The 57,671-nt window shown below is 71.1% G+C and carries 46 protein-coding genes (2 of these 46 cut by a window edge); 32 read left to right on the top strand and 14 right to left on the bottom strand.

Annotated elements, in window-relative coordinates; translation table 11 throughout:
• Positions 1-708, bottom strand: the 5' portion of a protein-coding gene (locus ACFY1U_RS35565; protein WP_390698156.1) for an IclR family transcriptional regulator. The gene continues 117 nt to the left of window position 1, outside the view; the window shows 708 of its 825 coding nt (coding positions 1-708); its start codon is at positions 706-708; its stop codon lies off the left edge, out of view.
• Between the two features lie 46 nt (positions 709-754).
• Between ACFY1U_RS35565 and ACFY1U_RS35560 the strand changes: the two genes are divergently transcribed.
• Positions 755-2,470 (top strand): IlvD/Edd family dehydratase, encoded by a 1,716-nt coding sequence (locus tag ACFY1U_RS35560; protein WP_390698155.1) that lies wholly within the window; start codon positions 755-757, stop codon positions 2,468-2,470.
• A gap of 124 nt (positions 2,471-2,594) precedes the next feature.
• On the opposite strand, the gene ACFY1U_RS35555 is transcribed toward ACFY1U_RS35560, so the two are convergent.
• Complete coding sequence (locus ACFY1U_RS35555; protein ID WP_390698154.1) at positions 2,595-3,806, bottom strand: trans-sulfuration enzyme family protein; 1,212 nt, start codon at positions 3,804-3,806, stop codon at positions 2,595-2,597.
• Positions 3,807-3,904: 98 nt separating this feature from the next.
• Between ACFY1U_RS35555 and ACFY1U_RS35550 the strand changes: the two genes are divergently transcribed.
• The 6 genes from ACFY1U_RS35550 (at position 3,905) to ACFY1U_RS35525 (ending at position 9,093) form a co-directional block, all read left to right on the top strand.
• Positions 3,905-4,402 (top strand): Lrp/AsnC family transcriptional regulator, encoded by a 498-nt coding sequence (locus ACFY1U_RS35550; RefSeq protein WP_390698153.1) that lies wholly within the window; start codon positions 3,905-3,907, stop codon positions 4,400-4,402.
• 108 nt (positions 4,403-4,510) lie between these two features.
• A complete protein-coding gene (locus ACFY1U_RS35545; RefSeq protein WP_390698152.1) occupies positions 4,511-5,488 on the top strand; it encodes an NADPH:quinone oxidoreductase family protein in 978 nt (325 codons plus the stop codon).
• Positions 5,485-6,666 (top strand): acyl-CoA dehydrogenase family protein, encoded by a 1,182-nt coding sequence (locus tag ACFY1U_RS35540; protein ID WP_390698151.1) that lies wholly within the window; start codon positions 5,485-5,487, stop codon positions 6,664-6,666. The genes ACFY1U_RS35545 and ACFY1U_RS35540 overlap by 4 nt, the downstream gene beginning before the upstream one ends.
• Entirely contained in the window at positions 6,663-7,745 is a 1,083-nt protein-coding gene (locus tag ACFY1U_RS35535; RefSeq protein ID WP_390698150.1) for an acyl-CoA dehydrogenase family protein, read from the top strand. Before ACFY1U_RS35540 ends, ACFY1U_RS35535 begins: the two co-directional genes overlap by 4 nt.
• 181 nt (positions 7,746-7,926) lie before the next feature.
• Positions 7,927-8,787: a phosphatidylinositol-specific phospholipase C/glycerophosphodiester phosphodiesterase family protein gene (locus ACFY1U_RS35530; RefSeq protein ID WP_390698149.1), complete on the top strand. Its 861-nt coding sequence runs from the start codon at positions 7,927-7,929 to the stop codon at positions 8,785-8,787.
• Positions 8,788-8,898: 111 nt separating this feature from the next.
• Complete coding sequence (locus ACFY1U_RS35525; RefSeq protein WP_115914139.1) at positions 8,899-9,093, top strand: hypothetical protein; 195 nt, start codon at positions 8,899-8,901, stop codon at positions 9,091-9,093.
• 15 nt (positions 9,094-9,108) lie between these two features.
• Here the strand turns inward: ACFY1U_RS35525 and ACFY1U_RS35520 are convergent, their stop codons facing one another.
• The 5 genes from ACFY1U_RS35520 to ACFY1U_RS35500 form a co-directional block, all read right to left on the bottom strand.
• Complete coding sequence (locus ACFY1U_RS35520) at positions 9,109-10,260, bottom strand: phosphodiester glycosidase family protein (RefSeq protein WP_390698148.1); 1,152 nt, start codon at positions 10,258-10,260, stop codon at positions 9,109-9,111.
• Between the two features lie 192 nt (positions 10,261-10,452).
• Positions 10,453-10,812: a DUF779 domain-containing protein gene (locus ACFY1U_RS35515; RefSeq protein WP_115914141.1), complete on the bottom strand. Its 360-nt coding sequence runs from the start codon at positions 10,810-10,812 to the stop codon at positions 10,453-10,455.
• A 54-nt stretch (positions 10,813-10,866) separates the two neighbouring features.
• Positions 10,867-11,130, bottom strand: coding sequence for a hypothetical protein (locus ACFY1U_RS35510; protein ID WP_390698147.1), 264 nt, complete (start codon positions 11,128-11,130; stop codon positions 10,867-10,869).
• 40 nt (positions 11,131-11,170) lie between these two features.
• Positions 11,171-11,701, bottom strand: a complete 531-nt coding sequence (locus ACFY1U_RS35505) for a GNAT family N-acetyltransferase (RefSeq protein WP_390698146.1) — start codon at positions 11,699-11,701, stop codon at positions 11,171-11,173.
• A gap of 12 nt (positions 11,702-11,713) precedes the next feature.
• Positions 11,714-12,991 (bottom strand): YhgE/Pip domain-containing protein, encoded by a 1,278-nt coding sequence (locus tag ACFY1U_RS35500; RefSeq protein WP_390698145.1) that lies wholly within the window; start codon positions 12,989-12,991, stop codon positions 11,714-11,716.
• Positions 12,992-13,287: 296 nt separating this feature from the next.
• Here ACFY1U_RS35500 and ACFY1U_RS35495 point away from each other — a divergent pair, with 296 nt between their 5' ends.
• The 9 genes from ACFY1U_RS35495 to ACFY1U_RS35455 all read left to right on the top strand — a co-directional run bounded on the left by ACFY1U_RS35495 (position 13,288) and on the right by ACFY1U_RS35455 (position 26,670).
• A complete protein-coding gene (locus ACFY1U_RS35495) occupies positions 13,288-15,375 on the top strand; it encodes a molybdopterin cofactor-binding domain-containing protein (protein ID WP_390698237.1) in 2,088 nt (695 codons plus the stop codon).
• 38 nt (positions 15,376-15,413) lie between these two features.
• The gene (locus tag ACFY1U_RS35490; RefSeq protein WP_390698144.1) at positions 15,414-15,875 is read left to right on the top strand and encodes a (2Fe-2S)-binding protein; all 462 of its coding nucleotides are present in this window, start codon (positions 15,414-15,416) and stop codon (positions 15,873-15,875) included.
• A 113-nt stretch (positions 15,876-15,988) separates the two neighbouring features.
• On the top strand, positions 15,989-19,363 hold the full coding sequence (locus ACFY1U_RS35485) for a pyruvate carboxylase (protein WP_390698143.1): 3,375 nt from the start codon (positions 15,989-15,991) through the stop codon (positions 19,361-19,363).
• Between the two features lie 169 nt (positions 19,364-19,532).
• On the top strand, positions 19,533-21,464 hold the full coding sequence (locus ACFY1U_RS35480; RefSeq protein WP_390698142.1) for a glycosyltransferase family 2 protein: 1,932 nt from the start codon (positions 19,533-19,535) through the stop codon (positions 21,462-21,464).
• Between the two features lie 501 nt (positions 21,465-21,965).
• On the top strand, positions 21,966-23,051 hold the full coding sequence (locus ACFY1U_RS35475) for an S-(hydroxymethyl)mycothiol dehydrogenase (protein ID WP_390698141.1): 1,086 nt from the start codon (positions 21,966-21,968) through the stop codon (positions 23,049-23,051).
• Positions 23,051-23,680 carry an MBL fold metallo-hydrolase gene (locus ACFY1U_RS35470; RefSeq protein ID WP_390698140.1) on the top strand — a complete coding sequence of 210 codons (630 nt, stop codon included), beginning with the start codon at positions 23,051-23,053 and terminating at the stop codon, positions 23,678-23,680. Before ACFY1U_RS35475 ends, ACFY1U_RS35470 begins: the two co-directional genes overlap by 1 nt.
• Positions 23,681-23,880: 200 nt before the next feature.
• Positions 23,881-24,243: a bifunctional 3-phenylpropionate/cinnamic acid dioxygenase ferredoxin subunit gene (locus ACFY1U_RS35465; RefSeq protein ID WP_030928447.1), complete on the top strand. Its 363-nt coding sequence runs from the start codon at positions 23,881-23,883 to the stop codon at positions 24,241-24,243.
• Positions 24,240-25,400 (top strand): NAD(P)/FAD-dependent oxidoreductase, encoded by a 1,161-nt coding sequence (locus ACFY1U_RS35460; RefSeq protein WP_390698139.1) that lies wholly within the window; start codon positions 24,240-24,242, stop codon positions 25,398-25,400. The genes ACFY1U_RS35465 and ACFY1U_RS35460 overlap by 4 nt, the downstream gene beginning before the upstream one ends.
• Before the next feature lie 139 nt (positions 25,401-25,539).
• Entirely contained in the window at positions 25,540-26,670 is a 1,131-nt protein-coding gene (locus ACFY1U_RS35455; protein ID WP_390698138.1) for an aromatic ring-hydroxylating dioxygenase subunit alpha, read from the top strand.
• A gap of 1 nt (position 26,671) precedes the next feature.
• Here the strand turns inward: ACFY1U_RS35455 and ACFY1U_RS35450 are convergent, their stop codons facing one another.
• Positions 26,672-27,418, bottom strand: a complete 747-nt coding sequence (locus tag ACFY1U_RS35450) for an IclR family transcriptional regulator (protein WP_344399343.1) — start codon at positions 27,416-27,418, stop codon at positions 26,672-26,674.
• Positions 27,419-27,620: 202 nt separating this feature from the next.
• Between ACFY1U_RS35450 and betA the strand changes: the two genes are divergently transcribed.
• The gene (gene betA, locus ACFY1U_RS35445; RefSeq protein ID WP_390698137.1) at positions 27,621-29,294 is read left to right on the top strand and encodes a choline dehydrogenase; all 1,674 of its coding nucleotides are present in this window, start codon (positions 27,621-27,623) and stop codon (positions 29,292-29,294) included.
• A gap of 3 nt (positions 29,295-29,297) precedes the next feature.
• The gene (locus tag ACFY1U_RS35440) at positions 29,298-30,134 is read left to right on the top strand and encodes a 5,10-methylenetetrahydrofolate reductase (RefSeq protein ID WP_390698136.1); all 837 of its coding nucleotides are present in this window, start codon (positions 29,298-29,300) and stop codon (positions 30,132-30,134) included.
• A gap of 164 nt (positions 30,135-30,298) precedes the next feature.
• Here the strand turns inward: ACFY1U_RS35440 and purU are convergent, their stop codons facing one another.
• Positions 30,299-31,171, bottom strand: coding sequence for a formyltetrahydrofolate deformylase (gene purU / locus ACFY1U_RS35435; protein WP_390698135.1), 873 nt, complete (start codon positions 31,169-31,171; stop codon positions 30,299-30,301).
• 218 nt (positions 31,172-31,389) lie between these two features.
• Here purU and ACFY1U_RS35430 point away from each other — a divergent pair, with 218 nt between their 5' ends.
• From ACFY1U_RS35430 to ACFY1U_RS35385, 10 genes are all read left to right on the top strand, one after another.
• A complete protein-coding gene (locus ACFY1U_RS35430; RefSeq protein WP_390698134.1) occupies positions 31,390-32,859 on the top strand; it encodes an aldehyde dehydrogenase family protein in 1,470 nt (489 codons plus the stop codon).
• Between the two features lie 20 nt (positions 32,860-32,879).
• Positions 32,880-33,968, top strand: coding sequence for a glycine betaine/L-proline ABC transporter ATP-binding protein (locus tag ACFY1U_RS35425; RefSeq protein WP_390698133.1), 1,089 nt, complete (start codon positions 32,880-32,882; stop codon positions 33,966-33,968).
• The gene (locus ACFY1U_RS35420) at positions 33,968-35,968 is read left to right on the top strand and encodes an ABC transporter permease (protein WP_390698132.1); all 2,001 of its coding nucleotides are present in this window, start codon (positions 33,968-33,970) and stop codon (positions 35,966-35,968) included. Before ACFY1U_RS35425 ends, ACFY1U_RS35420 begins: the two co-directional genes overlap by 1 nt.
• A 13-nt stretch (positions 35,969-35,981) precedes the next feature.
• On the top strand, positions 35,982-36,944 hold the full coding sequence (locus ACFY1U_RS35415; protein WP_390698131.1) for an ABC transporter substrate-binding protein: 963 nt from the start codon (positions 35,982-35,984) through the stop codon (positions 36,942-36,944).
• Positions 36,945-37,160: 216 nt separating this feature from the next.
• Complete coding sequence (locus ACFY1U_RS35410; protein WP_390698130.1) at positions 37,161-39,599, top strand: FAD-dependent oxidoreductase; 2,439 nt, start codon at positions 37,161-37,163, stop codon at positions 39,597-39,599.
• Between the two features lie 144 nt (positions 39,600-39,743).
• Positions 39,744-40,604, top strand: coding sequence for a bifunctional methylenetetrahydrofolate dehydrogenase/methenyltetrahydrofolate cyclohydrolase (locus ACFY1U_RS35405; protein WP_390698129.1), 861 nt, complete (start codon positions 39,744-39,746; stop codon positions 40,602-40,604).
• On the top strand, positions 40,601-41,887 hold the full coding sequence (glyA, locus tag ACFY1U_RS35400; protein WP_390698128.1) for a serine hydroxymethyltransferase: 1,287 nt from the start codon (positions 40,601-40,603) through the stop codon (positions 41,885-41,887). The genes ACFY1U_RS35405 and glyA overlap by 4 nt, the downstream gene beginning before the upstream one ends.
• Positions 41,884-43,116 (top strand): sarcosine oxidase subunit beta family protein, encoded by a 1,233-nt coding sequence (locus ACFY1U_RS35395; protein WP_390698127.1) that lies wholly within the window; start codon positions 41,884-41,886, stop codon positions 43,114-43,116. The genes glyA and ACFY1U_RS35395 overlap by 4 nt, the downstream gene beginning before the upstream one ends.
• A gap of 12 nt (positions 43,117-43,128) precedes the next feature.
• Positions 43,129-46,365, top strand: a complete 3,237-nt coding sequence (locus tag ACFY1U_RS35390; RefSeq protein WP_390698126.1) for a sarcosine oxidase subunit alpha family protein — start codon at positions 43,129-43,131, stop codon at positions 46,363-46,365.
• Positions 46,358-46,960, top strand: coding sequence for a sarcosine oxidase subunit gamma (locus ACFY1U_RS35385; RefSeq protein WP_390698125.1), 603 nt, complete (start codon positions 46,358-46,360; stop codon positions 46,958-46,960). The genes ACFY1U_RS35390 and ACFY1U_RS35385 overlap by 8 nt, the downstream gene beginning before the upstream one ends.
• Before the next feature lie 99 nt (positions 46,961-47,059).
• Here the strand turns inward: ACFY1U_RS35385 and ACFY1U_RS35380 are convergent, their stop codons facing one another.
• From ACFY1U_RS35380 to ACFY1U_RS35370, 3 genes are all read right to left on the bottom strand, one after another.
• Positions 47,060-48,436, bottom strand: a complete 1,377-nt coding sequence (locus tag ACFY1U_RS35380) for an alpha-lytic protease prodomain-containing protein (protein WP_390698124.1) — start codon at positions 48,434-48,436, stop codon at positions 47,060-47,062.
• 218 nt (positions 48,437-48,654) lie between these two features.
• A complete protein-coding gene (locus ACFY1U_RS35375; protein WP_390698123.1) occupies positions 48,655-49,887 on the bottom strand; it encodes a PP2C family protein-serine/threonine phosphatase in 1,233 nt (410 codons plus the stop codon).
• Between the two features lie 219 nt (positions 49,888-50,106).
• Positions 50,107-51,312 carry an erythromycin esterase family protein gene (locus ACFY1U_RS35370; RefSeq protein WP_390698122.1) on the bottom strand — a complete coding sequence of 402 codons (1,206 nt, stop codon included), beginning with the start codon at positions 51,310-51,312 and terminating at the stop codon, positions 50,107-50,109.
• Between the two features lie 58 nt (positions 51,313-51,370).
• Between ACFY1U_RS35370 and ACFY1U_RS35365 the strand changes: the two genes are divergently transcribed.
• From ACFY1U_RS35365 to ACFY1U_RS35355, 3 genes are all read left to right on the top strand, one after another.
• Positions 51,371-52,102: a TioE family transcriptional regulator gene (locus ACFY1U_RS35365; protein ID WP_390698121.1), complete on the top strand. Its 732-nt coding sequence runs from the start codon at positions 51,371-51,373 to the stop codon at positions 52,100-52,102.
• Positions 52,103-52,163: 61 nt separating this feature from the next.
• Positions 52,164-52,814, top strand: a complete 651-nt coding sequence (locus tag ACFY1U_RS35360; protein ID WP_390698120.1) for a DUF6629 family protein — start codon at positions 52,164-52,166, stop codon at positions 52,812-52,814.
• Between the two features lie 166 nt (positions 52,815-52,980).
• Positions 52,981-53,904 carry an RNA polymerase sigma-70 factor gene (locus ACFY1U_RS35355; protein WP_390698119.1) on the top strand — a complete coding sequence of 308 codons (924 nt, stop codon included), beginning with the start codon at positions 52,981-52,983 and terminating at the stop codon, positions 53,902-53,904.
• A 74-nt stretch (positions 53,905-53,978) separates the two neighbouring features.
• Here the strand turns inward: ACFY1U_RS35355 and ACFY1U_RS35350 are convergent, their stop codons facing one another.
• Positions 53,979-54,233 carry an EF-hand domain-containing protein gene (locus ACFY1U_RS35350; RefSeq protein WP_390698118.1) on the bottom strand — a complete coding sequence of 85 codons (255 nt, stop codon included), beginning with the start codon at positions 54,231-54,233 and terminating at the stop codon, positions 53,979-53,981.
• A gap of 69 nt (positions 54,234-54,302) precedes the next feature.
• A complete protein-coding gene (locus ACFY1U_RS35345) occupies positions 54,303-56,369 on the bottom strand; it encodes a SpoIIE family protein phosphatase (RefSeq protein WP_390698117.1) in 2,067 nt (688 codons plus the stop codon).
• A gap of 201 nt (positions 56,370-56,570) precedes the next feature.
• Between ACFY1U_RS35345 and ACFY1U_RS35340 the strand changes: the two genes are divergently transcribed.
• Positions 56,571-57,671, top strand: partial view of a SpoIIE family protein phosphatase gene (locus ACFY1U_RS35340; protein WP_390698116.1) — the 5' portion only. 1,371 nt of this gene lie beyond the right edge of the window; only the first 1,101 of its 2,472 coding nucleotides appear in the window; its start codon is at positions 56,571-56,573; its stop codon lies beyond the right edge, outside the window.

Genomic DNA, 57,671 nt, shown 5'->3' with positions numbered 1-57,671 from the left:
CGTCTTCGGCGAGGTCGCGTACACGGGCAGGGCGAGGCAGTTGACGCCCGGCTCGTTCTCCTGGTCGTCGAGGGAGTAGCCCCGCTCACGTATGGACCGCAGCTCGCGGTGAAGGGCGTCGGCGGTGCACAACGTCCGCGGGGTGCGGCGCACCAGGGCAGAGCCGCCGATCCATGCCTCGACCTCCGCCAAGGTCTCCAAGCGGCGGGCCAGCAGCAGCTTTCCGACTCCGGTGGCGTGCGCGGGGTTGCGGCCGCCCACCATCGAGGTGAGCCGGACGGCTCCGCTGGGCGGATCGACCTTGGCGCGGTAGACGACCTCACGGCCGTCGAGGACCGCGTAGTGAGCGGTCTCGCCGAACCGCTGCGCCAGCGCCTCCAGGACCGGGCGGACGCGGACATGGTCGGGCCGGGCCTCGTGGTGGGCGAAGGCCATACGCAGGAACTCGTCCCCGAGCGCGTAGTGGCCGCGGGCGTCCTGCCCGGCGAGACCCGCCCGGCGCAGGGCCGCAAGCGCCCGGTGCACGGTCGGCTTGGGACTGCCGATCACCCGGGTCAACTCCTCCAGGCCCACGCCCTCGGGATACCGGGCAAGCTCCTTGAGGACGGCGAGCACCCGGTCCGACCCCACAAGCCGGCTGCCGTCGGCCCCGGTCGAGCCGTCCGTGCCGGGGTCTGTCGGACCCTCGTACGTCTGCGTACGCTTCATGATGTTCCGGACCTAGAGCGCCGTACCGACTATTGGAAGAGGCTCCATGGTGACGCTCCGCAGCGCGCAGTGGTACGAGGGCCAGGGCCGCAACGCCTACATCCACCGGGCCTGGATGCGGCGGGGCGCTCCGGACGACGCCTTCACGGGCCGCCCGCAGATCGCCATCGCCAACACCGCCTCGGACCTGACCCCCTGCAATGCCCATCTGAACGAGGTCGCGGCGTCCGTGCGCAACGGCGTGTACGAGGCCGGCGGGATCCCCCTGGACCTGCCCGTGGTGTCGCTGGGCGAGACCAACGTCCGTCCCACGGCCATGCTGTGGCGCAACATGGCGGCGATGGCCACCGAGGAGATGCTCCGGGCCAACCCCGTCGACGGCGTCGTCCTGCTCGGCGGCTGCGACAAGACGATCCCGTCACTGCTGATGGCCGCCGCCTCCGTCGACCTGCCCGCCGTCGTCGTACCCGGCGGTCCGATGCTCACCGGAACCTTCCGCGGCACGCCCCTGGGCTGCGGCACCGATGTGTGGCGGCTGTCCGAGGAGGTCCGCGGGGGCACCCTCTCCCAGGAGGACTTCACCCGCTCAGAGTCGTCGATGATCCGCAGCCGAGGCCACTGCAACACCATGGGCACCGCCTCGACGATGGCGCTGGTGGCCGAGGCCCTGGGCACGGTCGTGCCGGGTACGGCCGGAACCCCCGCCCCCGACAGCCGGCTTCTGAAGGCCGCGCACCGCACCGGCCGGCTGGCGGTGGAGATGGTGGGCGCCGACCGGCGGCCGGGTTCCTTCCTCACCAAGGCCTCCTTCCACAACGCGATCGTCGCGCTCGCCGCCGTCGGAGGCTCCACCAACGCGGTCGTCCACCTCCTCGCCATCGCGGGCCGCCTCGGCATCGACCTGTCCCTCGACGACTTCGACCGCATCGGCTCCCGGGTACCGGTCCTCGTCGACCTCCAGCCGGCCGGCCGCTTCCTCATGGAGGACTTCCACCGTGCCGGCGGCCTCCTTGCCGTCCTGCGCGAAGTACGCGACCTGCTGGACCCAGGCGCCCTGACCGTCACCGGCAGCCCCCTGGACGACTACCTCGACGACGCCCCGATCTGGGACGAGGACGTCATCCGCCCCCGCGCCGAGCCGCTCGTCGCCGAGGGCGGAATCGCCGTGCTGCGCGGCAACCTCGCCCCCGACGGCGCCCTCGTCAAACCGGCGGCCGCCTCCCCGCACCTGCTGCGCCACCGCGGCCGGGCGGTCGTCTTCGACTCGATCGAGGACTTCCACGCCCGTATCGACGACCCGGACCTCGACGTCGACGCCGACAGCGTGCTGGTCCTGCGCGGCTGCGGCCCCAAGGGCTACCCCGGCATGCCCGAGGTCTCGAACATGCCGCTCCCGAAGAAGCTCCTCGAACAGGGCGTCCGCGACATGGTCCGCGTCTGCGACGGCCGGATGAGCGGCACCGCGTACGGCACCGTCGTCCTGCACGTGGCCCCGGAGGCCGCGGCCGGCGGCCCCCTCGCGCTGGTGCGCACCGGGGACGTCATCTCCCTCGACGTCGAAGCCCGTCGTATCGATGTGGACGTACCGGCGGACGAACTGGCCCGCCGCACCCCCGACAAGGCCACCGTCACCGGTTTCGCCAACCCCCGCCGCGGCTGGGAACGCCTCTACGTCGACCACGTCCTGCAAGCCGACACGGGCGCCGACCTGGACTTCCTCGTCGGCTCCAGCGGCTCGGAGGTGAGCCGCGAGTCGCACTGAAGTCCCGGCTCCAGGGGAGGAGTTCGCCTCCAGGCCGGGTCGGGGCGGGGCCTGCCGGGCGGCGTACCCGCGGATCTGGGGTGCCAGCCGTCGGACAGGGGTGTTGCACTGCCGGACCTGGCGGTCACGCGTGGGACACGCCCGCCGCCACGGGGACCGGCCGGTGCGTGGCGAGTGCCCGGTCGAGGTCGGCCATCAGGTCCTCCGGGTCCTCCAGTCCGATGGAGAGCCTGACCAGGCCGGCGGCCGGTCGGGCCTCCGGGGCGACGGGCCGGTGCGTCAGTGAGGCCGGGTGCTGGATCAGTGAGTCGACGCCGCCCAGGGACACGGCGTGGGTGAAGAGGCTGACCGCGGAGGTGGCGTGCGCTGCCTGGTCGTAGCCGCCGCGGAGGTCGACGGAGATCATCGCGCCCGTGCCCTTCAGCTGTCGGCCGAGCAGCCCCTGCGGGTCCCCGTCGAGCCCGGGGTAGTGGACGCGGGCGACGCTCGGGTGGGTCCTCAGCCATGCGGCGATGCGCTGGGCGTTCGCCTGCTGGGCCCGTACCCGAACCGGAAGCGTGGCGAGTCCCCGGTGCAGGAGATAGGCGCCCAGGGGGTGCAGCAGACCGCCGGTGACGGCGCGGACCCGGCGCAGCGTGGCTGCCTGCTCCTCGCCGCAGGCGATGACACCGGCGATCACGTCGCCGTGCCCGCCCAGGTACTTGGTCGCGCTGTGCAGGACCATCGCGGCACCCAGGTCGACGGGGTTCTGCAGGACGGGCGTCGCGAAGGTGTTGTCGACGAGGACCGGAACGCCCTGGGCGGCCTCGACGACGGCACGGATGTCGACCAGTTCGAGGGTCGGATTGGCGGGCGTCTCCAGCACGATCATCGCCGTGTCCGGGCGGATGGCGGCGGCGACGTCAGGCGCCGAGCAGTAACTCACCTGCGTACCGAGGAGACCCGAGGCCAGCAGATGGTCCGTGCCGCCGTAGAGCGGGCGGACGGCCAGCACATGGCGGCGCCCGGTCTCCTTCACGGTCGCCAGGACCGCCGCGGTCATCGCCGCCATGCCCGAGGAGAACGCCACGGCGGCCCGGGCGTGTTCCATCTGGGCCAGCGCCGACTCGAACCGCGCCACGGTCGGGTTCCAGAGCCGCGCGTAGACGGCTCCGCCGTCCGCGTTCGGCGTCCCTCCGCCCGCCATGGCCTCGTAGGACAGCCCGCCGGCCTCGATGCCAGGCAGCGGGTTGGTCGACGACAGGTCGATGGGAAGCGCGTGGACGCCGAGCTCTGTCAGGTCCTCACGGCCGGCGTGGACAGCCAGGGAGTCGAATTGCAGATACGACGAGGTCATGCCCAGAGGGTGAGGCGATCCACAATCCCATGCAAGAGTCATTGTGGAAGCCGTGCTCGATCACCGATATTGATGCGGATTGACCAAGAGGAGGGCTCATGGCAGGCCGGCAGCTGAAGAAAACACAACCCGCCGCCGAGGGGCTCGACGGCACCGATCTGGCCATCCTGGTCGCGCTCGTGGAGGACGGCCGGATGACCAACGCGGCGCTCGCGGCCCGGGTGGGCGTCGCCGAGTCGACCTGCGCCTACCGGGTCCGCGCGCTGCGGGAGTCCGGTGTCATCACGAGCATCAACGCCCGGCTCGACCTCGGCGCACTCGGCCACCCGATCCACGCCATCATCAAGGTCCGCCTCGGCAGCCACAGCCGCGAACATGTCCGCACCCTCTACGACCGGCTGGTCAAGGTGCCCGGAGCCCTGACCGTGTGGCATGTCGGCGGCGACGACGACTTTCTCCTGCATGTGGCCGTGGCGAGCCCGGAAGAGCTGCGCGACCTCATCCTGGAGCACGTGACCGTCCACCCGATGGTGCGGCAGACCGAGACCCAGCTGGTCTTCGAGGTCCGCGACGGCCGCGGAGTGCTGCCCGAGTGAACCCGGGGCCCGGGAGTCTTGTCCGTGTGAAGTGTTTCCTCATGGGCAAGCGACCGCTTAGTATGCGATGGACCCCGGTCAGACAGAGCAGTCCCCTGGAGGCACCGCATGCAGGCATGGCAAGTGCACGAGAACGGCGAGCCGAGCGAGGTGATGCGGCTCGAGGAGGTGGAGCGGCCCACGCCCGGCGACGGCCAGGTGCTGCTGAAGGTGCGTGCCGCGAACATCAACTTCCCGGACGTACTGATGTGCCGGGGCCACTACCAGGTCCGCCCGCCGCTGCCGTTCACGCCGGGCGTGGAGATCTGCGGTGAGACCGAGGACGGGCGGCGGGTCATCGCCAACCCCGCCCTGCCCCACGGCGGATTCGCGGAGTACGCCCTCGCGGACGCCGCCACCCTGCTGCCCGCCCCCGACTCGCTGGACGACGCCGAGACCGCCGCCCTGCACATCGGCTACCAGACCGGCTGGTTCGGTCTGCACCGTCGTGCTCACCTGGAAGCAGGCGAGACGCTGCTCGTCCACGCTGCCGCAGGAGGGGTCGGCAGCGCGGCCGTGCAGCTCGGCAAGGCGGCCGGGGCCACCGTGATCGGGGTCGTCGGCGGGGCCGACAAGGTGGCCGCGGCCAGGGAGTCGGGCTGCGACGTCGTCATCGACCGCAAGAGCGAGGACGTCATCGCCGCCGTCAAGGAGGCCACGGGCGGCCGCGGCGCCGACGTCGTCTACGACCCGGTCGGCGGCGAGGCCTACGCCCAGTCGACCAAGGTCGTCGCCTTCGAGGGCCGGATCGTGGTCGTCGGCTTCGCCAGCGGGGTCATCCCCAGCCCTGGGCTCAACCACGCCCTGGTGAAGAACTACTCGATCCTCGGCCTGCACTGGGGCCTGTACGGCACCAAGAACCCGAAGCTGATCGCGCACTGCCACGAACAGCTCACCGAGCTGGCCGCCCGGGGCGCCATCAAGCCGCTGGTCAGCGAGCGTGTGCCGCTGGCCGGGGCCGCGGCCGCCGTGCAGCGCGTCGCCGACGGCGTGACCACCGGCCGGGTGGCCGTCCTGCCGTCCCTGGAGAACGGAGCCTCCGCATGACCGACGCAGCCGAACTGCGCAGCCGCACCAAGGAGTTGCTGGCCGCCCACCCGCCCGCGACCACCGACCGTCTGGACTTCCTCAAGGCCCGCTTCGATGCCGGTCTGGCCTGGGTGCACTACCCGGAGGGCCTCGGCGGCCTCGGCGTCCCCCGCTCCCTCCAGGCCGTCGTGGACGCCGAGCTGGAGGCCGCCGGCGCCCCCGACAACGACGCGCGCCGCAACGGCATCGGGCTCGGCATGGCCGCCCCGACGATCCTCAAGTACGGCACCGAGGAGCAGAAGCAGCGCTATCTGCGGCCGCTGTGGATCGGCGAGGAGGTGTGGTGCCAGCTGTTCAGCGAGCCCGGCGCCGGCTCCGACCTCGCCGCGCTCGGCACCCGGGCCGTCCGGGAAGGCGACGAGTGGGTGGTCAACGGGCAGAAGGTGTGGACGTCTGGCGCGCACAACGCCCGCTGGGCCATCCTCATCGCCCGCACCGACCCGGACGTGCCCAAGCACGCCGGCATCACGTACTTCATCTGCGACATGACCGACCCGGGTGTCGATGTGCGCCCGCTGCGGCAGATCACCGGTGAGGCCGAGTTCAACGAGGTCTTCCTCACCGACGTCCGCATCCCCGACTCCCGCCGCCTCGGCGAGATCGGCGACGGCTGGCGGGTCGCGCAGACGACCCTGAACAACGAGCGCGTCGCCATCGGCGGCATGCGGCTGCCCCGCGAAGGCGGCATGATCGCCCCGGTCGCCAAGACCTGGCGCGAGCGCCCCGAGCTGCGCACCCACGACCTGCACCAGCGGCTGCTGAAGCTGTGGGTGGAGTCCGAGGTCGCCCGGCTCACCGCCGAACGCCTGCGCCAGCAGCTCGTCGCCGGGCAGCCCGGCCCCGAGGGCGCCGGCATGAAGCTCGCGTTCGCCCGCCTCAACCAGGAGATCAGCGGCCTGGAGGTCGAACTCCTCGGTGAGGAAGGGCTGTTGTACGACGACTGGACCATGCGCCGCCCCGAACTGGTGGACTTCACCGGCCGTGAGGCCGGCTACCGCTACCTCCGTGCCAAGGGCAACAGCATCGAGGGCGGGACCAGCGAGGTCCTGCTGAACATCGTCGCCGAACGCGTCCTGGGCCTCCCGTCCGAGCCGCGCACCGACAAGGACGTCGCATGGAAGGACCTGTCCCGATGAGCGCACAGCCCGATCTTCTCTACTCGGAGGAGGAAGAGGCCCTCCGGTCCGCCGTACGGGACCTCCTCGCCGACCACTGCGACGCCCCCGGCGTCATCGCGCGCACCGAGTCCGACGCCCCGCACGACCTCGCGGCCTGGAAGGCCCTCGCCGACGGCATGGGCCTGGCCGGCCTGCTGGTGCCCGAGGCGCAGGGCGGCCAGGGCGCCACGCACCGCGAAGTCGCCGTCGTACTGGAGGAGCTGGGGCGCGCGGTCGCCCCCGTGCCCTACCTCTCCAGCGCCGTCGTCGCCACCGAGGCCCTGCTGGAGTGCGGCGACGAGGAGCTGCTCGGGCAGCTGGCCGCCGGGCGGGCCATCGGCGCGCTCGCGGTGGCGCTGCACCGCGCCCCCGGGACCGCCTTTCCCGCCGTACGACTGGAGAACGGCACCCTGCACGGGGAGCTGACCGGCATCGCGGACGCGGCTGCCGCGGACGTGCTGCTCGTACCGGCGGAGGACGGCGGGCTGTACGCGGTGGACGCCTCCGAGGCCACCGTCACTCCTCAGATCTCCCTCGACCTCACCCGGCCGCTCGCGACCGTCACCCTGGACGGGGCGCGGGCGCGCAGGCTCGGTGAGGCCGAACCCGCCGTACGACGTGCCCTGCGGTCCGCGGCCGGGCTGCTCGCCTCCGAGCAGTTCGGGCTCGCCGACTGGGCGTTGACGGAGACGGTGCGCTATCTGAAGGAGCGCAAGCAGTTCAACCGGCCCGTCGGCGGCTTCCAGGCGCTCAAGCACCGCCTCGCCCAGCTGTGGCTGGAGGTCGTGAACCTCCGCGCCGCCGCCCGCAATGCCGCAGACGCCCTCGCCACGGGAGAGGACGTCGAAGTGGCGGTCGCGGTCGCGCAGTCCTACGCGGCGCCGGTCGCGGTGCACGCCGCCGAGGAGGCGCTCCAGCTGCACGCGGGCATCGGCATGACGTGGGAGCACCCGATCCACCTCAACCTCAAGCGGGCCAAGGCCGACTCGATCGCCTACGGCACGGCCGGCGCCCACCGCTCCGCCGTGGCCGAACTCGTCGACCTCCAGGCACCCTGACACAGCCTGACCGTCACCTTGTGAAGCCCGCCCCACCTGGGGCGGGCTTTTCCGTGCCGTCGTACGGCAGGAATGAACGGACAACGGCAGTCCGGCCAACTCCTGGCACGTGCAGGTCCATTGGGGCCTTTCGCGCTCGATACTCCCTGTGGTTCCGACCCGCCCCACAGGGAGGCAGAACATGGCCCTCGTCACCCGCCGTAGAGCCCTCACCGCGTTCGGCGCCACACTCGCGGCAGTGCTCGCCCCGCCCGCCGGAAGCGCGTTCGCCGGTGAACGCCGGCACCGTGCCCCGTTGTGGCGCGCCCACGCCCACAACGACTACGAGCATCCGCGCCCCCTCTTCGATGCCCTCGACCACCGCTTCGGCAGCGTCGAGGCCGACATCTTCCTCGTCGGCGACCAGCTCCTCGTCGGCCACACCGCGGACGAGCTCGACCCGAAGCGGACCCTGGAGTCCCTCTACCTCGACCCGCTGGCCGCCCTGGTCAAGGCCAACGACGGTTCCGTGTACCGGGGTTACCGCAGGCCGCTCCAGCTGCTCATCGACATCAAGACCGAGGGCTCGTCGACCTACCTCGAACTCGACCGCCATCTCCTTCGCTACAAGCACCTGTTCACGACCTACGCCCACGGCCGCGTGCGCCCAGGGGCGGTCACCAACGTGATCTCCGGCGACCGTGCCGCCCGTGTCCCCATGGAGGCCCAGACCGTACGGCGGGCCTTCTACGACGGCCGGCTCACCGACCTCGGCACCTCGGCGCCCGCCTCCTTCATCCCGCTGATCAGCGACAACTGGCAGCTCAACTTCACCTGGCTCGGCGAGGGCACGTTCCCCGAGGCCGAGCGGCAGAAGCTGCGCGGCATCATCGGGCAGGCGCACGCGCGCGGGCAGAAGGTGCGCTTCTGGAACACCCCCGACCTGGCCGGTCCCGCCCGGGACGCCCTGTGGGCCGAGCTGCTCACCGCCGGCGTCGACTACTTCAACACCGACGACCTCGCCGGCCTCGAGGCGTTCCTGGACGCCCACCGGGTGGCGTAGACACCACACGTTCGGCGGACAGGTCAGCCGCACGGACGAACCCTCCGCTACGCCACACTTGCGGCCGAACGCCGCGAACCGGAAGTTGCGGCGCAGCGGAGGAGGTTGACAATGGCGATTTCCATCTCGGTGGTGGTGCTGCTGCTGGTCCTGGCGGTGATCTTCACCCGCAACGGCGGACTGAAGATCTCCCACGCCCTGGTGTGCACACTGCTCGGCTTCTACCTGGCCGGCACGAACATCGCGCCCACCATTCACAGCGGCGTGACGGCGACGGCAGGAATCGTCAGCAGCCTCAGGCCCTGAGGTCCACGAGCCGTTTCATGACGTCGAGAACACCCCGATGCCGTTCGGGACCGGTCGTTCCGCGTCGCCGGACGGATGATTGCGTACGGAGACGGTGGCCGCCCCGGGCGCGCGGGCGACCAGGGTCGTCGATCCGCCGCCGTCCAGACTGAAGGCATCGGTCGAGCCCAACGCCCGCATGGTGTCGGCCACTTCGGCGATGGTCAGCCCCTTGCGGTAGGCGGGCGCACCGTCCAGGGCGAACAGCAGCAGCCGCTTCCCGCCGTTCGCGATGCCGACGGCCGTGCGCACGGCCCCGGTCGCGTCGTCCAGGCCGGCGAGTGGCTGGCCGCCCCGCAGGACGGGGTAGCCGCCGAGCGCGAAGCTGTACGCCTTCCGGGAGGTGGCGGAGACCAGCCGGTGCGTCACCGTCACCGGCTCGCCCTTGAAGAACTTCCGCAGCCGCTGCGCGCCCGCCTCCCGGCCGACGAGCACCGTGGTCCCCGAGGCGATGGCGCCCTTGCCGGGGGTGCCGGACATGGCGACGACCCGTCCTCTGCGGACCGTCACCTCGTAGGTGTCCGTGCTGCAGGCGGCCGCCCGGTCGGTGTCCGTGCCGCAGGTGGCGCGGACCCGGGAGACGCTGCCCCAGTCGGAGGTGAAGGCGCCGACCGAATTCTCCGGCAGCGCGTACTGGTTCAGCCCGCCGAGCGGCAGCCGCCCCGCCGGAGTGCGGACCGACCCGGCGAGGGTCAGACGGTCCAGCCGGGCCCTGCGGTCCACGCCCACGCCGAGTACGTCCCGGGTGGTGGTCCCGGGTGGCAGGGCCGGCCCGAAGCGCTGCCCGTCCGGCACCGACGCCTTGAGCACATGCCCGTTCGCGATCGCCGGCCCGTCGGTCGAGCCCGTCACCTCGACGCCCGGGTGCTGGGATTCGGAGATGTTGAAGAAGTCGCCGTTGATGCCCGCGACGGCTCCTTGTGCGTCGGCCATCTTGGAGACGGCGGCACGTGCGGCCACCGCTCCCGGATACAGCAGGCCGAGGCGTACCTGCCTGTTGCGCAGGTCCACGGTGAGCAGATGGGCGTGGGTCACGCCCTTCGCCCCCTGGACGTCGAACTGCTTGTAGGTGACCCCCGGCGCGAGCGCGGTTCCGCTCTCCACACCACTGGCCGATGCCGCCCCCACCAGGGCCGCACCGGCCAGCGCGCCGAATGCCGTGAGAAACGCCAGTGCCGATCTGACCGACGTCCGAACCGTTGCCTCGGATCTGCCTGCTGGGAAACGCTTCTGATGACGCGTCACAGTTCCCCCTGAGGGATCGTCAACTGTCTCAGGTCTCAGGGGAAGTGCATCAGATCGCGGTGGTCCGCGGGACGGCTATGCGCCGACTACGCGAGAACGGGTGAGAAAACGTACCCCCTCGGGTGCTTCCAGCGAGAAACCGCTGCCACGGCCTGCTACGACGTCCACGATCAGCCGGGTGTGGCTCCAGACCTCGTACTGGCTGCGCGACATCCAGAACGTCACCGGCTCCGGCACCCCGTCGACCTGCAGCTCCGCGAGCAGCACATCCGATCCGCCGGTGCGGAACTCGCCCTCCGGGTAGCACATGGGCGCGCTGCCGTCGCAGCAGCCACCCGACTGGTGGAACATCAACGGGCCGTGCGTGGCACGCAGCCGTCGCAGCAGCTCGGCGGCGGCGGGGGTGAGTTCGACGCGCGGGGTCTCCTCATGCATGGGTTCAGGGCAGCACGGGCAAGGTTGCGAGAGGGTTGCACGCGCCCTCACCCCTCACTTGGGGCGGCGATCCGGCACGAACACACTGAGCCGGAAGACGGTCGGCTGCCTCAGCCGTCCGCAGAGCATGTCCAGGCGTACTGCCGACCAGTCGATCCGCCGGTCCGTGGCCTGCAGATGCCGGAGATGCGCCCGCCATGCGGACTCGTCCTGGGTCTCGAAGACGACCTTCCAGTGGCCGGCCTCGGAGGCGGGACGTTCCGCGGCGCGCCGCACCTCGTCCCGTCGCCGCTGTTTTCGCTTTCGCTGCCCTGGCACCGGACCAGCATCGTCGGCGCACCCCGACGCAGCAAGACGATTACGGCTGCCCCGGCGCCGCGTAGCACCGCAGCGACACCACCTGTTGAGGGGCCCAGTGCTGCTCGACGACATCGAGCAACTCCCAGCCCAGGCGCTCGTACAGGGCCGTCGCCGCAGCGTCGGAGTCGACGACGTCGAGCACGGGATGCAGCCCCAGCGTCCAGGCCTCCTCGACGGCCCGCGCCACCAGCGCGCCGCCCAGCCCGTGCCCGCGTGCGGCCGGTGAAACGAACAACCGGCCGACCACGGCGGTGACGTCGACGCCGACCCCCTCGCGGGCGGCCCACAGCGCGGGCGCCGCGTCCCCCTCGGCGGCCCGGGACAGACTGAGATGCCCGACCACGTGGCCGTCGAGCTCGGCCACCCAGGCTGTCAGCTGAGCGTGTGTGGTCAGCCAATCGGCCGGGCGGTCGGGCCAGTTGACCGGATAGCCGCTGTGTCGGTGCACGGCGGCCAGAGCCTCGACGCAGGCGGGGAGGTCACCGTCCGTTCGCGGCCGGACGAGATGGGATGGGGCGGTGGTCTTCATGATCAGCAAGTATCAGGTGCCGGCATGGACCGGCTGCGGTGTCAGACGTTGGAGCCCGCGGCGGTCGTAGTACCGCGTCATCGCGAAGCCGAAGAGCAGGCCCAGGGCCGCGCCGACCGCGATCATGATCCATGAGCGGGTCAGGCCGGCGTCCCCGCGGGCCTCGAAGTACAGGATGGCGCGGACGCCGTCGCTTAGCTGGCGCATCGGCTCGAAGTGGGACAGAAAGCGGTAGAAGCCGGGGATGGCCTGAAGAGGCACGGTGGCGCCGGAGGACGGCAGGCCCAGGACGATGAACACGAACATGGACACCAGCTGTCCGATGCCGCCGAAGGCCGCGTTGATGGCCTGCACTCCCAGGCCGACGGCGAGGGAGGCGCAGTAGGAGTAGATCCACAGCAGCGGGATGTGCGTGGCGTCCATGCCCAGGAGGCTGATGGTGGCGAGCATGACCAGGGAGACGCTGATGACCGTGATGCCCGCGGTCATGGCCATCTTCAGCAGCAGCGTCTGGGTGCGGTTGATGGGGACGGTGGGGCGGCGGGTGTGCCAGGGGCCGATCTCGTTGTCGGCGTAGCCGAGGGCGGTGTCGACGGCGTTGTTGATGACGTTGCCGCCGAGGAAGCCGGCCAGCACGAGCAGCAGCGTGTAGTAGAAGGCGCTCAGCCCGAGGCCGCTGTGGCTGCCGATGGGGTGGCCGACCTGGGTGACGACGTTCACCGGGTCGGCCAGCAGCAGCTTGACCGTGGAGTTCGCCCGCGTCCCCACCGCCGCGGTCAGTTGCCTGCCGATGGCCTGCGAGGCCTGGTGCGCCGTCGCCGTGGTGATCTGACTGGCGAGGGACGAACCCAGGCTGCCCTTGCCGGGGTTGGTCAGCACCGTCATCGTCGGCCGCGCGGTGGCCCCGGGCGTGGTCAGCGCGGTGATGGACGCGGTGAAGTCGGAGGGGATGACCAGGGCGCCGTAGACCTTGCCGGAGTCGAGGTCGTCCTGGGCCTGGGCGAGGGTGCGGGTGCGCCACTGGGCCTTGTCGTTCGACTTGTCGGCGGTGATGGCCGCGGCGATCTGCGTGCCCGCGTTCTGCTGCTGCCCGGCCGGCGGTTTGCCGGTGTCGGCGTTGACCAGGGCGATGGGCAGATGGTGCAGATCGCGCTGCGGGTTGACGATGCCGCCCATGTAGAGCAGGGCCAGCAGGAAGGCGAGCAGTCCGGTCAGGACGGTGGGCATGAGCCACAGCTTGGGGCGGCCCAGCAGTGTGACGGCTCGGGCCTGGGGGCTGGCGTCGGCCATGGTTCTCCGTAGGTTGTGGGGACGGGACGTCTGCCTCACGGCTCCTCTACAGCAAGCAGAGCCTACGGAGGAGCGGGCACCTGGGCAGTCAGGCCGCGCGCGACAGGCCAGAACCGCACGGCGGCATGACGGCTCTCAGGCAACCCACGGCCCAACCGGCCCCTCATACCTGTTGACCCATCAGTCGGACGACCCGCGAGGAGTCTCTGTTGGACGGCACCGAGTCCTCCGCCGCACCCACCGGCCCGGCCCAGGACACGGGCGCCCCACGGCACGCGGTGTCCCGCCGCCGGTTCATGGTGTACTCCCTGGCGGCGTCGACGCTCACCATCGCGGCCCCGCTCGCCTGCGACACCTCCCCGGCGCAGGGCTCCGAGCCCGCCCGCGGACCGTCCGGCGTCCTGGTGACCGGCGCCGACGACGAGATGCTCGTCCTGGAGGTCACCCACGCCAACAGGATCGTCGTACGGCTGCCGCGGGTCGAGGTCGGCCAGGGCATCACGACCGCCGTCGCCATGATGATCGCCGAGGAGCTGGACGCCCGCCTCGCCGACGTCGACATCCCCCTGGCGGACGCCCGGACCAAGGGCAACCAGTACACCGGCGGCTCGAACTCGGTCGTCTCCCTGTACGGCCCGGCCCGCCGGCTCGCGGCCACCGCACGGGCCAGGCTGGTCACCGCCGCCGCCAGACGCTGGCATCTGCCCGCCTGGAGCCTGCGCACCGTCAACACGACGGTGATCGCTCCGGACGGCCGTACCGCCACCTTCGGCTCACTGAGCGCGAGCGCCGCCCGCATCCGCCGTACGGCCGTGCCCGCCGAGCCCAAACCGGCCTCCCGGCACACGCTGATCGGCCGGCCCACGACACGTGTCGACGCCCGGGACATCGTCACCGGCAAGGCGCAGTACACGGGGGACCTGTCCGTGGCCGGGGCGAAGCCGACCGTGGTGGCCCGGCCGCCGACGCTCGGCGGGAGGCTCGTCTCGGTCGACGACCGGGCGGCCCGCGCCCTGCCCGGTGTGCACGCCGTCGTCGAGGTACCCGGCGGGGTCGCCGTGGTCGCCGAGTCCTTCCACCACGCCTTCCAGGCCCGTGACGCCCTGAAGATCAAGTGGGCGCCGGGCCCGCTGGCCTCACTGTCCGACGCGCAGATCCGCTCCCGGCTCAAGGCCGCGGTCCCGCGCCTGGGTTCTCCGCCGCACGGATCGACACAGGTCGAGGCCGAGTTCGAGTTCGCCTTCGTCAGCCACGCCCCGATGGAGGTGCTGACCGCGATCGCGGACGTGCGCGCCCACAAGGCCGAGATCTGGTTCTCCTCCCAGACACCCACGGACGCCCGGGACAGCATCGCCTCGGTGACCGGACTGCCGGAGTCCGCGGTCACCGTGCATGTGCTGCGCGGCGGCGGCTCGTTCGGACGGCGGCTGAACTTCGACGCGGCCATCGAGGCGGCCCTGATCTCGAAGGCGGCGAAGCGGCCGGTCAAGCTGATGTGGAGCCGTAACGACGACACCCGCCACGGCCGGATGCGCTCCGCCACCCACCACCGCTTCCGCGCCAGCCACGCCGACGGCAGGGTGGTCGCCTTCAGCCATGCGATGGCCGGGGTGGGCGAGTCGTCCGGCAGGAAGGGGACCGCGCACCAGGCGGCCTTCGTACGGCCGGGGCGCGTGCAGGCGGCCGGGCCGCGGCCCGGCGACTCCGGGCTGTACGACTTCGGTCGCCTCTCCGAGGACTCCGGCGGTATCGAACTGGCGATCCCGCTGGGCGCCTGGCGGTCGGTGGACTCCGGGATGGTGCGCACCGCCGAGGAGATCGTCGTCGACGAGATCGCCAGGAGCCTCGGCACGGATCCCGTCGCCTTCCGCCGGACGGCGCTGCGCAGCAAGGCCGTCAAAGCGGTCCTCGACAAGGTGGCCGCCGCCGGGAGCTGGGGGCGGGCCATGCCCAAGGGGCATGCGCAGGGTGTGGCGGTCCACGAGGAGTACGGCTCCTGCGTGGCCTGTCTGGCCGAGATCGACGCCACCGATCCGAAGCACCCCCGGGTGACCAAGGTGGTGATGGCGGCCGACGTCGGCACCGCCGTCAATCCGCGCGGTCTTCAGGCCCAGCTCATGGGCACCGCCGTCGACGGGATCTCCACCGTGCTGCGGGCCGGACTGCACATCGACCGCGGCGCCGTGCGCGAGGGCAGCTTCGCCGACTTCCAGTGGGCGCGCCAGCGCCATGCCCCGCTGCACTTCGAGGCGCACATCATGCCGTCCGAGCAGGAGCCCGGCGGCGCCGGCGAACTCGGCGTCCCGGCCGCCTCCGGAGCCGTCGCCAACGCCTACGCCCGCGCGACCGGCACCAGGCCCCGCCGCTTCCCGCTCAACTTCTGATTCTGACCGCCGCCGGATCAGCCTCCGAGAAGGTATCGATGCCCTCCTACTCCTTCACCCTCAACGGCAAGCCGGTCACCGTCGAGGCCCCCGCCGACATGCCGCTGCTGTGGGTGCTGCGCGACCTGCTGCACGTCACCGGACCCAAGTACGGCTGCGGTGTCGGCGTGTGCCGCGCCTGCACCAGCCATCTCGACGGGGACGAGTTCCAGCCCTGCGTCGTCAAGGTCAAGGACTGCGCGGACCGCAAGGTCACCACCATCGAGGGCCTGGCCGACGGCGACACCCTGCACCCCGTGCAGCAGGCCTGGATCGACTGCGACGTCTCGCAGTGCGGCTTCTGCCAGCCCGGGCAGATCATGGCTGCCGCGGCCCTGCTGAAGAAGACGCCCGAACCGACCGACGCCGACATCGACGGCATCGAGAACGTCTGCCGCTGCGGCACCTACGCCCGTATCCGCGAGGCCGTCAAAAAGGCGGCAGCCGACCTCCGTTCCTGACGATTCTCCGGTCCGCACGACGACACGCGGGGTGAGTGGCCCGGCTCACATGGCCAGAAGGGCATGTCACCGACACCATGGGGGACGTCATCCGTAGGCTGAAGGGAGCGGCGATGTTCCGCAAGGTGCTGGTAGCCAACCGTGGTGAGATCGCGATCAGGGCGTTCCGCGCAGGCTACGAGCTGGGCGCAAGGACCGTCGCCGTCTTCCCGCACGAGGACCGAAATTCGCTGCACCGGCTCAAGGCCGACGAAGCGTACGAGATCGGGCAGCCGGGCCACCCGGTCCGCGCGTATCTCTCCGTCGAGGAGATCGTCCGGGCGGCGCGTCAGGCGGGCGCCGACGCCGTCTACCCCGGCTACGGCTTCCTGTCCGAGAACCCCGAGCTGGCCAAGGCCTGCGAGGAAGCGGGCATCACCTTCGTCGGGCCGAGCGCGCAGACCCTCGAGCTGACCGGCAACAAGGCCCGCGCGGTGGCCGCCGCCCGCGCGGCCGGCGTCCCGGTGCTCGGCTCCTCCGCACCCTCCACCGACGTCGACGAACTCGTCCGCGCGGCCGAGGACGTCGGCTTCCCGGTGTTCGTGAAGGCCGTCGCGGGCGGCGGCGGACGCGGAATGCGCCGCGTCGAGGACCCGGCCCAGCTGCGCGAGTCCATCGAGGCGGCCTCCCGCGAGGCGGCGTCCGCGTTCGGCGACTCCACCGTCTTCCTGGAGAAGGCCGTCGTCGACCCCCGCCACATCGAGGTGCAGATCCTCGCCGACGGCGAGGGCAACGTCATCCACCTCTACGAGCGCGACTGTTCCGTCCAGCGCCGCCACCAGAAGGTCGTCGAGCTCGCCCCCGCACCCAACCTCGACCCGGAGCTGCGCGACCGCATCTGCGCCGACGCGGTCCGCTTCGCCCGCGAGATCGGCTACCGCAACGCGGGCACCGTCGAGTTTCTGCTGGACCGCGACGGCAACCACGTCTTCATCGAGATGAACCCGCGCATCCAGGTCGAGCACACGGTCACCGAGGAGGTCACCGACGTCGACCTCGTCCAGTCCCAGCTGCGCATCGCCTCCGGCGAGACCCTCGCAGACCTCGGCCTGTCCCAGGAGACGGTGAAGCTGCACGGCGCGGCCCTGCAGTGCCGTATCACCACCGAGGACCCGGCCAACGGCTTCCGCCCGGACACCGGCCGCATCAGCGCCTACCGCTCACCCGGCGGCTCCGGCATCCGCCTGGACGGCGGAACCACCCACGCCGGTACGGAGATCAGCGCCCACTTCGACTCCATGCTGGTCAAGCTCACCTGCCGGGGCCGGGACTTCAGGGCCGCGATCGGCCGGGCCCGGCGCGCCGTGGCCGAGTTCCGCATCCGCGGGGTGGCCACCAACATCCCGTTCCTGCAGGCGGTCCTCGACGACCCGGACTTCCAGGCCGGGCGGGTGACCACGTCGTTCATCGAACAGCGCCCGCACCTGCTCACCTCCCGCTCCTCCGCCGACCGCGGCACCAAGCTGCTCACCTACCTCGCCGACGTGACGGTGAACAAGCCGAACGGCGAGCGTCCCGAGCTGATCGAACCCGTGAGCAAGCTGCCGGTGCTGCCTTCAGGGGAGCCGCCCGCCGGCTCGCGTCAGCGGCTGGTCGAACTCGGCCCGGAGGGGTTCGCCCGCGCGCTGCGCGAGTCGCCGACCATCGGCGTCACCGACACCACCTTCCGCGACGCCCACCAGTCGCTGCTCGCCACCCGCGTCCGTACCAAGGACCTCCTGGCGGTCGCCCCGGTGGTCGCGCGGACCCTGCCGGAGCTGCTGTCCCTGGAGTGCTGGGGCGGAGCGACGTACGACGTCGCCCTGCGCTTCCTCGCCGAGGACCCGTGGGAGCGCCTGGCCGCTCTGCGGGAGGCCGTCCCCAACATCTGTCTGCAGATGCTGCTGCGCGGCCGCAACACCGTCGGCTACACCCCGTACCCGACCGAGGTGACCGACGCCTTCGTGCAGGAGGCCGCGGCCACCGGCATCGACATCTTCCGCATCTTCGACGCCCTCAACGACGTCGGCCAGATGCGCCCCGCCATCGACGCCGTACGCGAGACGGGCACGGCGATCGCCGAGGTGGCCCTCTGCTACACCTCGGACCTGTCCGACCCGAACGAGCGCCTGTACACCCTCGACTACTACCTCCGCCTCGCGGAGCAGATCGTCGAGGCGGGCGCCCACGTCCTGGCCGTCAAGGACATGGCGGGCCTGCTGCGCGCCCCGGCCGCCGCCAAGCTCGTGTCCGCGCTGCGGCGGGAGTTCGACCTCCCGGTCCACCTGCACACCCACGACACGGCGGGCGGCCAGCTCGGCACCTATCTCGCGGCGATCCAGGCGGGCGCGGACGCGGTGGACGGCGCGGTGGCGTCGATGGCGGGAACGACGTCCCAGCCGTCGCTGTCGGCGATCGTCGCCGCGACCGACCACTCCGACCGTCCGACCGGCCTCGACCTCCAGGCGGTCGGCGACCTGGAGCCGTACTGGGAGAGCGTCCGCAGGGTCTACGCCCCCTTCGAGGCCGGCCTGGCCTCCCCGACGGGGCGCGTCTACCACCACGAGATCCCCGGCGGTCAGCTCTCCAACCTGCGCACCCAGGCCGTCGCGCTCGGCCTCGGCGACCGCTTCGAGGAGATCGAGGACCTGTACGCCGCCGCCGACCGGATGCTGGGCCGCCTGGTCAAGGTCACCCCGTCCTCCAAGGTGGTCGGCGACCTCGCCCTGCACCTGGTGGGCGCCGGGGTGGACCCGGCCGAGTTCGAGGCGACCCCGAACCGGTACGACATTCCCGACTCCGTCATCGGCTTCCTGCGCGGCGAGCTGGGCACCCCGCCCGGCGGCTGGCCGGAGCCCTTCCGCACCAAGGCACTCGAGGGCCGCGCGGAGCCCAGGCCCGTGCAGGAGCTGAGCACGGAGGACCGCGAGGGCCTGGCGAAGGAGCCCCGCGCCACCCTCAACCGGCTGCTGTTCCCCGGCCCGACCCGCGACTACGAGACCCACCGCCAGGCCTACGGCGACACCAGCGTGCTGGACAGCAAGGACTTCTTCTACGGGCTGCGCCCGGGCAAGGAGTACGCCGTCGACCTCGAACCCGGCGTCCGGCTGCTGATCGAGCTGGAGGCGGTCGGCGAGGCCGACGAGCGCGGCATGCGGACCGTGATGTCCACGCTGAACGGCCAGCTCCGCCCGATCCAGGTGCGTGACAAGGCGGCCGCCTCCGACGTCCCGGTGACGGAGAAGGCCGACCGCGCCAACCCGGGCCATGTCGCCGCCCCGTTCGCCGGCGTGGTCACCCTCGTGGTCGCCGAGGGCGACGAGGTGGACGCCGGTGCGACGGTGGCCACCATCGAGGCGATGAAGATGGAGGCCGCGATCACCGCCCCCAAGGCGGGCACCGTCGGCCGGCTCGCCATCAACAAGATCCAGCAGGTGGAGGGCGGCGATCTGCTCGTCGAGATCGGCTGAGCCCTCGCTCACGTGTGTGCCAGGGGCCCGGTCCCACCGATGGGCAGGTGAGGCCGGGCCTCTGCCGCGCGCGCCGCAGGCGTGCGCTTCCCCTGCGGCGGGCTGAGGGCCTGCCGGCGCCCGGCCCCTCGTACCGTCGCCCTTCCGGTGGCCGGGTAATGTCTCTGGGATGCCGAGAGTCAAGGTCAGCGTCGTCGTGCCCGTGTACAACACCGGGAAGTACGTCGACGAGTGCGCGCCGTCGCTGCTGGGGCAGTCCCTGCCCGCCGACGAGTACGAGGTCATCTACGTCGACGACGGTTCGACGGACGACACCCTGGCCCGCCTGGAGAAGATCGCGGCAAAGCACCCGAACGTTCAGGTGCACACCCGCCCCAACTCGGGCTGGCCGGGCGCGCCGCGCAACCTGGGCATGAGCCACGCCCGGGGCGAGTACATCCAGTTCGTCGACCACGACGACACCCTCGGCCCCGAGGCGCTTCAGCGGCTGTACGAGTTCGCCAAGCGCAATGACTCCGACGTGGTGCTCGGCAAGATGTCCACCACCATGGTCCGGCCCCGACGGCTGTTCCGGCACACGGTGGACGCCTGCACCATCGAGAACGACGAGCTCATGCAGAGCATGTCGCCGCACAAGATGTTCCGGCGCGCCTTCGTCGAGGAGCACGGCCTGCGTTTCCCCGAGGGCCCCTGGATCCTGGAGGACCTGCTCTTCGTCAGCGCCGCCTATCTCAAGGCGGAACGGATCTCCATCCTCGCCGACTACCCCTGCTACTACTGGATGAAGCGGGACGACGGCGGCAACAACACCCAGCACCGCTTCAGCCCCCGGCACGGCTTCTGGCCCAATTGCCGCACCATCGTCCGCCAGATCAAGGACGGCACCGAGGCCTCGGACGACATCGACGCCCTGCAGAACCGCCTCCTGCACCGCCTCTACCACGTCGAGATCCTCTCCCGCACCCGCGAGCCCGAGATCCTCCGCGAGGACCCGGCCGAGCAGAGGCAGCGCTTCGAGGCGGCCCGCGAGCTGGCGCTGACGGAGTTCCCGGCGGCCGTACGCGAAGGCCTGCCCACCGTGTCCCGGCTACGCGCCGAACTCCTCGAACGCGGCGACTTCGACGGCGCCTCGGCTCTCGCCGAGCGGATCCGCGAGGTGAAGGCCCGCAGCGAGGTCGGCGCACTGCGCTGGGAGGGCGGCCGACTGGTCGCCGACGTCACCCTCGACCTGCTGCGCGGCGACGGCGAACCCCTGGCCCTCGTCGAGCGGGACGGCAAGCGGTGGCTGGACCCCGAGCTGCTGGCCGGCGTGCCCGGCGCGGAGGACGGCTGGGAGGTCCGCGACCCGTTCCGGCTGGCGTACGCGGAGCTGGTGGTCAAGGACCGCGACCGTGAGGACTGGTGGTACCCGGAGGGCGATCTGGAGGTGCGCCTGCAGCCGCTCGGCGAGGGCCGCTCACGGCTGGTCGCCTCCGGACGCCTGCTCCTCGACCCCGAGCGCCTGGCCGGCGGTCATCCGCTGGAGCGCGGGGTGCACGACGTGTGGGCGTACGTCCAACTCCTCGGCATCGACCGGATGGTCCGCGTCACCGGCGACGGCACCCCGGGCGCCCCGGCCGCGGGCCCGGCGCTGACCGGCGGCCGTCTCGCGCTCCCGTACTGGACGGCCGGCGGCCAGCTCGCCCTCGACGTGGACCAGCGCCAGCGCGGGCTCGGCCCCGACACGGCCGGCGCCGCCGCGGCGAACACCGGACGCGGCAGACGTTCGCTCCCGCTGCCGTACGTAGCGGCGGTGGCAGGCGGAGCCCCGGCTCGCGTCAAGGTCACGGTCTCCGCCCTGACCCTGGACGCCGAGCTGATCCCCGCCCCCGACGGCGCAACGGCCGAACTGCGCCTGCCCACGCGTCTCGCCCTCCCGGCCGGCCGCCACCCGGTCACCTTCCCGAAGACGGACACCCCGGTCGCCCACGCCGTCGTCCGCGACGGTGCCCTGCTCCGCCTGGAGGGCCCGGCGTACGAGCCCGGCACCGGACGCCGACTCCTCGACTCGGTCGCGGACAACGGGCAGGTACGGCGGGTACGGCGGCGGCTGGGTCGCTGAGTCTCCGGCTTTACCGGGTGCCCGACCGGACGAGCCTGAAGGAGAGCCGCGCCCCGGCGGGCTTCGGCGTCGGTGCGGTTGACGGCTGCCACTGTGCCGGACCGCTCGACCGCCGACCGCTCATCCGAGGTGCGCGTCTCGTCCAGCTGGGGCGCGGGATCACCGGCCGCGAGGAACAGGCGGCTGCGCGACCGCCGGGGTCACGGTGAGCAGACTCGGGCGGTAGGAGATGCGGGCGAGCGTGCCGCCGGCGTGTGCCGTCGGCCGGCGGTCCGCGGGAAGCGCTGCTGGACGCCCTGCAGGGCAGGTGCCCGGCGGTAACACGGCGGAGCCGCCGAAGCGTCCGGTGAGCCGCGCCGGAGGAGGGCCGCCGATGTCGACCGCGCACCTCCGAGAGCCTTGACCCGGGGTCTGCGCTCCACGATGCTGTGTTGCGGCACATGAGATGTGTGCCGTATTGAGCAACATCTGACTCAGTCTCGTACCAGCCGAGGAGTGGCCATGACGCACCAGGTCCGTGGAGTCGTCGCGCGGGGCAAGGGCGCCCCCGTCAGCCTGGAGACGATCATCGTGCCCGACCCCGGACCGGGCGAGGCGCTGGTCAGGGTCGAGGCCTGCGGGGTCTGTCACACCGATCTGCACTACCGCGAGGGCGGCATCAACGACGACTTCCCCTTCCTGCTGGGCCACGAGGCCGCGGGCGTGGTGGAGGCGGTGGGGGAGGGCGTCACCGATGTCGCCCCCGGTGACTTCGTGATCCTCAACTGGCGTGCCGTGTGCGGGCAGTGCCGGGCCTGTCTGCGCGGACGGCCCTGGTACTGCTTCAACACCCACAACGCCCGGCAGAAGATGACCCTGGAGGACGGCACCGAGCTGTCCCCGGCGCTGGGCATCGGCGCGTTCGCGGAGAAGACGCTGGTCGCGGCCGGGCAGTGCACCAAGGTCGACCGCGCCGCCTCTGCGGCCGCCGCCGGCCTGCTGGGCTGCGGAGTGATGGCGGGCATCGGCGCAGCGATCAACACCGGCAACGTCGGCCGAGGCGACAGCGTGGCGGTCATCGGCTGCGGTGGCGTCGGCGACGCCGCGATCGTCGGGTCGAACCTGGCCGGCGCAGCGAAGATCATCGCGGTGGACCTGGACGACCGGAAGCTGGAGACCGCCCGCAAGCTGGGCGCGACCCACACGGTCAACTCCAAGGAGTCCGACCCCGTCGAGGCGATCCGCGAGCTGACCGGCGGCCACGGCGCCGACGTCGTCATCGAGGCGGTCGGCCGCCCGGAGACGTACAAGCAGGCCTTCTACGCCCGCGACCTCGCCGGCACGGTCGTCCTGGTGGGTGTGCCGACCCCGGAGATGAAGCTGGAGCTGCCGCTCCTGGACGTGTTCGGGCGCGGCGGATCGCTGAAGTCGTCCTGGTACGGCGACTGCCTGCCCTCCCGTGACTTCCCGATGCTCATCGACCTCTATCTGCAGGGCCGTCTGAACCTGGACGCCTTCGTCACCGAGACCATCGCCCTGGACGAGGTCGAGAAGGCCTTCGAGCGGATGCACGGCGGCGACGTCCTGCGCTCGGTGGTGGTGCTCTGATGGCCGCACGCATCGAACACCTCGTCACCTCGGGCACGTTCTCGCTGGACGGCGGCACCTGGGACGTCGACAACAACGTATGGATCATCGGCGACGACCACGAGGTGATCGTCATCGACGCGGCCCATGACGCCGATGCCATCGCCCAGGCCGTCGGCGGCCGGACCCTGCGGGCGATCGTGTGCACCCACGCCCACAACGACCACATCGACGCCGCGCCCGACCTCGCGGCGCGCACCGGCGGCCCGGTCCTCCTCCATCCCGACGACCTGCCGCTGTGGAAGCAGACGCACCCGGAGCGGGCGCCCGACGCGGAACTGGCCGACGGCCAGGTCCTGACGGTGGCGGGCGTCGACCTGGCCGTGCTGCACACGCCCGGTCACGCCCCTGGTGCGGTCTGTCTGTACGCGCCGGCGCTCGGCGCACTCTTCAGCGGCGACACGCTCTTCGCGGGCGGCCCGGGGGCCACGGGGAGGTCGTACAGCCACTTCCCGACCATCATCGAGTCCATCCGGGAACGGCTGCTGACCCTGCCCGGCGACACCGTCGTGCACACCGGTCACGGGGACACGACCACCATCGGTGCGGAGGCCCCGCACCTGCAGGACTGGATCGCACGCGGTCACTGACCCGCTGACCTGCTCGAAGGCACTGATCCTGGTGCCGACCCCTGCCCTCAGGTTGTTGCTTATCGTGCACGAAGTTGCATGAAATGCAACATCTGGCGGGGGGGTATCGGGGCCCCTGAACTCCTTGACAAGGGTTCAGGGCGACCTCAGACTGATGTTGCGCTTACCGCAATCCGTTTCGTTATACGCACCGAGGTGTCATGATGATTCCCGTGTGCCGTCTCGCGGATCTCCCGCGAGGTGAGGCCTTCCGGCTCGACATCGATCCGCCGGTCTCGGTGTTCCATACCGATGACGGCGAGGTCTTCGCCATCGACGACACCTGCACCCACCAGGACGCCTCGCTCGCCGACGGCTGGCTGGAGGGCTGCGAGGTGGAATGCCCGCTGCACGCTTCGAAGTTCGACCTGCGCACCGGCGCCGTCGACGCCCCGCCGGCCAAGCTGCCGGTGCGGACGCACGAGGTGGTCGTCGAGGACGGCATGATCTACGTCCAGGTGTCGACCGACGCTCCCAACCTGCCGCCCTGCATCGCCTCCCGCCTCGCCGGAGGTCCCGCGTGAGAACGGTCGCCGTGGTCGGCGCCTCGCTGGCCGGCCTGTCGGCGGCGCGCTCGCTGCGCAAGCAGGGGTACGACGGACGGCTCGTCGTCATCGGCGACGAGACCCACCGCCCGTACGACAGGCCCCCGCTGTCCAAGGAGTTCCTGGCCGGCACGATCGGCGAAGCCGACCTCGTACTGGAGACGGACGACGAGGACCTGCGGGCCGAGTGGCTGCTCGGCGTCCGCGCCACCGGCCTCGACCGCACCCGGCGCGCCGTCCGGCTCGCCGACGGCAGCGAGCTGCGCGCCGACGGCATCGTCATCGCGACCGGCGCCGCCGCACGCACCCTGCCGGGCGCGGAGGGCCTTTCCGGAGTGCACACCCTGCGCACCCTGGACGACGCCCGCGCCCTGCGGGACGAACTGGCCCGCGGCGGACGGCTCGTGGTGATCGGCGGCGGCTTCATCGGCGCCGAGGTCGCCTCCACGGCCTACGCCCTCGGGCTCGACGTGACGGTGATCGAGGCCGCCCCGACGCCGCTTGCAGGACCGCTCGGCGAGACCATGGGCGCGGTCGTCTCCGCACTCCACGCGGACCACGGCGTACGGCTGTTGTGCGGCGTGGGCGTGAAGGGACTCAGCGGTGAGCGACAGGTCGATGCCGTCCTGCTGGAGGACGGCCGCAGCGTCCCCGCCGACATCGTCGTCGTCGGTGTGGGTGCACGCCCCTGCGTCGAGTGGCTGGAAGGCTCCGGCGTCACGCTCGACAACGGGGTGAAGTGCGGCGCCGACGGCCGCACCAGCCTCGCCGGAGTGGTCGCGGTCGGCGACTGCGCCAACTGGTACGACCCCCGCGCGGGCGCCCATCGCCGCGTGGAGCACTGGACCGGTGCGCGCGAGCGCCCCGACGCCGCCATCGCCACACTGCTGGCGGGCGGTGCGGTGGAGCCGGGTGTGCCCCGGCCGCCGTACTTCTGGTCCGACCAGTACGGAGTGAAGATCCAGTTCGCCGGTCATGCGGCCGGCGCCGACAGTGTGACGGTCGAGGAAGGCGCTGCGGACGACCGCAACGTCCTCGCCGTCTACCGGCGCGCCGGACAGCCGGTCGCCGTACTCGGGATGAACCAGCCGCGGCTGTTCACCCGCTGGCGCAAGCAGCTCAGCGCTCCGCTATGAGCACCGAAATGGGTTGTTGTTCTTCCGCGGCGCCGTTGTGGCTGGTCGCGCCCCCCGGCGGAGCCGGATATCGATACAGCCCCGCGCCCCTTCAGGGCGCTCATCAATCCCCTCCCCGACGTCCTCCGAGGAGTGCACCGTGACCTCGACCAGCCTGCCGGACAGCCTGATCGCCACCCTTCCCGGCTCCTCCTACACGGATCCGGCGATCTTCGCCCAGGAGCAGGAGCGCATATTCGAGACCATGTGGTTCTGCGTCGCGCGCTCCTCCGAGCTGGCCAAGCCCGGTGCCTTCCGCACCGTCGACGTGGGACGCGAGAGCATCCTCGTCACCCGCGCCCGGGACAACTCGATCCGCGCGTACTTCAACGTGTGCCGCCACCGCGGCGCCAAGCTCTGCACCGAGGAGACCGGCGAGGTCAAGCGGGCCTTCCAGTGCCCGTACCACGCCTGGACCTACGACCTGAACGGCAAGCTGGTCGCGGCCCCCAACCTCACCAAGATGCCCGATGTCGGCCGCACCGAGTACGGCCTGGTCAGCGTGGCCGTCCGCGAATGGCTCGGCTACGTCTGGGTGTGCCTGGCGGAGAACCCGCCCTCCTTCGAGGAGGACGTCATCGGCGAGGTGATCTCCCGCCTCGGCGACGTGGAGTCGATCGAGCACTACGACATCGACAACCTCTCCGTGGGCAAGCGGATCGTCTACGACGTGAAGGCGAACTGGAAGCTCATCATCGAGAACTTCATGGAGTGCTACCACTGCGCCACGATCCACCCCGAACTCACCGAGGTGCTCCCGGAGTTCGCCGACGGCTACGCCGCCCAGTACTACGTCGGGCACGGCGCCGAGTTCGGTGAGGAGGTGCAGGGCTTCACCGTCGACGGCTCCGAGGGCCTGGACCGCATCCCCGGTGTCGCCGAGGACCAGGACCGCCGCTACTACGCGATCACGGTCAAGCCGCAGGTCTTCATCAACCTCGTGCCCGACCACGTGATCTTCCACCGGATGTACCCGGTGGCCGTGGACCGCACGATCGTCGAGTGCGACTGGCTCTACCTCCCGCACGTCGTCGAGAGCGGCAAGGACGTCAGCCGGTCCGTGGAGCTGTTCGACCGCGTCAACCGCCAGGACTTCGACGCGTGCGAGCGCACACAGCCCGGCATGAGCTCCCGGATGTACGCCAAGGGCGGCGTGCTGGTGCCCAGCGAGCACCACATCGGAGCCTTCCACGACTGGGTGAACGAGCGCCTGGGCCTGTCCCGGGGGTGACTCAGCCCAGGTACCCCATGCGGTGGCTGATCTCCTCCGCACCCTTGATCAGCACCGGGGCGAGCTCCCGCATCCGCTCCTCCGTGAAGCGGTAGGAGGGCCCGGAGGCGGTGACCGCCGCGATGACCTCGCCGTCCCGGTCCAGGACCGGGGCGGCCATGGCGTGCAGACCGATCTCCAGCTCCTCCATGGTCCAGGCGTAGCCGGCCTCCCGTACCTCGGCGAGGGTCTTCTCGAGCTTCGCCTTCGAGGTGATGGTGTGCGGCGTGACCTTCTTCAGGCCCGCCTCGGCCAGCAGCGCGGCGCGCTCCTTGGCGGGCAGGTACGCCAGCAGGCACTTGCCGCTGGACGTGGCGTGCAGCGGCGTCAGCTGGCCGACCCAGTTGTGCGCGGTGACCGCTCCGGGGCCGCGCACCTGGTACAGGTTGATCGCGTAGTGCTCTTGCAGCACCGCGATGTTCACCGTCTCGCCGATCTCCTCGGCGAGCCGTTCACAGACCGGGCGGCCCTGCTGGGTGATGTCGATGCGTCCCGTCACCGCGCCGGCCAGGCGTACGATGCCGAAGCCGAGCCGGTACTTGCCGCGCTCGCCCGCCTGCTCCACCAGACCGCGCGCCTCCAGGGCGCCGAGTAGACGGAAGGCGGTGGATTTGTGAACATCGATCTCGGCGGCCACTTCACTGACGCCCGCCTCGCCGCGCTGCGCGAGGATCTCCAGGACGCTGATGGCTCGGTCGACCGACTGCACTCCGCCGGCCTGCGAATTTGACGTTTCGGTGTCTTGGCTGTGGTTGCTCACTCCGAAACTATACGCGCAGTAAACAACACGACTGCAAGTAACCGTGGCGAAATCAACAACCCGTAAGTTGCGTGGCTCGCAACCTAGTGCGTATAGCGCTACTGGTACTAGCATGCCTCGCGTATCTACGGCGCGAGCGAGACGAGGCACCATGGCTCCCCAATACGACTTCGTCATCGTCGGCGGCGGTTCGGCCGGCAGTGCACTGGCGAACAGACTCTCAGCTGACCCGGCGAACAAGGTGCTGGTCCTGGAGGCAGGCCGCTCCGACTACCCCTGGGACGTCTTCATCCACATGCCCGCGGCACTGACGTACCCGATCGGCAGCCGCTTCTACGACTGGAAGTACGAGTCCGAGCCCGAGCCGCACATGGGCGGCCGGCGCATCTACCACGCGCGCGGCAAGGTGCTCGGCGGCTCCAGCAGCATCAACGGCATGATCTTCCAGCGCGGCAACCCCATGGACTACGAGCGCTGGGCGGCCGACCCCGGCATGGAGACCTGGGACTACGCGCACTGTCTGCCCTACTTCCGGCGGATGGAGAACTGTCTGGCCGCCGACCCGGACGACGAGTTCCGCGGCCACGACGGCCCCCTCGTCCTGGAGCGCGGACCGGCCACCAACCCCCTCTTCGGCGCCTTCCTCAAGGCCACCCAGGAGGCGGGTTACGCCCCCACCGACGACGTCAACGGCTACCGGCAGGAGGGCTTCGCCAAGTTCGACCGCAACGTCCACCGCGGCCGCCGCCTTTCGGCCTCGAAGGCGTACCTCAAGCCCGTCCGGAAGCGCCCCAACCTCACCGTCACGACCCGCGCCCTGGTCACCCGTGTCCTCTTCGAGGGCAAGAAGGCCGTCGGCGTCGAGTACCAGCGCGGCAAGGGCGCCCTGAAGCAGGTCCGCGCCAAGGAAGTCATCCTGTGCGGCGGCGCGATCAACTCCCCGCAGCTGCTGCAGCTGTCCGGCGTCGGCAACGCGGAGGAGCTGCGCGCCCTCGGCATCGACGTCGTGCACGACCTGCCGGGCGTCGGCGAGAACATGCAGGACCACCTCGAGGTGTACATCCAGTACGCCTGCAAGCAGCCCGTCTCCATGCAGCCGTATCTGGCCAAGTGGCGGGCCCCCTTCATCGGCCTGCAGTGGCTGTTCCGCAAGGGCCCCGCGGCCACGAACCACTTCGAGGCCGGCGGCTTCTGCCGCAGCAACGAGGACGTGGACTACCCCAACCTGATGTTCCACTTCCTGCCCATCGCGGTCCGCTACGACGGCTCCGTGCCCGCCGGCGGCCATGGCTACCAGGTCCATGTCGGGCCCATGTACTCCGACGCCATCGGCTCGGTGAAGATCAAGAGCAAGGACCCGCGCGAACACCCGGCGCTGCGCTTCAACTACCTCTCCACCGAGCAGGACCGCCGCGAGTGGGTCGAGGCGATCCGCGTCGCGCGCAAGCTCCTCAACCAGCCCGCGCTCGCGCCCTTCAACGACGGCGAGGTCTCGCCCGGCCCGTCCGTGGAGACGGACCAGGAGATCCTCGACTGGGTCGCCAAGGACGGCGAGACGGCCCTGCACCCGTCCTGCACCTGCAAGATGGGCCCCTCCTCCGACGAGATGGCAGTCGTCGACCCCACCAGCATGCGGGTGCACGGCGTGGAGGGCCTGCGGGTCGTCGACGCGTCGGTGATGCCGTACGTCACCAACGGCAACATCTACGCCCCGGTGATGATGGTCGCCGAGAAGGCCGCCGACCTGATCCTCGGCAAGGAGCCCCTGGCTCCGTCGAAGGCGGCGTTCTACCGCCACCGCGATGCCCAGAAGCAGGCCGGGTAGGCCTTGGACGCCACCGGGCTGAGGGCGCTGCTGGACGGCGTCCGCTATGAGGTGCTGCCCGCGAAGGCCACCGAGGACAAGGTCCTCGCCCATGTCCCGCGCGACGTCGTGGTCACGGTCACGGCGTCGCCGGTCAAGGGCCTGGAGCCGACCCTGGAGCTCACGGGCCGGCTCGCGGCGCACGGTTACCGCGTCGTACCGCACGTGCCCGCACGGCTGCTGCGGGACGAGGTGCATCTCAAGGAGGTCGTTGAGCGGCTGCGTGAGGCGGGCGTGGACGACGTCTTCGTGCCGGCGGGGGACGCGGACCCGCCGGCCGGGGCCTACGACGGGTCCCTGCCGGTGCTGCGCAGGCTCACCGAGCTGGGCGAACCCTTCGCCCACGTGGGCATCACCGGCTACCCCGAGAGCCATCCCCTCATCCACGACGACCTCACCATCCAGGCGATGTGGGACAAGCGCGCGCACGCCACGTACATCGTCAGCAACCTCTGCTTCGATCCGCGCGTGCTGGGGGAGTGGATCGCCCGGATACGGCGGCGGGACGTCACCCTGCCCGTGTACGTGGGGGTCGCCGGGCCCGTGCAGCGGACCAAGCTGCTGGCGATGGCGACGAAGATCGGGGTGGGGGAGTCGACGCGGTTCCTGACGAAGCACGCGTCGTGGTTCCTGCGGTTCGCCGCGCCCGGGGGCTATTCACCTGACCGGTTGTTGCAGCGCAGCGAGGCTGCCCTCACGGCGCCTTCGGCGGGGGTGGCGGGGCTGCATGTGTTCACTTTCAACCAGATCGCCGAGACGGAAGCGTGGCGCCGGGCGGTGCTGGAGCGGCTCGGCGGCTGAGGGGGGTGCCGCCGCCCTCTGGGGGCTGCCGCCCCCAGGCCCCCGCTTTCGGCCCTTAAGGGGCCTCGTCCTCAAACTCCGGACGGGCTGAAAGGGCTGACCGGCGGCTGTATACGACGGCGGGGCGGGTCCGGAATCGGACCCGCCCCGCCGTTGCCGTGCGCTCAGCGGAAGACCACCGTGCGGTTGCCGTCCACCATCACGCGGCTCTCGCTGTGCCACTTCACCGCGTGCGCCAGTACCTGGGCCTCGACGTCCCGGCCGACCGTGACCAGCTCGCCGGGGTCGAGGGAGTGGTCCACGCGGACGACGTCCTGCTCGATGATCTGGCCCTCGTCCAGGTCCGAGGTCACATAGTGCGCCGTCGCGCCGACGAGCTTCACTCCTCGGTCGTAGGCCTGGACGTACGGGCGTGCGCCCTTGAAGCTGGGCAGGAAGGAGTGGTGGATGTTGATCGCGCGGCCCTCCAGCTGCTTGCACAGGTCGTCGGAGAGGACCTGCATGTAGCGGGCGAGCACCACGAGGTCGACGTCCAGCTCGCGCACCAGCTCCAGCAGCCGCGCCTCCGCCTCCGGCTTGGTCTCCTTGGTCACCGGGACGTGGTGGAAGGGGATGCCGTAGGTCTCCGCCAGGCTCTCGAAGTCCCGGTGGTTGGAGACGATCGCGGGGATCTCGATATTGAGGGCGCCGGTGCGGCGCCGGAAGAGCAGGTCGTTGAGGCAGTGGCCGAACTTGGACACCATGATCAGCGTCCGGGTCGGGGTCGAGGCGTCCCACAGCTTCCAGGAGATGCGGTAGGCCTCGGCTACGGGACCGAACCGGTAACGCAGAGTTTCCAGATCCGCGTTTGGATCGGAAACGTCGAAGTGGACCCTCATGAAGAAGCGGCCCTGGAGTCGATCATCGAACTGCTGGCTTTCCAGGATGTTGCCGGAGTTCCTGACGAGGAAGCCGCTCACGGCATGGACCAGTCCCGCGCTGTCGGGACACGAGAGAGTGAGGACGAACTCACGGCCAGGTTGCGGGCGAGGGGACATGTGCGGCCTCCGTCGGTGCGTATTGCACAACAAGGTGAGCGATACGCAACATGGTCGGGCCGGTTGGGCCCTCGGTCAAGAGAGGATGGGGCATTGGGCCCCTTGCGAAATCGTCATCCGCCAACCTCTTGACGTCTGTCTGGACATTCGTCAGGGTGTTCCACCACAAGCAATTGAATGCACGATGCGCAACGAATTTCGGTTGAAAGGCTTGGCGCGTGGCAGATCTGTATGTGGACGGAGAGTGGCGCGAGCCGGTGGCCGGCGGGCGCCGCGAAATCCGCTGCCCCGCCGACGGCACCCTCTCGGCGACCGTAGCGGAAGGGACGCGTCCCGACACGCAGGCGGCGATCGCCGCGGCCCGCCGGGCCTTCGACGAGGGCCCCTGGCCCCGCACCCCCGAGCGCGAGCGCGGCGCTCTGCTGCTGCGTACCGCCGACATCCTCGCGCGCGACGCCAAGGAGTTCGCCCGCGCCGAGTCGCTGGACACCGGCAAGCGGCTGGTGGAGAGCGAGTACGACATCGCCGACGTCGTCTCCTGCTTCCGCTTCTACGGCGGGATCGGCGGCACCGACGCCGGACGGGTGATCGACACCGGCCGCGAGGACGCCATCAGCCGTGTCGTGTACGAGCCGGTCGGCGTGTGCGGACTGATCACCCCCTGGAACTACCCGCTGCTGCAGGCCAGTTGGAAGGTCGCCCCGGCGCTGCTGGCCGGCAACACGATCGTCCTGAAGCCCAGCGAGCTCACCCCCTCCACCTCCATCCTGCTGATGAAGGCACTGGAGGAGGCCGGACTCCCGGCCGGCGCCGCCAACCTCGTCCTGGGCACCGGCCCGGAGGTCGGCGCCCCGCTGTCCGAGGACCCGCGCGTCGACATGGTCTCCTTCACCGGGGGTCTGGAGACCGGCAAGCGGATCATGGCCACCGCAGCCGCCACGGTGAAGAAGGTGGCGCTGGAGCTCGGCGGCAAGAACCCCAATGTCGTCTTCGCCGACGCCGACTTCGAGACGGCCGTGGACATGGCTCTCACGGCCGTCTTCCTGCACTCCGGGCAGGTCTGCTCGGCCGGCGCCCGGCTGATCGTCGAGGACTCGCTGCACGACCGCTTCGTCGACGAGGTGGTCCGCCGCGCCCGGCAGATCCGCCTGGGCGGGCCCTTCGACCCCGAGGCCGAGACCGGAGCGCTGATCTCCGCCCAGCACCTGGCGAAGGTCGAGGCGTACGTCGCCGCGGGCATCGCCGAGGGCGCCGTACTGCGCTGTGGCGGGGAGCGGCCCACCGATCCCGGCCTCGCGAACGGCCACTACTACCCGCCGACCGTGCTCGACGCGTGCACCCAGGACATGCGGGTGGTGCACGAGGAGTCCTTCGGACCCGTGCTGACCATCGAACGCTTCACCGACGAGGACGATGCCGTACGCATCGCCAACGACACCGAGTACGGCCTCGCCGGCGCCGTCTGGACCGAGGACGCCGGCAAGGCCCAGCGGGTCGCCCGGCGGCTGCGCCACGGCACGGTGTGGATCAACGACTACCACCCCTATGTGCCGCAAGCGGAATGGGGTGGCTTCGGGCACTCGGGCACGGGCCGGGAGCTGGGACCGACCGGCCTGGACGAGTACCGAGAGCCCAAGCACATCTGGCAGAACATCCAACCCCGGCCGCAGCGCTGGTTCCGCGGCTGAACGCCGAAATGAGGTCGATCGTGACCCCCACACAGACAGAGGTGCCGCAGCGGCGTGGCACCCCCCAGGACTCGGACGACACGCCCGTCATATCCGTGCGCAATCTGTGGAAGGTGTTCGGGCCGAAGGCCGACCGGGTGCCGGGCTCAGAGGAGCTGTGCGGTCTCTCCCGCCGCGAGCTGATGGACCGCACCGGCTGTACCGCCGCGGTCCGTGACGTGAACTTCGACGTCCGCAAGGGCGAGGTGTTCGTGGTCATGGGACTGTCCGGCTCCGGCAAGTCCACCCTCGTACGATGTCTGACCCGGCTGATCGAGCCCACCTCGGGTGAGCTCGTCTTCGAGGGCCAGGACATCCGCGAGGCGGACGCGGCCAAGCTGCGCGACCTGCGCCGCCGCAAGTTCTCCATGGTCTTCCAGCACTTCGGGCTGCTGCCGCACCGCCGGGTCGTGGACAACGTGGCCTTCGGCCTGGAGATCCGCGGCATGAGCAAGGCCGAGCGCACCAAGCGGGCCCTGGAGGTCGTCGAACTGGTCGGCCTGGCCGGCTATGAGAACTCCTACCCCGACCAGCTCTCCGGCGGTATGCAGCAGCGCGTGGGCCTCGCCCGGGCGCTCGCCGGAGACCCGGACGTCCTCTTCTTCGACGAGCCGTTCTCCGCGCTCGACCCGCTGATCCGCCGCGACATGCAGAACGAGGTCATCCGCCTGCACCACGAGGTCGGCAAGACCATGGTGTTCATCACCCACGACCTCTCCGAGGCGCTGAAGCTGGGCGACCGCATCCTGATCATGCGCGACGGCAAGATGGTCCAGTGCGGCACCGGCGACGAACTGGTCGGCGCCCCTGCCGACGACTACGTCCGCGAGTTCGTCAAGGACGTACCCCGCGGCGACGTCCTCACCCTGCGCTGGATCATGCGGGCACCGGAGGACGGCGACGAGCTGGACGGCCCCGAGCTGGGCCCGGACGTCGTGGTGAAGGAGGCCACCCGGGCCGTGCTCGCGGCCGACAAGCCGATCAAGGTCGTCGAGGACGGCAAGCTGCTCGGCATCGTCGGTGACGAGGAGATCCTCGCGGTGGTCGCCGGGCAGGAAGGCGGCGCGTGATGACCGTCGCCATGGAAAAGCCCGAGAAGACGGAGGCCGCGGTGCCGGTCGCGCCCGTCAAGGCGGCGCGAAAGATCAGCCGGGGCATGGTGGTCGGCGCGATCGTGGTCGTCTGGCTGGTGCTGTTCGCCGTGCTGCGCGGCAAGCAGACGCTGACGCTGGCGGCCGCCGACCTGACCGATCTGCACCGCTGGATCAACGACTTCAACGACTCCATCGGCGCCAACCGCAACTCCAACCCGCTCTTCCTGTACTTCTTCAACGAGATCCGGCTGGTCATCGACAACCTGGTGACCTTCATCCAGCACCTGATCTCGCAGCCGTCCGGGGCCCGCCCGGTCCCGGAGATCGGCTGGCTCGGGGTCGTCGGCATCGCCGGCTATGTCTCCTGGGCCGTGGGCAACTGGCGGGTCGCGCTGCTGGCCGTGGCCGGGTTCACCTTCTTCGGGCTGCAGGGGCTGTGGCAGGAGAGCATGGACACCCTCTCCCTCACCCTCTCCGCGGTGTTCGTGGCGCTGCTGTTCGCGATCCCGCTCGGGGTGTGGGCGGGGCTGTCGGACCGGTTCAACCGGATCGTCACGCCCTTCCTGGACTTCATGCAGACGATGCCGACCTTCGTGTACCTGGCACCGCTGACGCTGTTCTTCCTCATCGGCGGCGCCTCAGCCACCATCGCCACCGTGATCTACGCGGCCCCGCCGACGATCCGCATCACCGCGCACGCCATCCGCAACGTCTCCAAGACGACGGTCGAGGCGGCCGACTCCCTGGGCGCCACCCGACGCCAGTCGCTGCTGAAGGTCCTGCTGCCGATGTCCAAGCGGACCGTGGTGATGGGCGTCAACCAGACCATCATGGCCGCCCTGGCCATGGTGACCATCGCCGCCCTGATCAACGCGCCGGGCCTCGGCGTGATCGTCCTTCAGGCGCTGCAGTCGCTCGACGTCGGCACGGCCTTCAACGCGGGCCTCGCCATCGTCGTCATGGCGATCGTCCTGGACCGGGTGACCACCGCGGCGGCCGCACGCGAGGAGAACGCGCGCAACGCCAAGCACGACTTCGCGAAGTGGCGGCGGCCCCTGCTGGGCGCCGGCGCCGCGGTCACGGCGGTCCTGATCTATCTGTCGCACACCTACCTGTGGGCGGCCGACTTCCCCGGTGACGGCACCGTCGGCAGCCACATCGCGAGCGCGGCGGACAGCGCGACCAACTGGGCGCAGGACAGCCTCTCGGGCGTCACCAACGCCATCCGCGACGTCATCACCAACGGCCTGCTCAACCCGTTCCAGACGCTGGTCACCGACTCCCCCTGGTGGCTCGTCGGCGCGGTCCTGGTCGCGCTGGGCGTGGTGCTCGGCGGCTGGAAGTCCGGGGTCACCACGGCCGTGTGCGTGGGCCTGCTGGTCGGCACAGGTCTGTGGTCGGACGCCATGACCACCCTGGCCTCGACGCTCGTCGCGACGGTCCTGGTGATGGTGCTCGGGATCGTCTTCGGGGTGTGGATGGGGCGCAGCATGATGGTGGACCGGCTGATCCGGCCCACCCTGGACGCCGCCCAGGTCATGCCGCCCTTCGTCTACCTCGTGCCGTTCCTCGCGCTGTTCGGCCCCACCCGCTTCACGGCCATCGTCGCCGCGATCGTCTACGGGGCCCCCGTCGCCATGAAGATCATCGCGGACGGGATCCGGGCCGTGCCCGAGACCACCGTGGAGGCGGCCACCTCCGCCGGGTGCAACACCTGGCAGATCATCACCAAGGTTCAACTGCCGATGTCACGCAGTGCCCTGACGCTTGCCACCAACCAGGGCCTGATCTACGTGCTGTCGATGGTTGTTGTGGGCGGCCTGGTAGGGGCAGGCGCTCTCGGCTACGACGTCGTGGCCGGTTTCTCGCAGGGGCAGCTGTACGGGAAGGGGCTTGCCGCGGGTCTGGCCATCGTCCTTCTCGGAGTCATGTTCGACCGGATCACTCAGGCCGCGGCGCGCCGCGCCAGCGCTTAAGGAGCACGACACCATGGCAAGACACTGGCGAGCCGGCGCGGCCGGCCTGGCCGTCCTCGGCCTCACCCTCACCGCGTGCGGCGGGGCGAAGGTCGGCGACAGCTCCTCCGCGGGCTCGGGAAGCTCGGGCAAGTGCGGCACCTTCAACCTGGCCGTCAACCCGTGGGTGGGCTACGAGGCGGATGCGGCGGTCGTCGCGTACGTCGCCCAGCACAACCTCGGCTGTACGGTCACCAAGAAGAACCTCAAGGAAGAGATCGCCTGGCAGGGCTTCGGCACCGGCGAGGTAGACGCCGTCCTGGAGAACTGGGGCCACGCCGACCTGGTGAAGAAGTACATCGACCAGCAGAAGACCGCCGTGGACGCCGGCCCGACCGGCAACAAAGGCATCATCGGCTGGTACGTGCCGCCGTGGCTGGCCAAGGCGCACCCCGACATCCTCGACTGGAAGAACCTCAACAAGTACGCCTCGAAGTTCCAGACCTCCGAGTCGGGCGGCAAGGGCCAGCTCCTGGACGGCGACCCGTCGTACGTCACCAACGACGAGGCGCTGGTCAAGAACCTGAAGCTGAACTTCAAGGTGGTGTACGCGGGCAGCGAGACGGCGCTGATCCAGGCCTTCCGCACCGCCGAGAAGAACAAGCAGTGGGTGATCGGCTACTTCTACGAGCCGCAGTGGTTCATGTCCGAGGTCCCGCTGAAGAAGGTCACCCTGCCCGCGTACAAGACGGGCTGCGACGCCGACGCGGCGAAGGTCGCCTGCGACTATCCCGTCTACAACCTGAACAAGATCGTCAGCGCGAAGTTCGCCAAGGCCGGCAGCCCCGCCTACAACCTGGTGAAGAACTTCACCTGGACGAACGACGACCAGAACGAGGTCGCCAAGTACATCGCCCAGGACAAGATGACGGACGACGCGGCGGCCAAGAAGTGGGTCGAGGCCAACAAGGACAAGGTCGACGCCTGGATCAAGTAGCCGAGTCCCGAGGCCGGTCGGACATGCCCGGCGGGCGGTACGCGCAGTCGCGTACCGCCCGCCGGGCATCGCCGTGTTCCGGTGCGTGTTTCGGCCCGTTTTCCGACGTCACAGACCCCTTGACACCCCCTCCCGCGACAGGCACGCTGAGTTGCGCAACCTGAATCACGTTGCGCAGCAAGCAACTCGACGGTTTTGAATTTCGGAGGTGCGGCGATGGCGGGACCCCGAGTGGTGATCATCGGAGCGGGCGTCGTGGGAGCGGCCCTCGCTGACGAGATCTCCGCGCGAGGCTGGACCGAAGTGACCGTGGTCGACCAGGGCCCGCTGCCCGCCACGGGAGGCTCCACCTCACATGCGCCGGGCCTGGTCTTCCAGACCAACTCCTCCAAGACCATGACCGAGCTGGCCCGCTACACGGTCGAGAAGTTCTGCTCCCTCGACGTCGACGGCAAGCCCTGCTTCCTGCAGGTCGGCGGCCTCGAAGTGGCGACCACCCCGGAGCGCCTCGCGGAACTGCACCGCCGCCACGGCTGGATCACCGCCTGGGGCATCGAGGCCCGGCTGCTGAGCGCCGACGAATGCGTCGAGCAGCACCCGCTGGTCAACCGGGACAAGGTCCTCGGCGGCCTCCTCGTCCCCACGGACGGCCTGGCCAAGGCGGTCCTCGCCGTGGAGGCGCAGATCCGTCGCGCCACCGAGCGCGGCGTCACGTTCCTGGCCCGCCACGAGGTCCTCGACGTCCAGCAGGCCGACGGCCGCGTCACCGGCGTCCTCACCGACCAGGGCGAGATCGCGGCCGACATCGTGGTGTGCTGCGCCGGCATCTGGGGTCCGAAGATCGCCCGCATGGCCGGCATGAACCTCCCGCTGACCCCGCTCGCCCACCAGCTCGCCTGGACCGGGCCCGTCCCGGCGCTCGCCGGCCAGACCGAGGAAGCCGTCCGCCCGATCCTGCGCCACCAGGACGCCGACCTCTACTACCGCGACCGCTTCGACGGCATCGGCATCGGCTACTACGGCCACCGCCCGATGCCGATCACCGCCGACGAGATCCTCTCCTTCGACGAGTCCGCGCCCATGCCGTCGGTCCTGAAGTTCACCGAGGAGGACTTCGAGCCCGCCTGGGCCGAGACCCAGTCCCTGCTCCCCGCGACACAGGAGGCCAAGGTCGAGGAGGGCATCAACGGCCTGTTCTCCTTCACCACCGACAACTTCCCGCTGCTCGGCGAATCCCAGGACGTCAAGGGCTTCTGGGTCGCCGAGGCCGTGTGGGTCACGCACTCCGCGGGCGTCGGCCGGGCCATGGCCGAGTGGCTGGTCGACGGCTACTGCTCCTCCTTCGACCTGCACGAGTGCGACGTCAACCGCTTCGAGCCGCACCAGCTGTCCCCGGAGTACGTCCTGGCCCGCGACTGCCAGAACTTCGTCGAGGTCTACGACATCCTCCACCCCCTCCAGCCGTCCGGGAAGCCGCGCCCGATCCGCACCAGCCCCTTCCACGCCCGCCAGCAGGAGCACGGCGCCTTCTTCCTGGAGGCGAACGGCTGGGAGCGCCCGCAGTGGTACGAGGCCAACGCCTCCCTGGTCGAGGGCCGCAACATCCCCACCCCGGGCGACTGGGCGGCGCAGTACTGGTCGCCCATCGTCGGCGCGGAGGCGCAGGCCACCCGCGAGACCGTCGCGATGTACGACATGACGGCCCTCAAGCGCCTCGAGGTCAGCGGCCCCGGCGCCGCCGACTTCCTGGAGAAGCTGGTCACCGGCAAGGTCGCCAAGTCCGTCGGCTCGGTGACGTACACCCTCCTGCTCGACCACGACGGCGGCATCCGCAGCGACGTCACCGTCGCCCGCCTGGGCCGCGACCTCTTCCAGGTCGGCGCCAACGGCAACCTGGACCTCGACTGGCTGACCCGCCACCTCCCCGCCGACGGCACCGTCCAGGTCCGCGACATCACCCCCGGCACCTGCTGTATCGGCCTGTGGGGCCCGCTGGCCCGCAAGGTGCTGCAGCCGCTGACGGACGAGGACTTCTCCAACGACGGGCTGAAGTACTTCCGCGCCAAGCGCGCCTACATCGGCTCGGTGCCGGTGACCGCGATGCGCCTGTCGTACGTCGGTGAACTCGGCTGGGAGCTGTACACCACCGCCGACCAGGGCCAGAAGCTGTGGGACACCCTGTGGGAGGCGGCGAGGCCGCTGGGCGGCATCATCGCCGGCCGCGGCGCCTTCAACAGCCTCCGCCTGGAGAAGGGGTACCGGTCCTTCGGTACCGACATGACCTATGAGCACGACCCCTACGAGGCCGGCGTCGGGTTCGCGGTGAAGCTCGACAAGGGTGAGTTCATCGGCAAGGCCGCCCTTGAGCGCCGCAAGGAGAAGGTGCGGCGCAAGTTGACCTGCCTCACCATCGACGACCCGCAGTCGGTCGTCCTCGGCAAGGAGCCGGTGTTCGACGGTGAGCGGGCGGTCGGGTATGTCACCAGCGCGGCGTACGGCTACACGATCGGCAAGGGCATTGCGTATGCGTGGCTGCCGAGTGAGCTGGCCGCTCCTGGGACCTCGCTGCAGATCGGGTACTTCGATCAACGCGTCGAGGCGGTCGTGGCCGAGGAGCCGTTGTTCGACCCGACGATGTCCCGTCTCCGTGGGTGAAGCGTTCGTTGTGCCGCGATTGGTTGTCGATCGGCGGCAGGTTCGTTGTGGCTGGTCGCGCCCCGCGGCGGAGCCGCTGATCGAAACAGTCCCGCGCCCCTGTCGGGGCGCTCAACTCCCGCCCAGTTTGAAGGAGTGCCGTCGGTGACTGCCCAAGTGCTTGACGGTAAGGCGACGGCCGCCGCCATCCGCCGCGAACTCGCCGAACGCGTTGCCAAGTTGACCGCAACCGGTGGCCGGCCGCCCGGCCTCGGCACCGTCCTCGTCGGTGACGACCCCGGCAGTCATGCCTACGTCGGCGGGAAGCACCGGGACTGTGCGCAGGTCGGGATCGCGTCCATCCGGCGTGATCTGCCCGCGGACGCGACCCAGCAGCAGGTCGAGGACGTCATCGACGAGCTCAACGCCGATCCGGCCTGCACCGGCTACATCGTCCAGCTCCCGCTGCCCGGGCACCTGGACGCCAATGCCGTGCTGGCCCGTATGGACCCGGCCAAGGACGCCGACGGACTGCACCCCGTCAACCTCGGCCGGCTCGTCCTGGGCACCGAGGCGCCGCTGCCCTGCACCCCGCGCGGCATCGTCGAACTGCTCCGCCGCTATGAGGTGCCCCTCGCGGGCGCCCGGGTGTGCGTCATCGGACGCGGGATCACGGTCGGCCGGCCCATCGGCCTGCTCCTGACCCGCCGCTCCGAGAACGCCACCGTGACCCTCTGCCACACCGGCACCAAGGGCCTGTCCTGGCACGTGCGCGAGGCGGACATCGTCATCGCGGCCGCCGGCTCGCCCGGACTGATCACCAAGGACATGCTGCGCCCCGGCGCGGCCGTCCTGGACGTCGGCATCACCCGCACCGAGAACGGGCTGGTCGGCGACATCCACCCGGAGGCCGCCGAGGTCGCCGGCTGGCTCGCGCCGATGCCCGGGGGCGTGGGCCCCATGACCCGCGCGATGTTGCTGGCCAACGTCGTCGAGGCCGCCGAGAGGAACGCGAACGCCGTATGAACGCGCTGAACACCCCCCTTGCGGAGCTGGACCCCGAGGTCCACGAAGCGCTCGCCGCTGAACTCCACCGCCAGCAGTCGACCCTCGAAATGATCGCCTCCGAGAACTTCGCGCCCACCGCCGTGATGGAGGCCCAGGGCTCGGTCGCGACCAACAAGTACGCCGAGGGCTACCCCGGCCGCCGCTACTACGGCGGCTGCGAACACGTCGACGTCACCGAGCGCCTCGCGATCGAGCGCATCAAGTCCCTCTTCGGGGCCGGTTACGCCAACGTCCAGCCGCACTCCGGCGCCCAGGCCAACACGGCGGTCTTCTTCGCGCTGCTCCAGCCCGGCGACACCATCCTCGGCCTGGACCTCGCGCACGGCGGCCACCTCACCCACGGCATGCGCATCAACTACAGCGGCAAGATGCTGAACGTGGTGCCCTACCACGTGTCCGAGGCCGACAACCTGGTCGACATGGACGAGGTCGAGCAGCTCGCCAAGGAACACCGCCCCAAGATGATCATCGCGGGCTGGTCGGCCTACCCCCGGCAGCTGGACTTCGCGGCCTTCCGCCGTATCGCCGACGAGGTCGGCGCGCTGCTGATGGTCGACATGGCGCACTTCGCGGGCCTGGTGGCGGCGGGGCTCCACCCGAACCCGGTCCCGCACGCCCACGTCACCACCACGACCACCCACAAGACGCTCGGCGGCCCGCGCGGCGGAGTCATCCTCACCAACGAGGCCGACCTCGCCAAGAAGATCAACTCGGCGGTGTTCCCCGGCATGCAGGGCGGCCCCCTGGAGCACGTCATCGCCGCGAAGGCGGTGTCCTTCAAGGTCGCAGCGTCCCCGGAGTTCGCCGAACGCCAGGCCCGCACGCTGGCCGGCTCCCGCATTCTGGCCGAGCGTCTGACGCAGCCGGATGCGGCGGCGGCCGGGGTGAAGGTCCTGACCGGCGGTACGGATGTCCACCTGGTCCTCGTGGACCTGCGGGACTCGACGCTCGACGGTCGTCAGGCCGAGGACCTGCTCCATGAGATCGGCATCACGGTCAACCGCAACGCCGTCCCCTTCGACCCGCGCCCGCCGATGGTGACGTCCGGCCTGCGCATCGGCACCCCGGCGCTGGCCACCCGCGGCTTCACGGAGGAGGACTTCACCGAGGTCGCCGACGTGATCGCGCTGGCCCTCCAGCCCGGGCCCGACATCGCGGCCCTGCGCGCCCGCACCGCGGCCCTGGCCGCCAAGCACCCGCTCTACCCGCACCTTTCCGGTACTTCAGGAGACGCCCGATGAGTCCCACCACCCCCGGCGCCGACCTCCCCGACCACCCGGACTTCCTCTGGCGCACACCCGAGCCCAAGCGGTCGTACGACGTCGTGATCGTGGGCGGCGGCGGCCACGGTCTGGCCACCGCCCACTACCTGGCCAAGAACCACGGCATCACCAACGTCGCCGTACTGGAGAAGGGCTGGCTCGCGGGCGGCAACATGGCCCGCAACACCACGATCATCCGCTCCAACTACCTGTGGGACGAGAGCGCCGGCATCTACGAGCACGCCCTCAAACTCTGGGAGGGACTGGACGAGGAGCTGGACTACCCGATCCTCTTCTCCCAGCGCGGAGTCCTCAACCTCGCCCACAGCCTCCAGGACGTCCGCGACAGTGTCCGCCGTGTCGAGGCCAACCGCCTCAACGGCGTCGACGCCGAGTGGCTCGACGCCGAGCAGGTCAAAGAGGTCTGCCCGATCGTCAACATCTCGCCCGACGTGCGCTACCCGGTCCTCGGCGGCACCTACCAGCCCCGCGCAGGCATCGCCAAGCACGACTACGTGGCCTGGGGCTTCGCCCGCTCCGCGGACGCGGCAGGCATCGACATCATCCAGAACTGCGAGGTCACCGGCCTGGACGTGGTCGGCGGCCGGGTGATCGGGGTCCAGACCAACCTGGGCCCGATCGCGGCCGGCAAGGTGGCCCTCTGCTCCGCCGGCCACACCTCGGTCCTGGCCGCCATGGCAGGCATCGACCTCCCGGTCCAGAGCCACCCCCTGCAGGCCCTGGTCTCGGAACTCCTGGAACCGGTGCACCCCACCGTCGTCATGTCCAACGCCGTCCACGTGTACGTCAGCCAGGCGCACAAGGGCGAGCTGGTGATGGGCGCGGGCATCGACGCGTACAACTCCTACACCCAGCGCGGCGCGTTCCACATCATCGAGGACCAGATGGCGGCGGCCCTGGAGCTCTTCCCGGTCTTCGCGCGCGCCCACGTCCTGCGCACCTGGGGAGGCATCGTCGACGTCAGCCCCGACGCCTCGCCGATCGTCGGCCTCAGCCCCGTCGACAACCTCTACCTCAACTGCGGCTGGGGAACGGGCGGTTTCAAGGCCACACCCGGCGTGGGCTGGGTCTACGCCCACACCATCGCCCACGACACCCCCCATCCCCTCAACGCCCCCTTCTCGCTCGACCGTTTCACCACCGGCGCGCTCGTCGACGAGCACGGCGCTGCCGCGGTGGCCCACTAGGGAGCCCGAACCATGCTGTTGATTTCTTGCCCGTGGTGCGGGCCCCGCGACGAAGCCGAGTTCCACTACGGCGGCCAGGCGCATGTGGCGTACCCGCAGGACCCGTCGGCGTTGACCGACGAGGAGTGGGCCAAGTACCTGTTCTTCCGCGACAACCCGAAGGGCCCCTTCGCGGAACGCTGGAGCCACTCGGCGGGCTGCCGCCGCTGGTTCAACGCGGTACGGGACACGTCGACGAACGAGATCCTCGCGATATACCGGGCAGGGGAGGAGCGTCCGGCCACTGTCGAGTCCCGGCCGGCCACTCCTGCCTCGCCGGCGGCCACTCTTGAGCCCCGTTCAGCACATCCAGCCCGTCCGGCGTTTGAGGACGAGGCCCCTTCAGGGCCGAACGGGGGCCTGGGGGCAGAGCCCCCGGCGACGTCCACGGCCACAGGCCTCCGCCTCGCGACCGGCGGCCGCATCAACCGCGCCGAACCCCTCACGTTCACCTTCGACGGCACCGAATACCAGGGCTTCCGCGGCGACACCCTCGCGTCGGCGCTCCTGGCCAACGGCGTGATACAGGCGTCGACCAGCATCAAGCTGGGCCGCCCCCGAGGCATCTTCTCCGCCGGCGTGGAAGAACCCAACGCCGTCATCCAGATCGAGGAACCCTTCCCCGAGCCCATGCTCCCCGCGACGACCGTCGAGCTCTACGACGGCCTGGTCGCATCCAGCCTCCCCGGCCAGGGCCGCCTGGCCACCCAGCCGGACCCCGCGCGCTACGACGCCGTACACACCCACTGCGACCTGCTGATCGTCGGCGCCGGCCCCGCCGGCCTCGCGGCGGCAGCGGCCGCCGCGAGCAGCGGAGCCCGCGTCATCCTCGCCGACGACCGCCCCGAACTCGGCGGCAGCCTCCTCGGCACTGGCGAACTCCCCGGCTGGGCGGACGAGTTGGGCGCCCGGCTGGAGTCCGCCCCCGAGGTCCGCGTGCTGCGCCGCACCACCGTCTTCGGCTACTACGACGACAACCACCTCCTCGCCGTGGAGCGCCGCACCAACCACCTCGGCGCCGCGGCCCCGGCGAACGTGTCCCGCGAACGCGTCCACCGCATCCGCGCCCGCCGCGTCGTCCTCGCCACCGGCGCCCACGAGCGCTCGCTGGCCTTCGCGGACAACGACCGCCCCGGCATCATGCTGGCCGCCTCGGCCCGCACCCACCTGCACCGCCACGGCGTCCTGCCCGGCCGTCACGCGGTCGTGTTCACCACCAACGACAGCGCCTACGCCGCCGCACTGGACCTCGCCGCGGCAGGCGTCCGGATCGCGGCGATCGTCGACACCCGCCCCGCACCGGGCGAGTGGGCGGACCGCGCCCGCGCCACGGGCATCGAGGTGCTCGCCGGACACGCGGTGACCGGCACCGAGGGCGAGGAGCGGCTGACCGCGGTGAGCGTGGCGCCGTACGGAGAGACCGTGGCGCAGCGGGAGTTCGCCGCGGACCTGCTGCTGGTCTCCGGCGGCTGGAACCCGGTGGCGCACCTGTTCAGCCAGGCGGGCGGCAAGCTCCGCTACGACGAGGCGCTCGGCACCTTCGTGCCCGACGTCGTCCGGCAGGCCGTCGAGGTCGCGGGCAGCGCGAACGGCACCTTCGACCTGGCCGCCGTGCTCGCCCAGGGCGCCGCCGCGGGCGCCCGGGCGATCGAGGCCGAGGGCTACACCCCGGACACCCCGGCGCTCCCGGCCGTGCCCGCCCAGCCGCAGGCCACGCCTCCCATGCAGGTCTTCACCGTCCCGGGCCGCGAAGGTGCCCCGCGCTTCGTCGACCTCCAGCGGGACGTCACCGTCGACGACCTGGCCCGCGCGACGGGCGCCGGTATGCGCTCGGTCGAGCACACCAAGCGCTACACCACCGCCGGCACCGCCAACGACCAGGGCAAGACCTCCGGCGTCCTGGCCGGCGGCGTGGTCGCCGACCTGCTCGGCGTGGACATCTCCGTGCTCGGCACGACCACCTTCCGGCCGCCCTACACGCCCGTCTCCTTCGCGGCCCTGGCCGGCCGGGACCGGGGCGTGCTGAGCGACCCGGTCCGCACCACCGCCCTGCACGGATGGCACGTCGAACACGGCGCGCTGTTCGAGAACGTCGGCCAGTGGAAGCGCCCCTGGTACTACCCGCAGGACGGCGAGGACATGGAGACGGCCGTGCTGCGCGAGTGCGCGGCCACCCGCGAGAGCGTGGGCTTCATGGACGCCTCCACCCTCGGCAAGATCGACGTACAGGGCCCGGACGCCGGCGTCTTCCTCGACCTGCTTTACACCAACATGATGAGCACCCTGAAGGTCGGCATGATCCGCTACGGCGTGATGTGCAAGCCGGACGGCATGGTCTTCGACGACGGCACGGTCATCCGTCTCGCCCCGGACCGCTTCCTGGTCACCACGACCACCGGCAACGCGGCGACCGTACTGGACTGGATGGAGGAGTGGCTGCAGACCGAGTGGCCGGAGCTGAAGGTGCACTGCACCTCGGTCACCGAGCAGTGGGCCACCGTCGCCCTCGTCGGCCCGAAGTCCCGCGACGTCCTCGCCTCGCTCGCTCCCCGACTGGCCGTCTCCAACGACGACTTCCCGTTCATGGCCTGGCGGGAGACGACCGTCGCGGGCATCGAGGCGCGCGTGTGCCGGATCAGCTTCTCCGGTGAGCTCGCCTACGAGATCAACGTGTCGCCGTGGCAGGCCCTCGCCCTGTGGGAGGCGCTGTACGAGGCCGGCGCCCCGTACGGCATCACCCCGTACGGCACCGAGACCATGCACGTCCTGCGCGCCGAGAAGGGCTACCCGATCATCGGGCAGGACACCGACGGCACGATCACCCCGCACGACCTCGGGATGAGCTGGGCGGTGTCGAAGAAGAAGCCCGACTTCATCGGCAAGCGCTCCTTCGCCCGCGCCGACACCGTCCGCCCCGACCGCAAGCACCTGGTCGGTCTGCTCCCGGAGGACCCCGGCGCCTTCCTCCCGGAGGGCACCCAGCTGGTCGCCGACAGCGAGCTGCCCGCGCCGCCCGTCCCGATGCTCGGCCACGTCACCTCCAGTTACCGCAGCGCCGCCCTCGGCCGGACCTTCGCGCTGGCCCTGATCAAGGGCGGCCGGGAGCGCATCGGCGAGCGGCTGTACGCCCCTGTGGGTGACCGCCTGGTCCCGGTGACCGTCGCAAGCCCCGTCCTCTACGACCCCGAGGGAGCCCGCCGCGATGGCTGACACCGCACTCACCGCCCCGCCCCGCAGCCCCCTGGCGCCCTACGCCGACCGCCTGGCCGCCGCGACCCGCACCTCCCAGGGCGCGGTCCGGCTGGCCGAACTCCCCTTCCTGGCCCAGGTGAACGTCCGCCTGGACGCCAAGGGCGGAGCGGCCGACGCGGTCGGGCTCGCGCTGGGCCTGCAGCTGCCGCTCGAACCCAACACGGCCATCCGCTCGGGGGAGTCGACCGCGCTGTGGCTCGGCCCGGACGAATGGCTGGTGGTGGGCCCGCCGGGCAGCGAGCGGGACCTGGAGACCCGGATCCGGACGGCCGTCGGCGAGGAGCCCGTCTCCGTCACCGACGTCTCCGCCCAGCGCACCACCCTCCTCGTCTCCGGCCCCAGCGCCCGCGATCTGCTGGCCCACGGCTGCGCGCTGGACCTGCACCCGCGCGCGTTCGGCGCGGGCCGCTGCGCCCAGACGACGCTGGGCCGCACCCAGGTCGTCCTGGTCGCCCGGGACGAACCCGGGGCCGGATTCTGGGTCCTGGTCCGTTCGTCCTTCGCCGGCTACCTGACGGACTGGTTGCTGGACGCGGCGACCGAATACATCTAGCTGCGCACGTGGCTGCCGGGCGAGGGGACCGGGGCCGCGGAACTCGTCCGCCGAGCGGGCGGTGCGGGGGCCGCGCCCCCGCACCGCAACCCTCCGCGGTTACATCCGCTGCCACAGGGCCGGCGTGCCCTCCGGCGACCACGCACCCTGCGCCTGGTGGGTCTGCAGGCACTGGTAGCGCACGCCCGCGACGGTCACCGTGGCGCCCACCTCGTAGACCCGGCCGGCGGCCCATGCGCTGGCCGTGCCGGTGCCCTGCGGGGCGGGTGGGCCGGTCTGCACGGACGCGGTCTTCAGGGTGAGACCGAAGGTGCTGAGGATCGGGTTGACCGGCTGGAAGAAGGTGGTCCCGCCGGCCGTGCAGTCGCCGGAGCCGCCGGAGGTGACGCCCTGCGCCTGGGCGCCGGAGAGGAACGGCCCACCGGAGTCACCCGGTTCGCTGCACACCGTGGTCCGGGTCAGGCCGTCGACGGTGCCCTGGGCGTAGTCGACCGACGCGTTGTGCTGCTCGATCGTGCCGCAGTGCCATCCGCTGGTGGAGCCGGAGCGGCAGACCGACGCCCCGACGAGCCCCTGGACCGAACCGGCGACCTGCGTGTTCCTGCCGCCCGACCCCTTGACGTCGGCCGTGGCGGTCCAGTTGCTGTTGACGGCCACCCAGGACATGTCCTTGCCGGGGAACGTGGACGCCTGGAAGGTGCCCTGGTCGGTCTTGTCGAAGCCGGTGGTCTTGTCGCCGGCCTTGCCGCAGTGGCCCGCGCTGACGAAGCCCTGCTGCTGGCTCTTGGTGATGGAGAAGCCGATGGAGCAGCGGGCGGCGTTGTTGATGTAGTAGGCCTCGCCGCCGACGAGGTCCGCCATCAGCCGCGGCCGGTCCTTCGTCAGCCGGACCGCCACACCCCGGTCCTCCACCCCGGCGGCCTTGAGGAAGGCGGCGGCCGCCGACTGCCTGGTCGCCTCGACGACGACCCGGTTCGCCGGCACGTCCACGTACCAGACCGGGGTGTCGTGCGTCTTCACGCGGACGGCGGCCGCGTCCAGCTTCGCCTTGACGGCATCGAGGGCGCTGAGCGGCGCCTTGACGACCACGGCCTTGGCGCCCTGCGCCTTGATGGCGGGCACGTCCTGAGCATGGGTGGTCGCGACGGTGAGCTCGGCGGAGGTCTTCCCGCTCACCCAGGCTCCGGCGAAGTGCCCGCCCAGGGCGTTGTGCAGCCGGCCCGCACGGGTGCCCGCCTCCTCCTCGTTGACCAGCCGGGTGGCCGCCTGGGCCCGCGTCAGATGCAGGTCGCGCTGCATCGCGCCGAGGATCTGCGCGGACGGTTTGTCGGCGCCGAGCGACCGGGCCCCGGCGGGCACGGGCCCCGGTGCGGGCGGCGGAGCCGCCGCCGCGACCGCGGGGATCCCGGTGAGGACGAGGGTGCCGAGTGTGGCCAGGGCGGTGCGGTGCCTGCCCGCTGCATGTCTGCCGACCATGCGGTGTACCTCCTGCTGAGTACGGGGGAGACTGAGGCGAATCCGTAGGCGGCCTTGCCGCAAAGGCCCGGAACGATGTCAAAGGCGAGGGTCTTTCGCGCTTTGGGGGACGCCTGGGGTGCCATGTGCAGTACGACGGGCATGGGGGAGCACCGGCCGGAGGCAGTGCGAAGGCGGCCGTCGTGGGGGGAACGCTTCGCGGGGAACGGGCCGGTCGGCTACAGGCTGACGACGACCAGAGCGGTGTCGTCGGTGTTGCCCGTGGCGGGGAGAAGGTCGGCCAGCAGGGCGTCGGCCAGGGCTTCGGGAGCGGTCTGCCGGTGGCGGGCCAGGCAGTCGGCGAGGCGGCCCAGGCTGGTGCCGATGTCCTCGCTGCGGCGCTCGATCAGACCGTCGGTGTACAGCACCAGGGTGTCGCCCTCCGCGAAGGAGACCCGTGCCTGGGGGCGGGCGACACGGACAGGGCGCGCGTCGATCGGCGGGTCGGTGGCCTGGTCCAGGAAGGACACGGTGCCGCCGGGGTGCAGCACGGCGGGCGGCGGATGGCCGGCGCAGCTGTAGGTGATGCTGCGCCCGCCCCAGTCGATGAACGTCGTCGCCACCGTGGCGGACTCGGCTCCGTCGACGGAGCAGGCGTACATGTCGAGGGCCTCCAGGGCCTGCGCCGGTCCGTCGGTGACCCGGGTGGCCGCGCTCAGCGCGCTGTGCAGCTGCCCCATGGCGCAGGCCGCCGCCAGACCGTGGCCGACGACATCGCCGACCGCGACCGCCATCCGGTCGCCCGGCAGGTCCACCAGGTCGTACCAGTCGCCGCACACGTTCAGGTCACCGATGGCGGGCCGGTAGCGCACGGCGGCCTGATGAGGTCCGAGATGCCTCGGGGTGGGCATCATCGCCGTCTGCAGGGCCAGGGCGACCTCACGCTCATGGGCGTGGGCCCTGCGCAGCCGCTCGTTGACCTCCTGCAGTTCCCGGGCGCGGGTGTAGAGCTCGGCCTCCAGCACGCGGGCCCGGTCGCTGTCGGTCCGGCTGGCGCCGGCGCGCAGGAGCTCGGTGACCTCCTCCACCCGGTGCACGACCAGCACCACCTTCCCGTCCGGGCCGAGGACGGGCGCGTTGACGGGGCTCCAGAAGTGCTCCTGCCAGTGGCCGGGCCGCTGGGCGTCCTCGATGTCGTAGCGGAGCACCGCCATGGTGTCCCGCTCGCCGGTGGCCACCACGCGCAGCATCGACTCCCTGGTCTCCCGCATTCCGGCGGCGGCCGGGTCGTTCGGGTTCTCCGGAAAGACGTCGAAGATGTAGCGGCCAAGGAGCTGCTCGCGGGAGCGCCCGGCCAGCTGTGTGAAGTCGTCGTTGACGTCGACGTAGACCAGCTCGGGCGTCAGCAGCGCCACCATGCCGGGCAGGGCCTGGAAGACCGCCGCATAGTCGATCGGTTGCGGTTTCCTCATGTGCTGCCTGCCTTGGCGCCAACCATCGGTGTGCTCCCACGATAGAAGCGAATGCGGCAGGCGGCCGTTCAGGCAGACGGCGGCCCTCTGCTGGGCGATGCCGCGTACCTGGAGGAACACCGTGCGGCCGCCGGCCGGCTCTCGAAGCTGTGCTCGATGACCGCGGCGACGGACGTGCCCGCACAGCCGCGCTCGCCCGCGATCTGTGCGGGTCCTTGGCTATGAGGTCCGCGGGATGTCCTTCACGAACACGATCCCGTCGCATTCCGCCAAGTGGGCCGGGTCGAACGGGGCGTAGCCGAACCAGGGGGAGACGCGGTGCGTGGGCCGGTTGTCTCCGAGGGCGGTGGCGAGCCCGGAGGCGTCGACGACGCAGCGGTCCCCGGGGAGCGCGTACAGGAGCCCTTCGACGGTGTCGGGCGGCGGGGTGTCCACTCCCCGGTGCCGGATCGTGCCGAGGGCCGTGGCCACGAAGGCGTACGCCTCGCCCAGCCGGCTGCTGACGAGCGCGCCTGCGCTCCACCACTCCAGCGGCGTCCCGCCCATCCGCATCGAGCTCTTCTCCCGCTGGAGATGGGCGTTGTGGGCGTGGACGAGCACCGGACCCCGTTCGGCGAGGGCGAGGAGATTGCGGGCCATCATCTGGTCGCGCACGCTCGCCAGCCGGGTCAGGCGGGCCGGTGAGGTGTCAGCCATCCAGTGGTGGTAGCGCAGCAGACCGGTTGCGGTACGTCCGTACAGGCGCGCCCGGTCCCAGTCGTCGCGGGAGGTCGCCGTGATCAGGTGCGGTGTCTGCGCGTCGAGCAGCGCCACCAGATCGTCGCTGAGTAGTCGCAGCTCCCGGGCCTCGGCCGACCGTCCCACGGACTGGGCGGGGTCCATCATCGCTGCGGGATTCGTCCACCGGTCGTCGGTGCCGAGCAGGCGGTCGAGGGTTTCCGCTGTGCAGGGCAGCAGGGCCGTGTCCACCCGGGCCGCGAGGTAGTCGTGGAGCGCGGTGACGGCCTGTCGGGGGCTCGCGGCGCCGGTCATCTCCAGGGGGCCGTCGAGACCGGCGAAGCGGAGCCGCTCGGACGCGGGCCGGCCGTCGTTGTGGGAGCGCATCCAGCAGACCAATTCGCGGTTGGCCGCAAAGGCGCCCCAGCCGTGGCTGAATCCCTGCTCCATGACCTCGTCAAGGGTGCCCGTGCCGGCGGTGACGTACTCGTCCACGCTCAGGCCCCTCAGGCAGTCGCTCTCGATAGCGATGGTCCGGTGGCCCTCCTGCTCGACGAGCTGCCGGAAGAACTCATTGCGCAGGTCGAGCAGGGCGTCCTCGCCATGGGTGGGCTCGCCCAGAGCGAGGATCCGCGGCCGGGCCGGAAGCAGCCTCATGACGGCGGCCGCCTCGAAGGCATGCGTGGTGTCCTTGATGTCGGGTGCCATGCCTTCAACGCTATCGTTGAACCTTCGGTGGAGACTTTTGCGCGGAATCGGCTGGGTTATGGGGCCAAACCTTCAAAGCGGCGAGCGGCTCAGGCCGGTTGATCTGGCGCGCGGTCATGGTCTGTCCACGCAGGCGATCAGGAACTACGAGGAGGCCGGCATCCTTCCGGCCGCCGCGCGCACCCCCCACGGCTACCGCACCTACACACCGCTGCACTCGGCAGCCCTGCGCGCCTTCCTGGCCCTGCTGCCCGGCCACGGGCACCGGACGGCGACGTCGATCATGCGGGCGGTGAACGAGGGCGCGGCGGAGGAGGCGTTCCGCCTCATCGACGAGAGCCACGCCCAGCTCCTCGAAGACCGCCGTACGCTCCAGGCCGTGGAGACCGCCCTGCGCGACCTGGGCCCCCTCACGGCGTCCGAGCCGGATGCGGGCTCCGGGCCCGACGGCACCTTCATCGGTCCGCTGGCGGGCAAGCTCGGGATCAGGCCCGCGACGCTGCGCAAGTGGGAGCGCGCCGGACTGGTGAGCCCGCGCCGCGACCCGCTGACCGGGTACCGCGTCTACGGCGCCTCCGATGTGCGGGACGCCCGGCTGGCCCACCAGCTCAGACGGGGCGGCTATCTGCTGGAGCAGATCGCCCCGCTGATCGCCCAGGTGCGGGCGGCCGGCGGTCTGGAGCCACTGGAGGCCGCACTGTGCGACTGGCGCAGCCAGCTGTCCGCCCGCGGGCGGGCGATGCTGACCGGCGCCGCCGAGCTGGAGGCGTACCTCCGCGAACGTGGCTGAGACTCCTGCGTCGCCGAGGGCACCGCTGGAATTGACGAGCGGTCACCGCCAAGGTGGTGCCATGTGCTGGAGTGCGACAGCCGATCTCGTGGCGGGCGCCGGGATCACCTGCGTCGGTGTGGCCTGCGTGGCGCGCGTGCACCGGATCGGCGATCTCCCCCTTGCCGCGTTGCCGGTGCTGCTCGGCGTCCATCAGCTGGTCGAGGCGCGGGTCTGGCAGGTCGGGGGCGGCACCGGATGGGCCACCGTCGCCTGGGCCGTGATCGCCCTTCCTCTGCTCGCGGTGTGGGTCCCGCTGGCCGTGCTGAGCGCCGCTGCGCGCGAGGCCGCGGCCAGGCTGTCGATTCCCGTGGCCTCCGGCGTCGCGACCTCGGCCGTACTGGCGTACGCCATCGCCACCCGTCCCGTGCGGGCCGAGATCCGCGGGCACACCGTCGGCTACGTCATCGGGCTGCCGTATGCGGGTGTGCTCATCGCGGGCTATCTGCTGGCCACGGTCGGCGCGTTGCTGCTGTCCGGGGACCGCCGGCTGGTGGCGCTCGGCGTACTGGCCGGGGTGGGGGCGCTGGTGTGCTGGGCGCTGTGGCGGCTGGAGTTCGTCTCCACCTGGTGCGCGTTCGCGGCGGTGTGCTCGGTGGTGGTGTCCGGGTGGGTGGCCGGCCGGCGGCCGAAGTCCCGCAGTACCGTTCGGCACGCCCCGGAGACGGTGTGAATCCCGCGCGCTGAGGGCGGCCGCGGCGCGGGAGACGCGGGTCACATCAGGCCATGTCACAGGGGGCCGGGGCCACCCCGTCTCAGAGGGTGTGGCTATTGACGACGGCAGAGGAGAACCCCATGGACGCGCGCCGTGGGGGCACCTCAGGGGGAAGGGGATCGGCGTGAGCAAGGTCGAGGAGTTCGAGGAGCTGCGGCCGCTGCTGTTCTCGATCGCCTACCGGATTCTGGGCAGCGTGAGCGAGGCCGAGGACGCGGTGCAGGAGGCCTGGCTGCGGTTCGACGGCTCGGCGACCCGGCCCACCTCGAGCAAGGCGTATCTGTCGGCCGTGGTGACCCGGATCTCGATCGATGTGCTGCGTTCCGCGCGGGTGCGGCGGGAGGAGTATGTCGGCCCGTGGTTTCCCGAGCCGCTGCTCGCCGACCCGTATCAGGATCCGGAGCGGGCGGTGGAGCTGGCCGACTCGGTGTCGATGGCGGCGCTGGTGCTGCTGGAACGGCTCAGCCCGCTGGAGCGCGCGGTGTTCGTGCTGCGCGAGGTGTTCGCCTTCGGGTTCGACGACATCGCGGCGGCGGTGGGGCGTTCTCAGGCGGCGTGCCGGCAGCTGCTGGTACGGGCCCGGCGGCACATGCAGGACGGGCGGCCCCGGTTCGAGGCGGACCGTGAGGATCGTGAGGAGCTGGCGACGCGGTTCTTCGACGCGCTCAAGAACGGCGATGTGGCCGGCCTGCAGAGCCTGCTGGCCGCCGATGTGCAACTGGTCGGGGACGGCGGCGGCAAGGCCCCGCAGCTGGCCAGGGCGGTCATGGGCGCGGAGAACGTGGCCCGGCTGCTGGGCACGGTCTTCCCCTGGCTGATCCGGATCGACGTGACGTTCGAGCCGCACGAGGTCAACGGCCAGCCCGGCGCGATCTTCCGCGACCGGGACGGCAGGATCCTGCAGACCATGGTCCTCGATGTCCTCGACGGCCGGATCCAGACCGTCCGCGCGGTGATCAACCCCGACAAGCTCGGCCACCTCGGCCCGGTCGGCGACGCCTGGGCCGTCGACCACGAGGTGAAACAGGCCCGCCGCCAGGGCAGCTGACCTCGGCCGCCTTGTCCTCGGCCGGCGGAAGGGCGTCGGGAGGCCGTCGTCCGCCGAAGCTGCGCCTGCCTGTCTCAGTGCCAGCCGAAGCGGCGATCCACCAGGGCCGCGAACTCCTCCAGGGTGACTAGGGCGTCGCCGTTCTGGTCGGCGGCGTCGAAGAGGGCGGAGGACGCCTCGGCGTCCCCCAGGGCCCAGAACGGCAGATCCCCCGACGCGGCCAGGGTCGGGCCCTTGGTCCGCAGGGCGATGATCACCTCTTCGCGGGTCAGCGTTCCGCTGTTGTCGAGGTCGAGCGCCTCGAACAGCTTCCGTGCCTTGTCACTCATCGTCTCGCCCCCCGTCCTTTCACGAAGGAGAACGCCTCTCCCGTCACAGCCGTTCCCCGCAGTGCCCGCCTAGAGGGCCCGGGCGACGAGCAGGGCGACGTCGTCGTGGTCGTCGGGGTGGCGCAGGCCGTAGAGCAGCAGGTCGCAGGTTTCCTCCAGCGAACGGTGGGGTTCGTCGAGGAAGCCGAGCAGGACGTCGAGGCGGTCGTCGATGGGGTGGTGGCGGGTCTCGACGAGGCCGTCGGTGTACAGGACCAGCAGGTCGCCGGGGGCGAGCCGGGCGGTGGTGGTCTCGAAGGCGATGCCGCCGACGCCCAGCGGGGCGCCGGAGGGCAGGTCGAGCAGCTCGGCGGCGCGGCCGGGGCCCGCCAGCGCGGGTGGCATATGGCCGGCGTTGGCGAACTGGCACCGCCGTGTGTGCGGGTCGTACACCGCGTAGAGGCAGGTGACGATGTAGTGCTCCAGATCGCAGGTGATCTTGTCGAGGTGCTGGAGCACGGCGTCGGGAGCGAGGTCGAGGTCCGCGTAGGCACAGGTGGCGGTGCGCAGCCGGCCCATGGTGGCGGCGGCGTCGATGCCGTTGCCCATGACGTCGCCGACGACCAGTGCGGTCCGGTCGTCGCTGAGGGGGATGACGTCGTACCAGTCGCCGCCGACCTCGCTGGTGGCCTGGGCGGGCTGGTAGCGGGAGGCGAGTTCGAGCCCCGCGTGCTGCGGCGGGTGGTCGGGCAGCAGGCTCCGCTGCAGGGTGAGGGCGGTGTTGCGCACGCTCTGGAACCAGCGGGCGTTGTCGATGGCCACGGCCGCGCGCCCGGCCAGCTCGCTCGCGAGGACGACGTCGTCCTCGTCGAAGGGGAGCGGGTTGGTGGTGCGCTTGAGGTCCAGGGCGCCGAGTATCTCGCCGTGGGCGATCAGCGGTACGGCCAGGTAGGAGTGGACGCCGGCCCGGGCCAGCAGCGAGCCGGCCTCGGCGTCCCGGGCGATGCGCGGCAGATCGCGCTCGCCGACATGCTGTACCAGGACCGGCCGGCCGGTGTGCACGCACAAGGTGACCAGGCGGTCCCCTTCGTAGGCCGCGAGGCCGCCGGGCGGGTCGGCCGCCCGCAGTGCCACGGTCGGCTGGGCCGCCTTGAGCGCGAGGGCCCGGAAGAGTTCCGGCCCGTCGTCCGGTCTGCGTGAGCGGCGGCAGGCCAGCGCGGAGTCGAGGACGTCCACGGCGACCACGTCGGCGAGCTGCGGCACGGCGATCTCGGCCAGTTCACGGGCGGTGTCCTCCACCTCCAGCGTGGTGCCCACCCGCACCGAGGCGTCCGCGATGAGGGCGAGGCGGCGCCGGGCCCGGTCGGCCTCGGCGGCCGCCCGGTGCCGTTCGGTGACGTCGACGACCGAGGCGGCCGCACCCAGCACCCGTCCGCCCGGGTCCTCCAGGCGGTAGAAGGACAGCGACCAGGCGTGCTCGTGGTCGGGGTCGGTCGGCGGGCGGCCCACGTGGTACTGGTCGAGCAGCGGGGTGCCGGTGGTGAGCACCTGCAGCAGCGCGCTCTCGATGGTGCCCACGTCGGGCAGCGGCAGCGTCTCCCTCAGGGCCCGGCCCACATGGTCCTCGGCGGGGATGCCGTCGATGCGCTCCAGCGCCGGATTGACCAGGAGGTATCGCAGATCGGCGTCGAGGAGGGCGAGGCCGATCGGGGACTGGTTGATCAGCCGTTCGCACAGGGCCAGGTCGGTCTCGACGCGCTGCAGCAGATTGTGGTCCGCGGCGATGCCGAGGGCGTACATGTCCCCGAGATCGTCCTGGAGCCGCATGTTGCGGAACTCCATCATGCGGGTGCTGCCGTCCTTGTGCCGGATGGGAAAGGCGCCCGCCCAGCTCCGGCCGCTCTCCAGCACCTCCGTGAACAGCTTGACCACCGACTTCAGATGCTCGGGATGGATGAACAGCCGGGCCGCGTACTTGCCGAGCGCCTCCTGTGCGCTGTATCCGAACAGCTCCTCGGCCTGCGGGGTCCAGAACACGATGCGTCCGTCGGCGTCGACGACCGTCGCGGCCACGCTCAGGAGGTCCAGCAGACCGGTCGGCGGGGGCGGCTCGAAATCGTCCGCATCACCGTCGGACCGGAAGTATTCGGCTGTCATCCCGCAACCACCTCCACCGTTCGGCGGGATCCGCGGATCCCGTACGGCATCACCGCCACCCGGGTTCCGACCAGCGGCACTTCCATGCTCCCTCCGGTCCGGGAACCGCGGAAGCGCTACGGGCGGGGTGGGGGAGTCCGCCAGGGCCGTGCGGATCGGGCGGACAAGCAGGAACATGGTCCTGTAGAGGACGGCACCCGGATGGCACCCATGGATCCTGCGCGAGAAACATCCGACGGGCCGACGCCCTCGGGGCCACGCGAACTCCTCGACGCGTCCACCGACGCGGCGGCGGTCGTGTCCGCGGCGGGCGTCGTGCTCGGCTGGACCCGGGGCGCCGAAGCACTGCTCGGCCACCCCGCGTCCGAGGTGGTCGGCGGCCCCGCCGCGCGCCTGGTGGCGATGCCCGCCGACCCGGCCCGGGTGGCCGCCGTCGCGCAGCGGTGCCGCGCCGGAATGGGCTGGAGCGGCCTCATCTCCGTGCGTCACCGCGACGGGCGGGTCCTCGATGTCGACCTGCGGGTGTCCGCGTCCTTCCGTATCGGAGAGGACGAGTGCTTCCTGCTGTCGGCACGGGAGCGGCGGCAGCAGTGGTCGGTGGGCGAGTCCGTCCTTGACGGGTTCCTGACCCGTTCCCCCATCGGCATGGCCGTGATGGACGAGGAACTGCGCTACGTCTGGCTCAACGACACCCTGGAGCGCTTCGGCGGGGTGCCCCGCGAGCAGCGGCTGGGACGCCGGCTGAGCGAACTGCTGCCCGGGCTGCAGGCGGCCGCCATCGAGGGACTGATGCGCAAGGTCCTGGACACCAAAGTCCCCGTCACCGACTACGAGTACCTCGGCTGGAGCTGGGCCGACCCGCACCGCCAGCACGCCTACTCGACATCCTTCTTCCCGCTGGTGGACGCCGAGGACTCCGTCACCGGAGTCTGCTACATGGTCCAGGACGTCACCGAGCGCTGGACCGCCCGCCGACTGCTGACGCTGGTCAACGAGGCGGGGACGTGCGTCGGCACCACCCTCGACGTGATGCGGACGGCCCAGGAACTCGCCGACTTCGCCGTACCCCGCTTCGCCGACTTCGTCGTCGTGGACCTGCTGGAGCCCGTGCTCAGCACCGAAGGGCACGGCGCATGGCTGACCGACGCCGGGCCGGCCTCCGTCGGACCGGTGATGCGCCGGGCCGGAATGAGCTCGGTGCGCGAGGGCTGCCCGGAGGCCGTGGTGCGGGTCGGGGACCGGTCCGGCTTCCTGCCTCCCGCGCACGACATGAACCTGCTCGTCGACGGCGAGCCGATCCTG

Source organism: Streptomyces sp. NPDC001351 (assembly GCF_042896045.1).
In the GTDB taxonomy this organism is placed as follows: domain Bacteria; phylum Actinomycetota; class Actinomycetes; order Streptomycetales; family Streptomycetaceae; genus Streptomyces.
This window is presented reverse-complemented; position numbering and strand designations above follow the sequence as displayed.

Coding starts and splice junctions, on each gene's coding strand:
- ACFY1U_RS35560 (WP_390698155.1), top strand. CDS start 755: ATGGTGACGCTCCGCAGCGCGCAGTGGTACGAGGGCCAGGGCCGCAAC.
- ACFY1U_RS35555 (WP_390698154.1), bottom strand. CDS start 3,806: ATGACCTCGTCGTATCTGCAATTCGACTCCCTGGCTGTCCACGCCGGC.
- ACFY1U_RS35550 (WP_390698153.1), top strand. CDS start 3,905: ATGGCAGGCCGGCAGCTGAAGAAAACACAACCCGCCGCCGAGGGGCTC.
- ACFY1U_RS35545 (WP_390698152.1), top strand. CDS start 4,511: ATGCAGGCATGGCAAGTGCACGAGAACGGCGAGCCGAGCGAGGTGATG.
- ACFY1U_RS35540 (WP_390698151.1), top strand. CDS start 5,485: ATGACCGACGCAGCCGAACTGCGCAGCCGCACCAAGGAGTTGCTGGCC.
- ACFY1U_RS35535 (WP_390698150.1), top strand. CDS start 6,663: ATGAGCGCACAGCCCGATCTTCTCTACTCGGAGGAGGAAGAGGCCCTC.
- ACFY1U_RS35530 (WP_390698149.1), top strand. CDS start 7,927: ATGGCCCTCGTCACCCGCCGTAGAGCCCTCACCGCGTTCGGCGCCACA.
- ACFY1U_RS35525 (WP_115914139.1), top strand. CDS start 8,899: ATGGCGATTTCCATCTCGGTGGTGGTGCTGCTGCTGGTCCTGGCGGTG.
- ACFY1U_RS35515 (WP_115914141.1), bottom strand. CDS start 10,812: ATGCATGAGGAGACCCCGCGCGTCGAACTCACCCCCGCCGCCGCCGAG.
- ACFY1U_RS35505 (WP_390698146.1), bottom strand. CDS start 11,701: ATGAAGACCACCGCCCCATCCCATCTCGTCCGGCCGCGAACGGACGGT.
- ACFY1U_RS35500 (WP_390698145.1), bottom strand. CDS start 12,991: ATGGCCGACGCCAGCCCCCAGGCCCGAGCCGTCACACTGCTGGGCCGC.
- ACFY1U_RS35495 (WP_390698237.1), top strand. CDS start 13,288: ATGGTGTACTCCCTGGCGGCGTCGACGCTCACCATCGCGGCCCCGCTC.
- ACFY1U_RS35490 (WP_390698144.1), top strand. CDS start 15,414: ATGCCCTCCTACTCCTTCACCCTCAACGGCAAGCCGGTCACCGTCGAG.
- ACFY1U_RS35485 (WP_390698143.1), top strand. CDS start 15,989: ATGTTCCGCAAGGTGCTGGTAGCCAACCGTGGTGAGATCGCGATCAGG.
- ACFY1U_RS35480 (WP_390698142.1), top strand. CDS start 19,533: ATGCCGAGAGTCAAGGTCAGCGTCGTCGTGCCCGTGTACAACACCGGG.
- ACFY1U_RS35475 (WP_390698141.1), top strand. CDS start 21,966: ATGACGCACCAGGTCCGTGGAGTCGTCGCGCGGGGCAAGGGCGCCCCC.
- ACFY1U_RS35470 (WP_390698140.1), top strand. CDS start 23,051: ATGGCCGCACGCATCGAACACCTCGTCACCTCGGGCACGTTCTCGCTG.
- ACFY1U_RS35465 (WP_030928447.1), top strand. CDS start 23,881: ATGATGATTCCCGTGTGCCGTCTCGCGGATCTCCCGCGAGGTGAGGCC.
- betA (WP_390698137.1), top strand. CDS start 27,621: ATGGCTCCCCAATACGACTTCGTCATCGTCGGCGGCGGTTCGGCCGGC.
- purU (WP_390698135.1), bottom strand. CDS start 31,171: ATGTCCCCTCGCCCGCAACCTGGCCGTGAGTTCGTCCTCACTCTCTCG.
- ACFY1U_RS35420 (WP_390698132.1), top strand. CDS start 33,968: ATGACCGTCGCCATGGAAAAGCCCGAGAAGACGGAGGCCGCGGTGCCG.
- ACFY1U_RS35415 (WP_390698131.1), top strand. CDS start 35,982: ATGGCAAGACACTGGCGAGCCGGCGCGGCCGGCCTGGCCGTCCTCGGC.
- ACFY1U_RS35410 (WP_390698130.1), top strand. CDS start 37,161: ATGGCGGGACCCCGAGTGGTGATCATCGGAGCGGGCGTCGTGGGAGCG.
- glyA (WP_390698128.1), top strand. CDS start 40,601: ATGAACGCGCTGAACACCCCCCTTGCGGAGCTGGACCCCGAGGTCCAC.
- ACFY1U_RS35395 (WP_390698127.1), top strand. CDS start 41,884: ATGAGTCCCACCACCCCCGGCGCCGACCTCCCCGACCACCCGGACTTC.
- ACFY1U_RS35390 (WP_390698126.1), top strand. CDS start 43,129: ATGCTGTTGATTTCTTGCCCGTGGTGCGGGCCCCGCGACGAAGCCGAG.
- ACFY1U_RS35385 (WP_390698125.1), top strand. CDS start 46,358: ATGGCTGACACCGCACTCACCGCCCCGCCCCGCAGCCCCCTGGCGCCC.
- ACFY1U_RS35380 (WP_390698124.1), bottom strand. CDS start 48,436: ATGGTCGGCAGACATGCAGCGGGCAGGCACCGCACCGCCCTGGCCACA.
- ACFY1U_RS35375 (WP_390698123.1), bottom strand. CDS start 49,887: ATGAGGAAACCGCAACCGATCGACTATGCGGCGGTCTTCCAGGCCCTG.
- ACFY1U_RS35370 (WP_390698122.1), bottom strand. CDS start 51,312: ATGGCACCCGACATCAAGGACACCACGCATGCCTTCGAGGCGGCCGCC.
- ACFY1U_RS35365 (WP_390698121.1), top strand. CDS start 51,371: ATGGGGCCAAACCTTCAAAGCGGCGAGCGGCTCAGGCCGGTTGATCTG.
- ACFY1U_RS35360 (WP_390698120.1), top strand. CDS start 52,164: ATGTGCTGGAGTGCGACAGCCGATCTCGTGGCGGGCGCCGGGATCACC.
- ACFY1U_RS35350 (WP_390698118.1), bottom strand. CDS start 54,233: ATGAGTGACAAGGCACGGAAGCTGTTCGAGGCGCTCGACCTCGACAAC.
- ACFY1U_RS35345 (WP_390698117.1), bottom strand. CDS start 56,369: ATGACAGCCGAATACTTCCGGTCCGACGGTGATGCGGACGATTTCGAG.